Origin of the sequence: Citrobacter sp. Cm046 (assembly GCF_030333065.1) — a bacterium.
GTDB classification, from domain to species: domain Bacteria; phylum Pseudomonadota; class Gammaproteobacteria; order Enterobacterales; family Enterobacteriaceae; genus Citrobacter; species Citrobacter murliniae.
The window spans coordinates 288,357-346,027 of record NZ_JAOWGP010000043.1; the positions used below are offsets into that span (position 1 = coordinate 288,357).

Below are 57,671 nucleotides of genomic sequence, written 5' to 3' on the forward strand. Positions count from 1 at the left end.
GCACACCCGCAGCACCCAGAGAGTGACCGGTCATTGCTTTGGTTGCAGAGATTGCCGGGCTGTGATCGCCGAACACTTCACGGATTGCACCCAGCTCTTTCACGTCGCCTACCGGTGTAGAAGTACCGTGTGAGTTCAGGTAGTCGATTGGTGTATCAACGCCGTGCATCGCCATCTGCATGCAGCGCACTGCGCCTTCACCTGACGGAGCAACCATGTCTGCGCCATCAGAAGTTGCGCCGTAACCGACGATTTCCGCGTAGATGTGTGCGCCACGAGCCAGAGCGTGTTCCAGCTCTTCGACAACAACCATACCGCCACCGCCTGCGATAACGAAACCATCGCGGCTTGCATCATAAGTACGGGACGCTTTGTCCGGAGAGTCGTTGTATTTGGTAGACAGCGCGCCCATTGCGTCGAATTCGCACGCCATTTCCCAGCACAGCTCTTCGCCGCCGCCAGCAAAAACGATGTCCTGCTTGCCCAATTGAATTTGTTCAACAGCGTTGCCGATACAATGTGCAGACGTCGCACAGGCAGAGCTGATGGAGTAGTTTACGCCGTGGATTTTGAACGGTGTTGCGAGGCAAGCAGAAACGCCGGATGCCATCGCTTTAGTCACCACATACGGACCAACGGCTTTCAGACCACGCGGGCTACGCATTGCGTCAGCGCCGAAGACCTGAAAACGCGGGGAGCCGCCGCCAGAACCTGCAATCAGGCCAACGCGCGGGTTGTTCTGGTAAACTTCTGCAGAGAGGCCAGCATCAGCAACTGCCTGCTCCATAGAAAGGAATGCATAGATGGATGCGTCGCTCATAAAGCGCACAACTTTGCGGTCAATGAGGCCAGTGGTATCCAGTTTTACGTTGCCCCAAACGTGGCTACGCATGCCGGAGTCCTTCAGCTCCTGAGAGAAAGTGATCCCTGAACGTCCTTCACGCAGAGATGCCAGGACTTCCTGCTGGTTATTACCGATGCTGGAAACGATGCCCAAGCCAGTAATCACTGCACGTTTCATTCAATACCTCTGTAGTTCGCACTATTTTAAAGTTTCGAGTGGCACAATAGCGTACACTTGTACGCCGAACAAGTCCGATCAGCCATTTAATGTGGAAATTTGCGCAGTCAGGCTCTCATCGTTAAGATCGGGACACAGCCTGCCAGACGAGTAACTTACGTGAAACAATACGCTATACAACCTGCCGACCTCGAATTCAACGCTGAGGGTACACCTGTTTCCCGAGATTTTGACGATGTCTATTTTTCTAACGATAACGGGCTGGAAGAAACTCGTTATGTTTTTCTCGGCGGTAATCATCTCGCAGAACGATTTCCCACTCATTCACGGCAATTATTTGTAGTAGCAGAAAGTGGTTTTGGTACCGGACTTAACTTCCTGACGCTATGGCAGGCATTCGCCACTTTTCGCGACGCACATCCTGACGCTATCCTGGAAAGGTTACATTTCATCAGTTTTGAAAAATTTCCTCTGACGCGTGAAGATCTGGCCTTAGCCCATCAACACTGGCCTGAACTCGCACCATGGGCAACAGCGTTACAGGAGCAGTGGCCACTACCACTGGCGGGTTGCCATCGGCTGCTTCTTGATGAGGGGAGAATTACGTTGGATCTCTGGTTTGGCGATATTAACGAACTCATCAATACACTGGATGAATCATTGAATCAGCAGGTCGATGCCTGGTTTCTGGATGGGTTCGCGCCGGCAAAAAACCCTGATATGTGGACGCCAACGCTGTTTAACGCAATGGCCAGACTGGCTCGCCCTGGCGGCACGCTGGCGACCTTTACCTCCGCTGGTTTTGTACGTCGTGGGTTGCAGGAAGCTGGTTTCAGCATGCGTAAATGCAAAGGTTTCGGTCGCAAACGCGAAATGTTATGTGGGGTTATGGAGCAAAATATTGCCCCCCCTTCCCCAGCGCCGTGGTTTGCACGCACAGGTACGAAAAAACGTGAAACGGCTATTATTGGCGGAGGTATTGCCAGCGCCTTGCTGTCGCTAGCTCTGTTGCGTCGCGGCTGGCAAGTGACGCTTTATTGTGCTGACGACAAACCAGCACAAGGCGCTTCTGGCAATCGTCAGGGGGCGCTCTATCCTTTGCTCAATAAACATGATGCGGCTATTAATCTTTTTTTCCCTGCTGCCTTTACCTTCGCACGACGTCTGTATGACGCGCTACCCGTAGATTTCGCACACGACTGGTGCGGGGTGACTCAGTTAGCCTGGGATGAGAAAAGCCAACAGAAAATCACCCAAATACTGTCACTTGACTTACCCGACGCACTCGCGGTCGCGGTTGATGCAAAACAGATCCTGCAAACGGTGGGCGTGGATACCGAATGTGATGGCATTCAGTATCCTGCCGGAGGATGGCTGTGTCCTGCGCAGTTAACTGCTGCTGTGCTGGACTATGCCACAACGCTGGGATTACGCACGCACTACCAGCACGATCTGGTTTCACTGTCGCATCAGGCGGATAGCTGGCAGTTGCAGTTCGCTACTGGCGAAACCGCTACGCACGAAGCGGTGGTGCTGGCAAATGGCCACCGCATTAACCGCTTTAATCAGACGCAGCCGTTACCGGTTTATTCCGTTGGCGGTCAGGTGAGCCATATTCCTACCACACCTTCACTCTCTGCTCTGCGTCAGGTGCTGTGCTACGACGGCTATCTCACACCGCAAAATCCGGTGAATCAGCATCATTGTATCGGGGCGAGCTATCATCGCGGTTGTGAAGAGACGGTTTATCGCGAGGACGATCAGCAACAAAATCGCCAGCGTTTAATCAACTGTTTGCCAAATGCCGGATGGGTGCAAGAGGTGGATATCAGTGACAATGCCGCCCGCTGTGGCGTTCGCTGCGCCACACGCGATCACTTACCGATGGTCGGCAATGTACCGGACTATCACGTCACGCTCAGTCAGTACGCACATCTTGCAGAAGACAAAGAGACTGCTGCGAGTGCGCCAGTTTACCCTGACTTATTTATGCTGGGCGCACTGGGTTCGCGAGGACTATGTACCGCCCCGCTGTGCGCAGAAATCCTTGCGGCGCAAATGAGTCATGAACCTATCCCGATGGATGCAGGAACTCTGGCTGCGTTAAATCCGAATCGTTTATGGGTGAGAAAATTATTGAAGGGAAAAGCAATAAAGTCATGAGGTAATGATTGTGCCGGATAAGACACTCCTGCGTCAGCATCCGGCACAATCCACCGTAAATTATTTTACTGTGGCCTTCTGGAACAGAGCATCCCACATCTCTTTCACTAGCGCCTGGTCACGAGGCGAGAGTTCGCCAGCACCGATAGCTTTTTCCAGGCTGCTGGTGACATTGGCGTACAATGCCTCAGCGGAATGGTCCTCGCCACCGTCCAGTTCAGCAACGGCCAGCGTCAGGTGCCCACGCAAATACCCACTGGCAAAAAGCTCATCATCGCTGGCGTGCTCTACCATATCGTCGATTAATGCCAGAATGCGTGATTCAAACTCCGCGATCATCTTCTTTCCTCATTGTAAACGTGGCATCGGCTTCAGTTGAGCGCTTCGGGCCACGGGAATTGTTCCGCCTTAAGTTCAGGCGTGTGATAATAATTTTGTAACGCTTTAATGAAGCGCGCCGGACGTTCGGGGATCCCCTTTTCCAGATACTCCATCACCTGGGCATGAACACGACGCTGGAATACCACGCGATCCGGCTCAAAGTCCCCTTCCAGGTTGTCGCAACTGACGTTAAACGGATACCCCGCCGCCATGCAAAACAACCAGTCAAATGCCTGTGGCTTCACTTCTACATCTTCAAACTGACACTGTGTTTTCGCATCCCGCCCGTCCGGGCAGTACCAGTAACCAAAATCAACCAGCTCACGACGCGCTTTTCCAGCAATACACCAGTGTGAAATTTCGTGTAGCGCGCTGGCGTAAAAACCATGGGCGAAAACAATACGGTGATACGGTAATTCCGCATCAGCTGGAAGATAGATGGGTTCATCGTCGCCTTTAATCAGACAGGTATTAAATTCATCGGCAAAGCAGCCGTTAAAAATATCAATTAACTGTTGGTAGTGATGGGTATTGTTCATTAGTTCATCCCCAGCCAGTGGAGAATCTCCTGTCCATGATTATCGTAAATTAGCTTGGCACTCATCACTGCAGAGACAATGACGATCATTGGTCGAATGAGTTTCTGTCCCTTACTAAGCACCAGTCGAGATCCCATCCGCGCACCAAGAAACTGGCCGATAAGCATCACAAAACCGGTCGCCCAAATCACTTTGCCACCAAGGGCGAACAGTAACAGCCCACCGAGATTAGAGGTGGCATTGAGTACTTTGGCATGCGCCGTTGACTTCGCCAGGTTGTAGCCACACAGCATGACGAAGGACAGTGCGTAAAACGACCCGGCTGCCGGCCCAAAGAAGCCATCATAAAAACCGACACAGCCCCCGGCAACCAGTGCAAACGGCAAGCCATAAAGCCGACGCTGCCGGTCTTCTTCGCCCAGTTTAGGCATCATGAGAAAGTAGAGGCCAATACAGAGCACCAGAACCGGCAGGATTTGGCGCAAGATGTCCGACTGCATATGCTGAACCAGCAACGCGCCGCTCATTGAACCGATAAAGGTCATGGCGATATTGAGCTTCTGCTCCGCCAGATTGACCACGCCACGACGAATAAAATAGAGAGATGCGGAGATCGATCCCCCACAGGCCTGAAGCTTATTAGTTGCCAGCGCTTGTGCCGGCGGCATGCCTGCCGCCATTAACGCAGGGATAGTGAGTAAGCCACCGCCCCCCGCCAGCGAGTCAATAAATCCAGCCAGAATTGCCACAAAAAAAAGTACGCCCAACAGCAGCGGAGACACCATAAACAGATCGGCGAAAATATCCATTAGAGTACATGCTCGTCCAATAGCGCCTGGCAGGAAGGCGGCAACGGAGGCGGTGTCTTCTTCTCAGGCTTTGTTGTTCCAGGTTTAGGAGGTTCGAACCAGCTTTGCAGCTCCGCGCCACAGCCATCACCTGGTGGAGGTAAAGGTTGGTCTTCGCACTCAAGACTGTCGGCAGGGCAACGTAACCGCACATGCATATGAGCACGATGCTGGAACCACGGTCGCACTTTACGCAACCAGTCCCGGTCAGTTCCCGCATCCAGACAAAGTTGCTGTTTAATCGCCGGATTCACGAAAATACGCGTTACATCATTATCTTTTGCAGCCAGCCTGATCAGGCTGAAAATCTCCGGCTTCCACAGTGACGATACAACACGTTTACCATCCTGAGAGACCAGATCCAGCGCCTGTGGTCGCAGCAGTTGCGACTGCGTCCAGCGCGTTTTTGGCAGTTGCAGGAAAATATCGACATCCAGTCCTGTCTGGTGACTGGCGTGCCCACCATTGAAACGTCCGCCAGCAGGCATTCCCATATCACCAATTAACACCGTGCCCAGCTCCAGATTATTGGCCTGGGTACTCAGACGCTGAATAAACCTCACCAGATCAGGATGACCGAAATAGCGCCGTTGATCGGTGCGCATCACCTGATAATGTTCTGATTGCACGGGCAGTGTATCTGCCCCGACAATGCAACCATTCGAGAAAGCACCGATCGACTGTGCGCTACCCGCAACCGGGTGGGTAATTTTCTGCCAGGGCGTCGCCGCCAGACAGGCGGAGCTGGCGAACAGAGCCAGTGCCGCAAGTGCCGTTTTTTTCATGTCTTACCAGCGTGGAATGTCAGTCTTCACATCCGCATTTTGCGCCCGCTGACGCAGCAGGTGATCCATCAGTACAATCGCCAACATCGCTTCTGCGATCGGCACTGCGCGGATCCCAACGCACGGATCGTGACGTCCTTTGGTTACCATTTCGACTTCTTCGCCAAATCGGTTAATAGTGCGCCCAGGAACGGTAATACTGGAAGTCGGTTTCAGCGCCATATGTGCAACAATTTGTTGCCCGCTGCTGATCCCACCCAGGATGCCACCAGCATGGTTGCTCTGGAAACCTTCTTTGGTGATTTCATCACGGTTCTGACTACCACGCAGTGCGACAACGTCAAAACCATCGCCAATCTCCACGCCTTTTACCGCGTTAATGCTCATCAGCGCATGAGCGATGTCTGCATCCAGTCGGTCAAAAACAGGTTCACCGAGGCCCGCTGGCACGCCACTGGCGACAACGGTCACTTTTGCCCCAATGGAATCACCCTCTTTTTTAAGCGCGCGCATCAGTTCATCCAGCGCTTCAATTTTATCCGGATCCGGGCAAAAGAACGGGTTAAGTTCCACCTGAGACCAGTCTTTAATCTCCAGGGGAATATCGCCCATCTGAGTCAGACAGCCGCGAATTTCGACACCAAATTTTTCCGCCAGGTATTTTTTGGCTATAGCCCCGGCCGCCACGCGCATCGCCGTTTCGCGAGCGGATGAACGCCCGCCGCCACGGTAATCACGCAAACCGTATTTCTGCTCGTAGGTATAGTCAGCATGACCCGGACGGAAAACATCTTTAATCGCGCCGTAGTCCTGCGAACGCTGATCGGTATTTTCAATCAACAAACCGATGCTGGTCCCGGTGGTTACGCCTTCGAACACGCCAGAGAGGATTTTCACCTGATCCGGCTCACGGCGCTGGGTCGTGTAACGCGAAGTTCCTGGACGGCGTCTGTCGAGATCGTGCTGCAGATCGGCTTCGGTCAGAGAAATACCAGGCGGAACACCATCAACAATACAACCGAGCGCCAGCCCGTGTGATTCGCCGAAGGTCGTTACGCGAAAGAGTTGTCCAATTGTGTTTCCTGCCATCACGGCTCCGTTATGAATGTTGTGTTTGTGCGCGTGTATTAATCTTTATAGATGCTGAAGTGTTCGCGAGCGGCAATCAGCTGCTCTTTAGTCAGCATAAATACGCCGTCACCACCGTTGTCGAATTCCAGCCAGGTAAACGGTACATCCGGGTATTGTTCCATCAGATGTACCATGCTGTTTCCGACTTCACAAATCAGAATACCGTTATCCGACAGGTAGTCTGGGGCGTTACCCAGAATGCGACGGGTAAGTTTCAGCCCATCACTACCGGATGCCAGACCCAGCTCCGGCTCGTGACGATATTCGTTAGGCAGATCGGACATATCTTCTGCGTCGACATACGGTGGGTTGGTCACAATCAGGTCATACTGGACTTTCAACAGGTCGCGGAACAGATCGGAACGGATCGGCGTGACGTGATGGATCAAGCCATGCTCTTCAATATTGTGTTCAGTGACTGCCAGCGCATCAGTGGAAATGTCCACAGCATCCACTTCAGCTTCCGGGAAGGCATACGCACAGGCGATAGCAATACAACCACTGCCGGTACACATATCCAGAATATGCCGCGGCTGTTCGTTGATAAGACCGGCAAAGCGATTGTTGATAAGCTCGCCAATCGGTGAGCGAGGAACCAACACGCGTTCATCGACATAGAATTCATGTCCACAGAACCAGGCTTTGTTGGTCAGGTAAGCAACCGGGATACGTTCGTTGACGCGACGAATAACACGCTCAACAATACGGTGGCGCTCGCTGGAAGTCAGACGCGCAGTACGCATATCTTCAGGAATATCCAGCGGCAGGTAAAGAGACGGTAGCACCAGCTGTACCGCCTCATCCCATGGATTATCCGTGCCATGGCCATACCAGATATTCGCCGCGCTAAAACGGCTGACCGCCCAGCGCAACATGTCCTGAATGGTATGCAGTTCACTCACTGCTTCATCAACGAAAATTTTATCCACGTATTCCTCCAGGGCATGCTCGCATTAAATTCGGCGGCTAGTTTGCCACGAAGACGGCGATAAATCAGCATTCACACAGAGCCTGAGCGTTAAAATTGCGTTTTAAGCGATCGGATGCCTGCCGAGTCGGGTTAAACTAACGAAAAATAAAAGATGAGACTCTCGAATGAAAAAGAAAACATCGCTTAGCGAGGAGGATCAGGCGCTGTTTCGCCAGCTGATGACCGGCACTCGCCAAATAAAGCAGGACACTATAATCCATCGGCCACAACGTAAAAAAATTACCGAAGTTCCGGTCAAGAGACTGCTGCAGGAACAGGCTGATGCCAGCCACTATTTCTCTGATGAGTTTCAACCGCTGCTGAATACGGACGGTCCGGTGAGGTACCTGCGTGCCGATGTCAGCCATTTTGAGCTTAAGAAAATGCGCCGTGGCGATTACTCCCCGGAGCTGTTTTTAGATTTACACGGACTGACGCAGCAGCAGGCTAAGCAGGAGTTAGGCGCGCTTATTGCCGCCTGTCGTCGTGAACATGTGTTTTGCGCCTGCGTAATGCACGGTCACGGCAAGCACATTCTTAAGCAGCAAACGCCACTATGGCTGGCGCAACACCCGCATGTAATGGCCTTCCATCAGGCGCCAAAAGAGTATGGCGGTGATGCCGCACTACTGGTACTGATTGAAGTGGAAGAGTGGTTGCCGCCAGAACTTCCCTGACCAACAGAAACAGAAAGAGCCGCATCTGCGGCTCTTTTTATTTTTCCAGATGGCGACTTCGCCTTATGCGGCTTACGACACCTGACACGACTTCGATTAAATCGCTTTTGCCATTTTCAAATTACACGGGCTCATTTGCCAGTTGAAAATGCCTTTACCGCTCTCATCAAGCGTTACGCTGGCAATCGCAGATGTGGTAAACATCGGCGGTGTTTCACCAGGGCAAAGCTCAGACACGAGGTATCCCACTAAAGGCAAGTGAGAGATCACCAGCGCCGTTGCGATACCTTCGTTGGCCAGTGCCTGCAAATAGGCGCTGACCAGACCGACATCGCCACAGGGAGTCAGCTCCGGCAAAACATCCACACTAGCTGGCAGGTTCATACACTCCCCTACCACATCCAGCGTCTGTTCGGCTCGTAGAAACGGGCTCACCAGAACACGTTCGATATCCACTTTTTGACCTTTCAGCCAGTTCGCCATCAGGCGAGATTCGTCACAACCACAGGAGGTTAAGGGACGAACCGAATCACTGGCGGCATCGAGGGCCGCGTCGCCGTGACGCATGATAAAAACTTGCATATTGCACCGCTTTTGTTAACCAGAATCACCAACACGTTGACGCAAAGCCCCTATTGGCCGTCGCAACTATGTGGTGGCCGGCATTGTGCCTTATCCATTCACTGAATGAAACGCTGTTTTTTACCTCAACGGCGTAAGTATAGTCAATCTTTGTTTACATTTTGAGCACGACCCATACATTCAGTGCGGATTCATCCTACCTTTGACCTCAAGTATTCAGGTCAGTTTCCCCATACTTCCAGAAACCTTCACCACGTTCCGCCATCTGCAATAACTGCTCACACGGTGTAAACCGGGAGCCATATTGCGTAGCCAACCGTTGCAGAGTCGCAACCACTTCACCCGCCCCGAGAGAGTCCATATATCGGAACGGGCCGCCGAGGAATGGCGGGAATCCAATACCAAATACAGCGCCGATGTCACCATCACGCGCACTGCGAATAATCCCCTCACCGAAACAGCGCGCTGCCTCGTTGAGCATTAACATGACGCATCGCTCTGCAATTTGCGAGGCGGTATGTCGACTCTGCCCCTGCGCACCAATAAGCGCATAAATCGCAGGGTCAACCTGTTTTTTGCTTTTACGCCCTTTCGCACCATAAAGATAGAAACCTCTACCATTTTTTCTACCTTTGCGATCGTCATTCAAAATTGAAGCGACAACATTTGCAGGTGCGCTAAAACGTTCACCGTAAGCAGCTTCCAGCACTGGTATAATTTTAGTGCCTGTATCTATTCCGACCTCATCCAAAAGTTGGATTGGTCCTACCGGGAAACCAAATTTCACCAGCGCGGCGTCAATATTATCGACACGCTCACCTTCGGTCAGCATACGAATCGCTTCGTTGATATAAGGCGCTAAAATACGGTTAACGTAAAACCCGGCCTTGTCTTGAACCACTATCGGCGTTTTGCCCTGTTTTTTCGCTAATTTAACGGTCGTGGCAATCGTCTGCTCAGAGGTCGTGGCATGCGGAATGACCTCCACCAGCGGCATTTTTTCCACCGGGCTGAAGAAGTGCAAGCCAATAACCTGCTCCGGCCTGGCAGCATTTGCAGCAATGTCGCCAATCGGTAAAGATGAAGTGTTAGAGGCAAAAATGGTATGAGGGGCACAATTCTTCTCAACTTCTTCCACCATCTGTTGTTTTAACAACAGATCTTCAAACACGGCCTCAATAACAACATCGCGATGAGCAAAACCGTGAAAATCGGTTGAACCCGAAATCAGCGCCAACTGTTTGTCACGTTCACCCGCTTTGATATGCCGGCGGCGAACTTTTGTATCAAGTTGATCCCAGCTGTACTTCAGGGCGTGATTGATTCCTTTAGTATTGATATCTTTAATGCGCACTGGCAAACCGCCCTTACAGGCTGTCACGTACGCAATACCACCGCCCATCAGACCGCCTCCCAGGATCCCAACACTGTTCAACGGGCCGGGCCGGGCATCGCTACCAGGATCTTTTTTCACTTCAGTGTTAGCAAAAAAGATATTACGCAATGCCTGTGACTGCGACGTCATCGCCAGCTCACCAAACGCACGGGCTTCAGCGTCGTACCCGCTACTGCTCCCCTGAGCCAGGCCAATTTCTATTACCTCGAGGATTCGATCCGTCGCGGGGTAGTTGCCTGACGTTTTTTGCGCCGTTTTTTTACTTACCATACGAAACAGCAGCGTCCGACCCAACGGCCCAGCTAAAATTCGTTCGCGCACAGGCAAGTTTCGGTGCGCCAGACTGTCCTTTTTAGCCCGTTCAACGGCCGCTTCAAGCAGAATAGTCTGCGGCACGACTTCATCCACTAATCCAACTTTCAGCGCCTGTTTTGCACGTAACTGTTTACCCGTCAGGATCATGTCCAGCGCGGTGCTTACGCCAATCAGACGTGGTAATCGCTGCGTACCGCCAGAACCCGGCAGCAAACCCAGTTGAACTTCTGGCAGCCCCAGTACAGTTTTTGCGTCATCAGTACAGATGCGACTGTGGCACGCCAGAGCCATCTCGAGTCCGCCCCCAAGACACGCACCGTGAATGGCGGCGATAACCGGGATCGGCAACGCATTAATTTCCGCCATAATCTGCTGCCCCTGACGGGCCAGTGTTTCAGCTTCCTGCGCGCTGCGGCAGTTACCAATCATGTTGATATCCGCCCCGGCGATAAAATTATCGGGTTTCGCTGAAATGAACACGACACCGCGCAGATCTTTGTTTTCGCGAATTTGTTTCAGGATGGCCCTAACCTGAGTAGCAAACTCAGCTTTCAGGGTATTCATTTTTTCTCCGGGCACATCAATGGAGACAACCGCCACGTTATCCAGACGTACATGTAGCGTAAAAGCCGATGTCATTTCCATTATTCTGCCTCCAGAACCATTGCTGCACCCAGACCACCTGCCGCACACGCGGTCACTAAACCAAATCCACCGCCACGACGTCGTAACTCATGGAGGGTTTGGGTGATCATCCGTGCACCGGTGGCGGCAAAGGGGTGCCCGTAAGCAATAGAGCCGCCCAGTACATTAAATTTGCTGTCATCCACTTCACCTGTCGCATGCGATCGACCCAGTACTTCCCGGGCAAAACGTTCACTACCCAGAAGCTGGATATTCGCCAGTGTTTGAGCGGCAAAAGCTTCGTGCATGTCGATAAGCGTCAGGTCGGCCATTGTCAGACCCGCCCGCTCCAGAGCCAGTGGCGTTGACCATGCCGGACCAAGCAGCATGTCCTGCCAGACATCGATGGCAGTGAAGGCAAAACTGCGCAAATAGCCCAGTGGCACCAGACCCAGCTCTTTTGCCCTGGATTCCGTCATCAAAATCACGGCGGCCGCACCGTCAGTCAGCGGCGTACTGTTTGCTGCCGTTACGCTGCCATGTTTTCTGTCAAACGCGGGGCGCAATTTCGCGTAATCCGCCAGTGTAGAGTTACCACGAACGTTGTTATCTTCTGAAATGGGATCTTTAAACGGTGGGACATAGGCGGTCATCACTTCCTCCGCCAGCTTACCTTCCGCCCAGGCCTGAGCAGCTCGCTGATGGGAACGATGCGCCAATGCATCCTGTTGCTCACGCGTAATGCCATAGGTTTTTGCCATTTGTTCAGCCGTGTCCCCCATGCGTAAGCCAGTGGAATATTCAGCGACAGCTGGTGGAACCGGCATCAGATCACGCAAACGCAGTCGGGAAAAGAGTTTAAGGCGCTGACCGGTGGTTCGGGCTTTATTGACATCCACCAGCACCCGCGCCAGCTTTTTACTCACACCAACAGGCAAGACTGACGAGGAGTCCGCGCCGCCGGCAATTCCCGCACGAATCGTGCCCGCCATCAGACTTTCCGCGACATTCGCCACCGCCTGGAAACTGGTAGCACAAGCTCTGCTTACGCTATAAGCATCCGTATGAACATTCATTCCGGTGCCCAGCACGATTTCCCTGGCAATATTGGGCGCTTCAGGCATTTGTACTACCTGACCAAAAACCAGTTGCTCAATGACATCTGCAGGTATTTCGCTACGTGCCAGCAGCTCACCTACGACCATTTTCCCCAAATCAACGGCGGGAATGCCATGAAACGCAGTCGCCTGACGGGCAAATGGCGTGCGCAGCCCGCTTACAATGGCGATGCGATCGCCCTGACGGGTAACCAGCGGTAAAGCCTGACTCATAACACTCCCCTGTAAAAAATAAAAATAAGTGGTCTGACCTGATCACAGTCTTAACCAATTTTTTACATTTAGCCAAGCGGAGAGAAAAGAAAGTGGGAGCTATGACACAGTGAATAATCACTGGTTGTTACGAAAATGCCCTTGTCTGGAGGTGACAAGGGCATTTGAAGAAGGGATTAACGCAGACCCAGCTGGAAGATCAGGGTTTCGGCCTCACAGGCGAAGACAAAATCGATATCCAGACGTACACCTTCAGCCTCTTCAGTAAAAGTAGAGGTGATTTGGCAAGGTTCAGATTCTACACCACGGGCCTTCTCGGTCAGAGCGGCCAGCGTTTCTTCTGCCTGAGCGCGATTCGCGAAAACACGGCTGTATGACGCGGTGCAATCGGAGTTGTCCATGATGGTGCCAACATCCATACAGCAGCAAACCGGGGTTTCATCAGCACTGCATTTACTCATTGTAGATTTCCTCTGTATTCGCACCTGAGGTGCCAGATAAACGATGGGGATATTTTACGCTCCCATTATTCACCTCTCCAGTCGTTAATTGTGCGAAATGAGATAAGTGACCGAAATCACACTTAAAAATGATCTAAAACAAAAATCGCCCAAACAGGTGAGTGCGCATCTCCGCATTTTTGCCAGCTGGATCGCGTTTTTAAGATCATAATTGAAAAATTTTATAAACATACTTGCAACATTCTATCTGGTCAGACCTATACTCACGCCACTGGTCTGATTTCTAAGTAGTACCTCAGACCCTACACTTCGCGCTCCTGTTACGGCATGTAACATTGTTTGTATAAAAATAAATCGATGAGGTTATGGTCATGAGCCAGAAAACCCTGTTTACAAAGTCTGCTCTCGCAGTCGCAGTGGCAATTATCTCCACACAGGCCTGGTCTGCAGGCTTTCAGTTAAACGAATTTTCTTCCTCTGGCCTTGGCCGGGCATATTCGGGTGAAGGCGCTATCGCAGATGATGCAGGCAACGCCAGTCGTAACCCGGCACTGATTATGATGTTCGATCGCCCCACTTTCTCAGCGGGTGCGGTGTATATCGATCCTGACGTTAATATTTCAGGTAAATCACCGTACACCGGTCGTAGTACCGACGCGGATAATATCGCCCCTACGGCTTGGGTCCCCAATGCTCACTTTGTGATGCCTATTAACGAACAGTTTGGTTGGGGGGCTTCTGTTACATCAAACTACGGCCTGGCAACTGAATTTAACGACAGCTATATCGTTGGTGAATACGGTGGGAAGACCGACCTGAAAACGGTCAACCTTAACCTGAGTGGTGCCTACCGTCTGAATGATAGCTGGAGTTTCGGTGTCGGCTTTAATGCCGTGTATGCCGACGCAAAAATTGAACGTTATTCCGGTGAGCAGACCGCCGCATTGCCGAAGGTCAGCAACAAAATTGCCAGCCTGAAAGGGGACGAATGGGGTTATGGCTGGAACGCCGGCATCTTGTATGAGCTGGATAAAAATAACCGCTACGGTTTAACGTATCGCTCTGAAGTCAAAATTGATTTCGATGGCGATTACAAAAGCGGCATCCGCACCCAGGCAAATGCTTTACCTGGTGCAGGCACCGCGTTCCCATGGGGAACAACCAATGCTACCGTCCCAGGCTCTCTGACACTTAACCTGCCGGAAATGTGGGAACTGTCTGGCTACAACCGTGTTGCACCACAGTGGGCTATCCACTACAGCATGGCTTATACCAGCTGGAGTCAGTTCCAGGAACTGAAAGCGACAGGTTCAAATGGACAGACCCTGTTCTATAAAGAAGAAGGCTTTAAAGATTCTTACCGCATCGCGCTGGGTACCACATACTATATGGATAAAAGCTGGACCTTCCGTACCGGTATTGCCTATGACGATAGCCCGGTTCCTGCGAGCAAGCGTTCCATCTCCATTCCAGACCAGGATCGCCTGTGGCTGAGTGCGGGAACGACTTATGCATTCAATGACGATGCCTCTATCGACGTCGGCGTTTCTTATATGCACGGACAGAAAGTGACCGTCAAAGAAGGCCCATATACTTTCGACTCTGAAGGTAAAGCCTGGCTGTTTGGTACCAACTTCAACTACGCATTCTGATTCTCTTCAGACGTAAAAAAGGTGAGCTTTTTAGCTCACCTTTTTATTTGTCTCATTCCTACTCGGAATCAATGTCTTTTAAGTCATCCTGAATGTCTTTCGCGTTCGGGTTTTCTTCTGGTTTGAGTTTCCCACCGTTAGCGATAAAGTCATGACGCTGGAAGTAAGCTTCACGCACCATGATGTAAGGATCAGAAGACTGGCGCAGCAGGCCGTCGGAATCGAGCAGTTGCGCGCGGGTTTCAATCCCTTCGATTGTCCATTTACCCACCGACAGCGGCCAGGTCAGCCATGACAGTACCGGATACAGGGTATCGACCATATCACCACCATCATCACGAACTGTGAAACTTCCGTAGAACGGAAGCTGCATATACGGTCCGTAACCGACGTCATAGTGGCCTAATGTACTACCGAAACGATGTGGTTCAACGCGCTGCAGTTTTGGATTCGCCATACCCGCAACATCAATAAACCCACCCATACCTAACAAGGTATTCAGGAAGAAACGGGTAAAATGCACCATTCCCTGATAGGGGTCGCCTTGCAGGAAATAGTTGACCATTACGGCTGGTTCTTCAAGGTTGCCAGTAAAGTTGCTTAAACCATTTCGTGCCGGCTGAGGAACATAATCACGCCAGGCGACTGCCACCGGTCTAACAACATACGGATCCAACACATTAAAGTTGAAGTTGTACATGGTGCGGTTGAACCCTTCAAACGGATCCGAGCGCCCTTGCTGTTCTGTACCGGAGCTCGCACACCCCACCAAAAGTGTGGTTCCCAGCGCAAGCGCCGACAGGCGAAGCTTCATAAGTGTCTCCCTGTATATTATGGCTATCGCTGATTGCCATCCGTGACGGAACGATAACGTATCCGCCTGTATAGATGTGAGCGATTGTAACAGCACGTCAAACGATGTCTATATACCCTGTCTTACTGATTTGATCATAGCCTGGTAACACAGACACCGGGCCTTCTATTCTATCGAACCCGATAAAAACAAACGTTACCATTTTTGCGATTTCAGATTTTCTCCCGCGAATAACAGGATAAAACCGCTACGCTTTAGCTATACGTGCTTTTTCAGGATCCTGGTATGAATGACATCGAAAAAGAAAAAATCGATCGACACAGTGACGAACTCGAAGTTGAAAGCGAAGAAAAAATGAGTGGTAAGAAAATCGAACTCGATGAGGATCGACTTCCCTCCCGCGCAATGGCAATTCACGAGCATATCCGCCAGGACGGAGAAAAAGAGATGGAACGTGACGCGATGGCGCTGCTGTGGTCAGCCATTGCGGCCGGGTTGTCGATGGGCGCCTCATTACTGGCAAAGGGTATTTTTCACGTACAGCTTGAGGGCGTTCCCGGTGGATTTTTACTGGAGAACCTGGGCTATACCTTCGGGTTTATCATCGTAATTATGGCTCGCCAGCAGCTCTTTACCGAGAATACCGTTACTGCCGTATTACCGGTAATGCAAAATCCCACCATCGGTAATTTTGGCCTGTTGATGCGCCTGTGGGGCGTAGTGCTACTAGGTAATATTCTCGGCACAGGGATTGCGGCGTGGGCGTTTGAATATATGCCAATTTTTGATGAAACCACCCGCGATGCCTTCGTCAAAATTGGTATGGATGTGATGAAAAACAGCCCCGGAGAGATGTTTGCTAACGCAATTATTTCCGGCTGGCTAATTGCAACGATGGTCTGGATGTTCCCCGCAGCAGGAGCGGCAAAGATTGTGGTCATTATCCTGATGACCTGGCTTATTGCACTGGGTGATACCACGCACATCGTCGTTGGCTCAGTTGAAATCCTTTATCTGGTCTTTAACGGTACGCTGCACTGGGGAGACTTCGTCTGGCCCTTCGCCTTACCGACGCTTGCCGGAAATATCTGTGGCGGGACATTTATCTTCGCACTAATGAGCCACGCACAGATTCGCAATGACATGAGCAATAAGCGAAAGGAAGAGGCCCGATTGCAGGCCAAACAGCGAGAGCAACAGCAGAAAAACCAGAAAAAACAGTCTTAATGGCGACTGTTTGAGCAGTCGGGCGGCCTGAGGCTTACCGTTGGAAGTAAAAAACGCTATACTCGTGCCGCTTCGTCCCCTTAGTTAAATGGATATAACGAGCCCCTCCTAAGGGCTAGTTGCAGGTTCGATTCCTGCAGGGGACACCAGAGACTCCTCTTCACTATCTCCCCCAGTCCCATTACCCAGCGTAATAAACTCTTGCAGTAGCGCGGTAAGTTGTCGCATTTTTTCGACAGTAAATTCAGCTTCGATCAGGCGATAGGCCTCTTCCACCTCGGACCTCGCACTTTCATACAGCGTCGAACCCGCAGGCGTGAGCGAAATGTACAGCTTGCGCTGATCGTTTACCGGCTTTAAGCGCAACACCAGACCGTCGCGTTCCATGCGGGTCAGAATACCGGTCAGGCTCGGGCGTAAAATACAAGCGCGAAAGGCCAGATCGTGAAAATCCATCGACGGGTTTTCGGCAAGGATACGCACGATACGCCACTGCTGCTCGGTAAGATTATGGCGTTTAACGATGGGGCGAAAATGTGTCATCGCCGCTTCCCGCGCCTGCAGCAGCGCGATAGTTAATGAATCATGCATCACTTACCTCTGAACCTCATACCTGTTTGTTAATAAGTTAATAAATAGCGTTAATTGCACCAGATCGCAACCAGCTTCTGTCCCTGAAAAGTACAACACAGCACACAAAATAATTTATCCATTGATTTATATGGAATAAATTTTATTTGTGTAAATTTATTGTTAATCCGCTCACAAAACATTCACTTCTGTTTGCCAAACCTTTCCACAAAGCATAAAAGATAATCGTTAACATATTAATGAATTTTCTTTGATTCCTGAATCCATACCAGAGGAGTGGTAAATGAAAGGTACCATCTTCGCCGTAGCCCTTAACCATCGCAGCCAGCTTGATGCCTGGCGCAATGCGTTTCAGCAGGCTCCCTACAAAACGCTGCCGAAGACCCCGGTCTGGTTTATCAAACCGCGCAACACCGTTATCGGTAACGGCGAGACCATCCCCTACCCGAAGGATGAAACAGTACAGAGCGGTGCGACCGTGGCGCTGATTGTCGGCAAAACCGCCCACAAAGTAGCCGCAGAAGAAGCTGCTGCTTATATTGCAGGATACGCGCTGGCTAATGACGTCAGCCTGCCGGAAGAGAGCTTCTATCGCCCGGCAATTAAAGCCAAATGCCGCGATGGTTTCTGTCCGATTGGCGCTCTCGCTACGCCGAGTAACGTCGATGAACTGACCATCATCACTGAAATCAACGGTCGCGAAGCAGATAGCTGGAACACCGCAGACCTCCAGCGCTCCTCTGCCGAGCTACTGAGCGCCCTGAGCGAATTCGCCACCCTTAAACCCGGCGACGCTATTCTGATCGGGACCCCGCACAACCGCGTAACGCTGAGACCCGGCGATCGCGTACGCATTCTCGCCGAAGGCTTCCCGACGCTGGAAAACCCGGTGGTTGCTGAAGGAGAGCTGGCATGAAACAAGCACGTATTGAGTGGCAGGGACAACATCACGATGTTCAGGTTGATGAACGCGGCCAGGTACAGTTAGAGAACGGCAAGCTGCTAAATGAGGGCGAATTCCGCTGGCTCCCCCCCGCCGACGGCACGCTGTTCGCGCTGGGTCTGAACTACGCCGATCACGCCAGCGAGTTGGAGTTTAAGCCACCAACCGAACCATTGGTGTTTATCAAAGCGCCAAACACCTTTATCGGCCACCAGCAGGAGTCGGTGCGCCCGGACAACGTCGAGTACATGCACTACGAGGCTGAACTGGTCGTGGTGATCGGCAAAACCGCGCGTAAAGTCAGTGAAGCCGACGCCATGGAGTACGTCGCCGGATACACCGTCTGCAATGACTACGCCATCCGCGACTATCTGGAAAACTACTATCGCCCCAATTTACGGGTAAAAAGCCGCGATACCCTGACGCCGATAGGTCCCTGGATCGTCGATAAAGCGGATATTCCAGACCCACATAATCTGGCACTGCGCACCTGGGTCAACGGTGAACTGCGCCAGCAAGGCACCACCGCCGATCTGATCTTCAGCATTCCATTTCTGATCGCTTACCTGAGCGAGTTTATGACCCTGCAACCTGGCGACATGATCGCTACCGGCACCCCGAAAGGGCTGTCGGACGTGGTACCAGGTGATGAAGTGATCGTCGAAGTGGAGGGCGTCGGCCACCTGGTCAACCACATCATCAGCCAGCAGACATATGAGGAGAAGCTGTCATGAAAAAGATTAACCACTGGATCAACGGCAAAAATGTCGTGGCCACCGAGTATTTCCACACCACTAACCCGGCGACCGGCGAGGTGCTGGCGGAAGTGGCCTCCGGCGGTGCAGACGAGGTGAATCAGGCAGTTGCGGCGGCAAAAGAGGCATTTCCGAAATGGGCCAACCTGCCGATGAAAGAGCGTGCGCGTCTGATGCGTCGTCTGGGCGATCTGATCGACCAGAACGTGCCGGAGATCGCTGCCATGGAAACCGCCGATACAGGTTTGCCTATCCACCAGACCAAAAACGTACTGATCCCGCGGGCGTCGCATAACTTCGAGTTCTTCGCCGAAGTATGCCAGCAGATGAACGGCAAGACCTATCCGGTCGACGACAAGATGCTGAACTACACGCTCGTGCAACCGGTCGGCGTCTGCGCGCTGGTGTCACCCTGGAACGTGCCGTTTATGACCGCCACCTGGAAGGTCGCGCCGTGCCTGGCGCTGGGCAATACCGCAGTGCTGAAGATGTCTGAGTTATCACCGCTGACCGCTGACCGCCTGGGCGAGTTGGCGCTGGAAGCCGGTATTCCGGCGGGCGTACTGAACGTGGTTCAGGGCTATGGTGCGACGGCGGGCGATGCGCTGGTTCGCCACCACGACGTACGCGCGGTGTCGTTTACGGGCGGAACCGCCACCGGTCGCAATATCATGAAAAATGCCGGGCTGAAAAAATATTCCATGGAATTGGGTGGGAAATCGCCGGTGCTGATTTTTGAAGATGCTGATATTGAGCGTGCACTCGACGCCGCACTGTTCACTATCTTCTCGATCAACGGTGAACGCTGCACCGCTGGCTCGCGTATCTTCATTCAGCAGAGCATCTACTCCGAGTTCGTTAAACGCTTTGCCGAACGCGCAAAACGTCTGCGCGTCGGCGACCCGAACGATCCGAACACCCAGGTGGGCGCACTGATTAGCCAGCAGCACTGGGAGAAAGTCTCCGGCTATATCCGCCTTGGTATTGAAGAAGGGGCGACCCTGCTGGCAGGAGGCCCGGATAAACCCACTGACCTGCCTGCACATCTGAAAAACGGCAACTTCCTGCGACCAACTGTGCTGGCGGACGTCGACAACCGCATGCGCGTGGCACAGGAAGAGATTTTTGGCCCGGTAGCCTGTCTGCTGCCGTTTAAAGACGAGGCGGACGGTCTGCGCCTGGCCAACGATGTGGAGTACGGCCTCGCCTCTTATATCTGGACCCAGGACGTCAGCAAAGTGCTGCGTCTGGCACGCGGCATCGAAGCCGGAATGGTGTTCGTCAACACCCAGAACGTCCGCGACCTGCGTCAGCCGTTTGGCGGCGTGAAGGCTTCCGGCACCGGCCGCGAAGGCGGCGAATATAGCTTTGAAGTGTTCGCTGAAATGAAAAACGTCTGCATCTCGATGGGCGACCATCCGATCCCAAAATGGGGAGTCTGATATGGGAAAGTTAGCATTAGCAGCAAAAATCACTCACGTGCCGTCAATGTATCTCTCTGAACTGCCGGGTAAAAACCACGGCTGCCGTCAGGGAGCTATCGATGGGCACAAAGAAATCGGCAAGCGGTGTCGTGAGCTGGGCGTCGATACAATCATCGTTTTTGATACCCACTGGCTGGTCAACAGCGCCTACCACATTAACTGTGCTGACCATTTTCAGGGCGTCTACACCAGTAACGAACTGCCGCATTTTATCCGCGACATGACTTACGATTACGACGGCAACCCGGCGTTGGGCCACCTTATCGCCGACGAAGCGGTCAAGCTCGGCGTGCGTGCCAAAGCGCACAACATCCCAAGCCTTAAGCTGGAGTACGGCACGCTGGTTCCGATGCGCTACATGAACAGTGATAAACATTTCAAAGTAGTGTCGATCTCCGCGTTCTGCACCGTCCACGATTTCGCCGACAGCCGCAAACTGGGCGAAGCCATTCTGAAAGCGATTGAGAAATATGACGGCACCGTGGCAGTTCTGGCCAGCGGCTCACTGTCACACCGCTTTATCGATGACCAGCGCGCCGAAGAAGGGATGAACAGCTATACCCGTGAGTTCGACCACCAGATGGACGAGCGCGTAATCAAGCTGTGGCGCGAGGGCAAATTCAAAGAGTTCTGCGACATGCTGCCGGAGTACGCCGACTACTGCTACGGCGAAGGCAATATGCACGACACGGTGATGCTGCTCGGTCTGCTGGGCTGGGACAGCTATGACGGCAAAGTAGAGTTTATTACCGAGTTATTCGCCAGCTCCGGTACCGGCCAGGTCAACGCCGTATTCCCACTGCCCGAACAGGCATAAGGAGGATTCAGAATGCCGCATTTTATCGCCGAATGTACCGATAACATCCGCGAACAGGCCAACTTACCGGGACTGTTCGGCAAAGTGAACGAAGCGCTGGCGGCGACCGGCATCTTTCCCATCGGCGGCATTCGCAGCCGCGCCATCTGGCTGGATACCTGGCAAATGGCAGACGGTCTGCATGATTACGCCTTTGTACACATGACGCTAAAAATCGGCTCCGGACGCAGCCTGGAAAGTCGTCAGGACGTGGGCGATATGTTGTTTACGCTGATTAAGGCCCATTTCGCCACGCTGATGGAGAGCCGCTACCTGGCGCTGTCGTTTGAAATCAGCGAGCTGCACCCGACACTGAATTACAAACAAAATAACGTACACGCATTGTTTAAATAGTACGCCTTTTCGCCCGGTGGGGCTGCGCTTACCGGGCCTGCAAAAGGCAAAAAATACGAAGCAATATCAAACCGTAAGCCGGATAAGACGCAGGTGTGTCTTATCCGGCGCAGCAGCACCGAATGACGTAACAGGAAGCAATTATGCTTGATAAACATACCCATACTCTAATCGCCCAACGGCTAAACCAGGCGGAAAAACAGCGCGAACAGATCCGTGCTATCTCGCTGGATCACCCGACGATCACCATTGAAGACGCCTACGCTGTGCAGCGCGAATGGGTAAACATGAAAATCGCCGAAGGTCGCGTGCTGAAAGGACATAAAATCGGCCTGACTTCAAAAGCGATGCAAGCCAGCTCACAGATTAGCGAACCGGACTACGGCGCACTGCTGGATGATATGTTTTTCCACGACGGCAGCGATATTCCTACTGACCGCTTTATCGTCCCACGCATCGAAGTCGAACTGGCCTTCGTGCTGGCAAAACCATTGCGCGGGCCAAACTGCACCCTGTTCGACGTCTACAACGCTACCGACTATGTGATCCCTGCGCTGGAGCTGATCGACGCCCGCTGCCACAACATCGACCCGGAAACCCAGCGTCCACGCAAAGTCTTTGACACGATTTCCGATAACGCTGCCAACGCCGGGGTGATCCTCGGTGGTCGCCCCATTAAACCCGACGAGCTGGATCTGCGTTGGATCTCCGCCCTGCTCTATCGCAACGGCGTGATCGAAGAGACCGGCGTCGCTGCTGGAGTGTTGAATCACCCGGCCAACGGCGTGGCCTGGCTGGCGAATAAGCTGGCACCGTACGACGTCCAGTTGGAAGCCGGGCAGGTTATTCTCGGCGGCTCCTTCACTCGTCCGGTACCCGCGCGCAAGGGCGATACCTTCCACGTCGACTACGGCAACATGGGCGCGATTAGCTGCCGCTTTGTTTAAGGGGAACATAATGAATAACGCTTTTAAAGAAGCCTTAAAAGCGGGCCGTCCGCAGATTGGCCTGTGGCTGGGGCTAACCAGCAGCTACAGCGCTGAACTACTGGCCGGGGCCGGATTCGATTGGCTGTTGATCGATGGCGAACATGCACCGAATAACGTGCAAACGGTATTGAGCCAGCTTCAGGCGATCGCTCCCTACCCCAGCCAACCGGTGGTGCGACCATCGTGGAACGACCCGGTACAGATTAAACAACTCTTGGATATCGGTGCGCAAACCCTGCTGATACCGATGGTACAGAACGCCGACGAAGCCCGGCTGGCGGTGAAAGCCACCCGCTATCCGCCCGCTGGCATTCGCGGCGTCGGCAGCGCGCTCGCCCGCGCTTCGCGCTGGAACCGCATCCCGGATTACATCCATCAGGCCAACGACGCGATGTGCGTACTGGTGCAAATCGAAACCCGTGAAGCGCTGAAAAACCTGCCGCAGATTCTCGACGTTGACGATGTCGATGGCGTGTTTATCGGCCCGGCAGATCTTAGCGCCGATATGGGTTTCAGCGGCAATCCGCAGCATCCGGAAGTACAGGCAGCCATTGAACACGCTATCGCACAAATTCGCGCTGCGGGTAAAGCACCAGGGATCCTGATGGCCAATGAACAGCTGGCAAAGCGCTATCTGGAGCTTGGCGCACTGTTTGTAGCCATCGGTGTCGATACCACCCTGCTGGCACGTGGCGCAGAAGCCCTCGCCATGCGATTCGGATTGGAAATAAACGCGCCAGGTTCATCAGGCGTCTACTAATGCCAGGTGGCACAGCGCCCCCCGGCAACCCGCAGTACCCTACAAAATTCCCATTAGAGGAAAATGATAATGAGCGACACATCATCTGCCATCCCGGAAAAGTTTGATCCGGCAAATCAGCACAAGCAGCTGACTGCGCAACAGCAGTCGGTTATTAACAAATTGTTTCGCCGCCTGATCGTATTTTTGTTCGTGCTGTTTATCTTTTCATTTTTAGATCGCATCAATATTGGATTTGCCGGATTAACCATGGGGCAGGATTTGGGCCTTAACGCCACCATGTTTGGCCTTGCTACCACCCTGTTTTATGTCACCTACGTGATTTTCGGCATCCCCAGCAACGTGATGCTTAGCATCGTCGGCGCTCGCCGCTGGATTGCCACTATTATGGTACTGTGGGGCATCGCCTCCACCGCCACCATGTTTGCTACCGGCCCGAACAGTCTCTATCTCCTGCGTATGCTGGTGGGGATAACCGAGGCCGGTTTCCTTCCCGGTATTCTGCTGTACCTGACATTCTGGTTCCCGGCCTTCTTCCGCGCTCGCGCCAACGCGCTGTTTATGATTGCCATGCCGGTCACCACCGCGCTGGGGTCAATCGTCTCCGGTTATATTCTGTCGATGGACGGTATGCTTGATCTGCGCGGCTGGCAGTGGCTGTTCCTGTTGGAAGGCTTCCCGTCAGTGCTGCTCGGTATTATGGTCTGGTTCTGGCTTGATGATTCACCGTCGAAGGCAAAATGGCTGACGGCAGAGGACAAAAAGTGCCTGCAGGAGATGATGGATAACGATCGACTCACGTTGGTACAACCGGAAGGGGCGATCAGTCATCACGCCATGCAGCAGCGCAGCCTGTGGCGGGAGGTGTTTACGCCAATCGTGTTGATGTATACGTTAGCCTACTTCTGTCTGACCAATACGCTCAGCGCCATCAGTATCTGGACACCTCAGATCCTGAAAAGCTTTAACGAAAGCAGCAGCAATATCACCATCGGCCTGCTGGCGGCGATCCCGCAGATTTGTACTATCCTCGGGATGATCTACTGGAGCCGCCACTCCGATAAACATCGAGAACGTAAGCATCATACCGCCCTGCCGTTTCTGTTTGCCGCTGCGGGCTGGCTGTTAGCTTCTGCCACCGATCACAACCTGATCCAATTGCTGGGGATCGTGATGGCTTCTACCGGATCGTTTAGCGCAATGGCCATTTTTTGGACCACTCCGGATCAGTCGATCAGCCTGCGCGCCAGAGCTATCGGTATCGCGGTAATCAACGCTACCGGCAATATCGGATCGGCAATCAGCCCGTTGATGATCGGCTGGCTGAAGGATGTTACCGGCAGTTTCAGCAGCGGCTTGTGGTTCGTTGCCGCCCTGCTGGTCATTGGCTCGGTGATTATCTGGCTTATTCCGATGAAAGAATCGCGTCCTCGCGCGACGCCGTAAGGAGCCACTATGTGCCAGAGCCCTGTCGCCAATATCGATATCAACAAAGAGTACGATGAGAGTCTGGGGACGGAAGATGTGCATTATCAGTCGTTTGCCCGCATGGCCGAGTTCTTCGGCCGCGATATGCAAGCGCACCGTCATGACCAGTATTTTCAGATGCACTTCCTCGATACCGGGCAGATTGAACTGCAGCTCGACGATCATCGCTACTCGGTTCAGGCACCGCTGTTTGTCCTGACGCCGCCCTCGGTGCCGCACGCCTTTATCACCGAGCCTGATAGCGACGGTCACGTGCTGACAATGCGGGAGGATCTGGTCTGGCCGCTTCTGGAAGTACTTTACCCCGGCACGCGGGAAGCTTTCGGCCTGCCGGGTATCTGCCTGTCGCTGGCCGATAAGCCCGACGAGCTGGCGGCACTGGCGCACTACTGGCGGTTGATTGAACGCGAATCAACCTCGCAACTGCCGGGACGTGAACACACTCTGACGCTGCTGGCGCAGGCGGTGTTCACCCTGCTATTACGTAATGCGAAACTTGACGATCATGCCGCCAGCGGGATGCGCGGCGAGCTAAAACTATTCCAGCGTTTTAACCAGCTTATCGATATCCACTATCACCAGCACTGGACGGTTCCAGCCTACGCCTGTGAGCTGCATCTTACCGAATCAAGGCTGACCGATATCTGCCGACGCTTCGCTAATCGCCCGCCCAAGCGACTGATTTTCGACAGGCAGCTGCGCGAGGCCAAGCGGCTGCTGCTGTTTTCCGATAGCGCGGTAAACGAGATAGCCTGGCAGTTGGGTTTTAAAGACCCGGCTTATTTCGCCCGTTTTTTCAACCGTCTTGTCGGCTGTTCACCAAGCGCGTTCAGAACAAAAAAAATACCGGTGTCGTGATTCCCCTCGCCCTAACAAACTAAACGACACCCGGATCACAGAACGCTATCTCACCTGAAAAGTACCCACTGTTGACTTAAAAGTCTCTTCACGAAAACCTCGTTAACCGCCTTAATTGAGCAACAAAAATAAAACATAAATTTAACACCCCGATTAATACTGAAGAGGTCCCCTATGAAACCTGAAAATTTCCGTGCAGACGTTAAACGCCCGTTAACCGGTGAAGAGTATTTGAAGAGCTTGCAGGACGGTCGCGAAATCTATATCTACGGCGAACGCGTTAAAGATGTGACCACACATCCAGCTTTCCGCAACGCCGCCGCTTCCGTTGCCCAGATGTACGATGCGCTGCATAAACCCGAGTTACAGGACACCCTGTGCTGGGGTACCGATACAGGCAGCGGCGGCTACACCCACAAGTTCTTCCGCGTCGCGAAAAGCGCCGACGATCTGCGCCAGCAGCGCGACGCCATCGCCGAATGGTCACGTCTGAGCTACGGCTGGATGGGCCGCACCCCGGACTACAAAGCCGCATTTGGCTGTGCGCTAGGCGCGAACCCAGGATTTTATGGGCAGTTTGAACAGAACGCCCGCAACTGGTACACCCGTATTCAGGAAACCGGCCTGTACTTTAACCATGCCATCGTCAACCCGCCTATCGACCGCCATAAGCCAGCCGACGAAGTGAAAGACGTCTACATCAAGCTGGAGAAAGAGACCGACGCCGGAATCATCGTCAGCGGCGCGAAAGTCGTGGCCACCAACTCAGCGCTGACTCACTACAACATGATTGGCTTCGGATCTGCACAGGTGATGGGCGAAAACCCGGACTTCGCGCTGATGTTCGTCGCGCCAATGGATGCTGAAGGGGTCAAGCTTATCTCCCGCGCCTCCTATGAGCTGGTGGCCGGAGCAACCGGATCGCCATACGATTATCCCCTCTCCAGCCGCTTCGACGAAAACGATGCGATCCTGGTGATGGATAACGTGCTTATCCCATGGGAAAACGTACTTATTTATCGCGATTTTGACCGCTGCCGTCGCTGGACGATGGAAGGTGGCTTCGCGCGTATGTATCCGTTACAGGCCTGCGTACGCCTGGCGGTGAAACTTGATTTTATCACCGCCCTGCTGAAGCGCTCGCTGGAGTGCACCGGTACCCTGGAGTTCCGTGGCGTACAAGCCGAGCTTGGCGAAGTGGTAGCCTGGCGCAATATGTTCTGGGCGCTGAGCGATTCGATGTGCGCCGAAGCAACGCCGTGGGTCAATGGCGCGTATCTGCCGGATCATGCTGCGCTGCAAACCTATCGGGTGATGGCGCCGATGGCCTACGCCAAAATCAAAAACATTATTGAACGCAGCGTAACCAGCGGTCTGATCTACCTGCCGTCCAGCGTACGTGATCTCAACAACCCACAGATAAACGAATACCTGGCAAAATACGTGCGCGGTTCGAACGGCATGGATCACGTCGAGCGCATTAAGATCCTCAAACTGATGTGGGACGCTATTGGCAGCGAATTTGGCGGTCGGCATGAGCTGTATGAAATCAACTACTCCGGCAGCCAGGATGAAATTCGTCTGCAGTGCCTGCGTCAGGCCCAAAGCTCCGGCAACATGGACAAAATGATGGCGATGGTGGACCGCTGCCTGTCTGAATACGACCAGAACGGCTGGACAGTACCACACCTGCACAACAATACCGATATCAACATGCTGGATAAACTGCTGAAGTAACCAGCAGCGGGAGGCCACAATGCAATTAGATGAACAACGTCTGCGTTTTCGCGATGCCATGGCTAGTCTGTCGGCCGCCGTTAACGTCATCACCACCGAAGGCGAGGCGGGCCGTTGCGGTATCACTGCCACAGCGGTCTGTTCGGTGACCGATACGCCACCATCACTAATGGTCTGTATCAACGGCAATAGCGCGATGAACCCGGTGTTTCAGGGCAACGGTAAGCTGTGTATCAACGTGCTGAACCACGAACAGGAAGTGATGGCCCGCCACTTCGCCGGGATGACCGGTATGGCGATGGAAGACCGTTTCAACCTTTCATGCTGGCAGAAAGGCACACTGGGCCAGCCGGTTCTGAAAGGCTCGCTGGCGAGCCTCGAGGGTGAGATTAGCCAGGTGCAGACCATCGGCAGCCATCTGGTCTATCTGGTGGAAATCAGGAACATTACCCTGGGCCAGCAAGGACACGGTCTGATTTACTTTAAACGCCGTTTCCATCCGGTGAAGATGGAAATGGAAATGGTGGTGTAGTTTCCGCCGCCTTAGCCCTCTCCCACCGGGAGAGGGTACTGTATGGCATCCTTCACAAATCCCACGCCTTATTTATCACTCAGTTTCCAGTCATCTCAATCACATAATTACGCCTACTCGCCCTCATACCTGACAGCGTACTCCGGCAAATGGGATTGAGGTGAGAAGATCCGCAGGTTACCTGGCTCTGGCCTCCGCTTCAGAAGCGGACTGGCGAAGCTACCGCATCTGGCATCCCGTCGAACGTTGAGGTTATAATCCTGACAACGATTTTATTGGATTCAGAAACGAACATGACAAAACTCACCCTACAAGAGCAGATGCTGAAAGCTGGCTTAGTCACCAGCAAAAAAATGGCGAAAGTGCAAAGAACGGCTAAAAAATCGCGTGTTCAGGCTCGCGAAGCCAGAGAAGCGGTAGAAGAAAATAAAAAAGCGCAAATTGAGCGTGATAAACAGCTTAGTGAACAGCAAAAACAAGCTGCCTTATCTAAAGAATATAAAGCGCAGATTAAGCAGCTAATTGAGATGAACAGAATTACCATTTCTCATGGCGATATTGGCTATAACTTTACCGATAATAATCTTATTAAAAAAATATATGTTGATAAGGTTACCCAAACCCAGTTGATCAAAGGACGTCTTGCAATTGCACGTCTGGTTGCTGAAAGTGACCGCGATAGCGAATACGCGATTATACCAGCAGTTGTGGCTGATAAGATTGCGCAGCGCGATGCAAGCTACATTGTATTAAATTGCGAATTGAGCCAGGAAGCGAAAGACGAGGACGATCCGTACGCTGATTTTGTCGTGCCTGATGATTTGATGTGGTAAACCGAATACTCAGATATTAATTCGCAAATCTGGCATATTTTGGTGATCATTAAAACGATCACCAAAATATGCCAGAAGATAGAACCAGAGACCGGCAGGTCAAACCAACAATACGTTAAAACTTATAGTGTTCTTTGCTAAGTCCATATTTCCTCATCCGCAAATACAGTTTCTTACGCGGTATTTGCAGATACTCTGCCACTTCATTAATTCGCCCCTGATGAATATTTAACGCTTCGGTTATTATTTGCCGTTCGTACTCTTCGATCCGACGGTCCAGGGGTGTCGGTTCAGACATGTGCATCTGCGGATTGGCGGTTTCTGCCAGTGGGAGCAATCCAACGGCAAAAAGCTCCGCGGCATTCGCCAGTTCCCGGACATTACTTAGCCATGCTCGACGCCGCATAGTTTTCAATAGTTCGGTGTCTACCTGTGGAACAGGATGGTTCAGCCGCAGGCAGGCTTTATGCAGGTAGTGGCGAAACAATGGCTCGATATCGTCCGGGCGCAATGACAGTGGCTGGCAACCAATTTGCGTCATGGCAAAACAATAATAGAGCTCCGCGACAATTTGGTTTGTTGCTGCCAGTTCTACCAGCGATGTCGCCCCAATGCCAATTAAGCGAAAAGGACGCTGATCCTGACTTTGCAGGTGAACCAGATGGTGTTGTTGTTCGCGCGTCAGACACTCAAGATGGCTCAATACCAGCGTCCCTCCCTGCGCCCTGGCGATGAGTTCATTAAGTTGATCCGCTTTCCCGGATGTCAGCTCTTCCCGAATAAATGGTCCCTGGGCGTTACGCCCCAGTTGATGCAAATACCGTGCACCCGTCATGCGACCCGTACCAGGCTCACCATAAAACCAAACGGCAATATCTGTTTCTGCCAGTTGTTGTAAACGCTGCCGATACTGATTTGCCCAGTCACTGTACCCGACCAGTTCAACCTGTAGCTTTTGCTGGCAATAGTGACGACGGGCAATCACCGATTGCCGGTGCCGCAAGGCCTCCTCGACCTGCACCAGCAGTTTGCCGGGATCGATCGGTTTTTGCAGGAAATCCCATGCGCCTTTTTTCACTGCATCCACCGCCATCGGCACATCTCCATGTCCGGTGATCAACAGAATTGGCAGTTGATTATCATCCTGATGAAATAAGGTCATCAGATCGATCCCGGAACACCCCGGCATACACACATCACTTAATACGACCCCAGGCCAGTCAGCCGGTACCCAATTTCTTGCGTCAAAGGGATTATTACAGGCTTGTACGCGGTAACCCGCCTGTTCAAGCAACAGCGTGTAAGCGTCAAGTACATCGGCATCATCATCAATTAGCAGAACAGAATATTCATCACTCAACATCTTTTATATCCGTCAGGTTGAATTGCAGTACTACGCAGGCATTGCGCCTCAACGTCGACGCCAGGCGCAACTCGCCTTTCATCTGCGTCATCAACGATACACAAATCGATAAGCCAATCCCGAGTCCAACATCCTTACTGGTGGTGAACGGCTTCAAAAGAGACGGCAGCAACGCCACAGGCCAGCCGGGACCATTATCACTGATAATTACGCTCAGCGTGTGGCCCTGCACTTGCCAGGACACCTCAATTTCGGCGGCTATCGGGCAGGCATCCAGCGCATTTGCCAGCACGTTAACCAGCACTTGCTGAATTCTCACTTCATCACCCAGTACCCATATGGTTTCTTCAGGCAGTGTAAGCGTGCCCTGCTGTGGCTTATGCCGCATAGCTAACAGCTCCCAGGCTGCACTGAGATTTTGGCGCAAATCGACCGGATGTAGCGGAGCTCCCGGTTCAGCCCGCCGCGCAAACTGCCGCAGTGAGCGGATAATGGCATCAATACGGGTAATCAGCCCTTCTGCTTTGGTTAAGGTGCTCCTTGCCTGGGCTAACTGACCTTGTTCGATAGCCCTTCCCGCGGTAAACAGATACATCGACAGCGCGTTCAGCGGTTGGTTAATCTCATGCGCCAGCGTGGTCATAGTCTGGCCGACCACCGCCAGTTTTGCCGTCTGAATAAGCTCGTCCTGCGTCGCGCGTAAATCGGACTCAATCTCCTTACGCTCCGCGACTTCCTGCTCAAGCTGCCTTTTTTGCGTACCTAGCTGACCCAGCGTGTGACGCAGTAAACGCGCGATGCGTCCTAACTCATCACGCCCATAAACCGGGATGGTCGCATCGGTTCTACCCAGACCTATTTGCACCACAGCCTGATTGAGCGCAGTAAAACGCTTCACCAGTCGCGAGCGGATAAAATAGTGGTTTAATCCCCAGGCCAGCAGCAGCGCCAGAAGAGTCGCCAGCAGAATAATTCCACCGCTGACGCGAACAATCTGCTCCAGCCGCTGGTTAAACATCTGCATTTGCTGATGGCTGCTACCCAGTTGTGCTTCAAGCAGCGTTCTGAAGCGTCCGAGCGTAGCTTCTCTGGCGTGACTGGCATCCACGAGTGCTTTCTGCGCGGCGACATAGTCGCGCATGGTATCGGGCATTTTATTTTTCATCATCCCGATCTCCAGCAATTCATCGATAGTTTGCCGCAACGTTATCGTACTGGGCCAGTCATCAAGGGTTCGAATATTTTCATCTGCCGTTTTCTTCAGATTCTCCAGATAGCGAATGTGAGTCTCCACCAGCATTCCATCATCGCTACCTGACTTCAGCTCATTCAGCCTGTCGCGCAAATCATCAACGATTTGATTCTCAATTCTCGCCAGTGTGTAAACCTGCTGCTGTTCATTTTGCACTTCCCTGGCGCGTTTCAGATATTGAGCCTCATCACCGTTCTTCGCTTCAATCTGATCCAGCAGTGTTCCTTGCTGCCAGGTAAAATCCTGCACCAAGGAATTCAGCTCCGTCGTAAAATCATCATGCAGCCAGTCAATGCGCGCGGAAAGTTCGCTAACTTTTTCGCGAACCAGGAACATGTTGTAGAGCACCCTGTCCAGCTCCGCCATCAAAGCACGGCTGTCCTGCAAAATAACGACCAGTTGCTGTTGCTCCTCTGACTGTAACCCCAGGCTCAACGCCTCAATCTTATCCAGATGCTGAATTATCTGGTTGCGCAGTTGTAGTCTTACCGTTGTGTTGGGTGCCAGCAGGAACTCATTAAGCTGATCAACCACCAGATTGAGATTCCCTTCAATCAAAAAAGCGGAATGGACACGCGGAAAATAGTCATTAAGAGAATAACGGATCTGCGAACTCTGCTCGTGCCAGGAATACAAACTGACACAGCTCACGCTTAACGTCAGCAGCGCTCCTGTCAGGAAAGCGCCTCGCAGACTGCTGCTGATGCTGAGCTGGCGAAGGCGTTGTAGTATCGAGCCGGTTTTCATTTTAATTCTTCCAGTTTCGATATGGCCTGACGCTGATTTTTAAGAAACCAGAGTTGCCACTCCATCATCTGCTGTTCCGCAAAGCTTTTATTATCAAACCGGGCAAGCCATGCTTCATCTTCGCTACTCTGCGGATCGATCGGAACACTGGTCAACAACGCTCTAATTTCAGGTAGCGGGTGTTTCAGGCGCGCTTCCGCACTGTATAACGCCCGCCAGGCATCCTTCAGTTGCGCGAGACGGAAACTAATAGCGGTATCAAACATCCGCTGTACCAGCTGTTGTCGTTTCAGGATAAGACGATAATTTAACGGTGACTGATTCAACAGGAACGCCTGCTGACTCGCGCGCGGGTTATCAGCAGCCAGCTGCGTTACCGGATATTTCCCCGTATTGGCATCCGCGAGGATCCTTTGTCCTTCCGGACTCAATAGATAGCGAATGAAGCGGCGTGCTTCATTCGCGTGCTGACTGTTCTTCAGCACGGCCACGTAAGTAGGCGAAACCGCAGAATGTGGGAAATAGGTAAAGGCCAGATGCGGATCGTTAAGCAGCAAATTAGCGTAGTTATCAATGACCGGCCCAGCGACGCCCAGTCCGCTCTTAATTTTGTCTGCGACACCAAAACTCCGTGACGAAATTGTCACCAGATTTCCGGCACTTGCCAGCAACGTCGCCCACCCCTGCTCCCACCCTTTTTGCTGAAGCAGTGATTCTATCATCAGGTGATTGGTATCGGAGCGCGACGGGCTACTCATCAGCAATGCCCCCTGATATCTGGGGTGCGTTAAGTCCCCCCAGTCAGTCGGGGGCGGCAGGTGTCGCGCAGCCAGCGCAGAACGGTTAATCAGCAGACCAAAGCCCGATATTGCCACCGCCACGGACGTTGAGCGGATCGACTCTGGTACCAGCCGCTGGCTTTCCGGTAGCGCATTATCAAAAGGTGCAAGCTTTTGATGTTCCTGAAGATGCTGCAAAAGCATGGGAGATGAAGTCAAAATAAGATCGACATTTTCCGCATTCGCGGTATCAAGCAGTTGCTCAAGAGAGGAACTGGTCCGGTTGAGCGTACGAATCATCACCGACCCAGGCTCCGTTTGCCAGCGCTGGATAATCCAGGCCGTGGCCCCTGGCGAGAACGTTGTCGCCATTACCAGCTCTTTCCCCTGCGCAAGGCTGGCCGCCGACAACGGTATAAAAAAGAGCGAGATGGCAAAAATCCATCCCCGACAGAAAAACCTGTTTGTGATCCCGTTCATAAATACCAACATATTCGAAAAATAATATTGAGACAAAAGTTACCCGTTTGATAGCACCGCGAAGGGAGGATAAGATTGTTATCAAAATAACCAATCAGTAAGCTAAAACATGAGCAAAGAATACCTTAAAACACCTGTCAATTTTGTTAATACCCGCACACGCTGATAATAAAAACCAACTAAAAATAACAAAAACAAAGACCCCCTAATTTAAATGGGTCAAATCCAGTCGCATTCCCAACAAAATGAGTCAATATTGACACATTTCATCAACTTGAGTTTCTTCATCATCTATTTCACTCTTCTTGCCGAACCTCCCTGATATTCACATCAATATAAATTTAGGTGATGATATGTTTTCAATATTCAAGACAGGGCCATCGGCAAATAAAGTCCCGACGGAAAAAATCCACGAGACATATAGTCGATACCGAATGCAAGCTCTACTTAGCGTATTTCTCGGTTATCTTGCGTACTATATTGTACGTAATAACTTCACGCTTTCCACTCCATATCTGAAAGAGCATCTGGATCTCAGCGCAACGCAGATTGGTTTACTCAGCAGTTGCATGCTTATTGCTTACGGGATCAGTAAAGGCATTATGAGTAGCCTGGCTGATAAGGCCAGTCCTAAGGTCTTCATGGCATGCGGCCTGATACTGTGCGCGATTGTGAATGTAGGGTTGGGATTCAGCACCGGATTCTGGATTTTTGCCGCGCTGGTTGTCTTCAACGGATTATTCCAGGGGATGGGTGTTGGCCCATCGTTTATTACCATCGCAAACTGGTTCCCGCGTAAAGAACGTGGACGCGTTGGCGCATTCTGGAATATCTCTCATAACGTTGGCGGTGGTATTGTCGCGCCTATTGTTGGCGCAGCCTTTGCCATTCTGGGCAGCGAACACTGGCAAAGCGCCAGTTATATCGTCCCTGCCTGCATTGCTGTACTGTTTGCCTTTATTGTTCTGATGCTGGGAAAAGGTTCACCGCGCGAAGAAGGTTTGCCAACGCTGGAACAAATGATGCCGGAAGAAAAAGTGGTGCTCAATACCCGGCACGTTACCCAGGCTCCGGAAAATATGAGCGCCTTCCAGATTTTCTGTACCTATGTTCTGCGTAATAAGAATGCCTGGTATGTTTCACTGGTTGACGTGTTTGTCTACATGGTGCGCTTTGGCATGATCAGTTGGCTGCCTATTTATCTGTTAACCGAAAAACATTTTTCGAAAGAACAAATGAGCGTTGCTTTTCTGTTTTTCGAATGGGCAGCAATTCCTTCCACGCTACTGGCAGGCTGGCTCACCGATAAACTGTTTAAAGGTCGTCGTATGCCGTTGGCAATGATTTGTATGGCGCTGATATTCGTCTGTCTGATCGGCTACTGGAAAAGCGAATCCCTGCTGATGGTAACCATTTTTGCCGCAATTGTTGGTTGCCTGATTTATGTTCCACAGTTCCTGGCATCCGTGCAAACCATGGAAATCGTCCCCAGCTTCGCCGTTGGCTCTGCCGTAGGATTACGCGGATTTATGAGCTACATTTTTGGCGCTTCACTGGGAACCAGCCTGTTTGGTGTGATGGTTGACAAAATGGGCTGGCATGGTGGTTTTTATCTGCTGATGGGCGGGATAGTGTGCTGCATCCTGTTCTGCTATCTGTCTCACCGCGGTGCGCTAGAGCTGGAGCAACAGCGAAAAAATGCCCAGCAAGAAGAAGCTTCATTACAGCTTGCTGATGCCCGCTAATCCACTTTAGATCGGCAAAAAAAGTGCCAGCAATGCTGGCACTTAAGAATCATCGCATGAAAGATAAAAAAACGTCGACGTACTCTTCAATTTTATTTCAGTAATAACACATCAGACTAGTGCTTACCGTCTCCCACCATAAAGCGAATGATCAGACCACACGCAGGGGCAAGAAAAAGAAATAATCCCGTGACCATTTCATCACCATTGGTCAACCACATAGTAAAGAAGTAAATAATTGTCGTAAGGATAGCCATACCGAAAAAAGAACTAATTGACGCGACCGCCCCCATAACCTGCCAGATGTAGCAGCCGACGCCCAAAATGCTCAATGAGAGAAAAGTCCAGAAATAGAACATAGCGATACCTCCTGTCTGCCGCAAAACTTCACGTAAGTCCTTACGCTCCTTGTATTTATATACTAAGACAATTCCTATGCGTACGCAATTTAAGCAAGGGTGATGTGACAAGAACAGCGTTAGCATCAACTCAAAGGGTATTTCGCCGTATTTTATTTAACCACTATAAAAACAACGCATTATATCTGGCTTCATTGTTCTTCTTGTCCACCTGAAAACATTTACTCTTCTTGATTATTTATCTCTGGCTGACATTAATCTCCAGGTGGTACATTATACGTCCGATCATTCATGCTCCCCGTGGTTTTGTCCTGACTCAGTTTTACACTCTTTACAGGAACCATCGTCGCTCATGATGGCCTAATTATCAGTATTAGAATGTACCGCTGTAGATAAAGAATCTTCGCGATACAACATTTTCGTATCAACAGCAGGTGCTTATGTTCCCCCAATGTAAATTTTCACGCGCGTTTTTGCATCCGCGTTACTGGCTCACATGGTTTGGTGTCGGTGTGCTCTGGTTACTGGTGCAACTCCCCTACCCGGTTTTGTGCTTTCTGGGCACTCGCACCGGTACGCTTGCACGCCCGTTTTTAAAACGTCGTGAATCTATTGCACGTAAAAATCTCGAACTCTGTTTCCCGAATTTATCCCAGCAAGAGAGAGATAAACTGGTTGAAGAAAACTTTCGCTCACTCGGGATGGCTTTGCTTGAAACAGGTATGGCCTGGTTTTGGCCTGACAGCCGGGTACGTAAATGGTTTGACGTTGAAGGGCTGGATAACCTGAAACGTGCTCAAACTCAAAACCGTGGCGTGATGGTAGTAGGCGTACACTTTATGTCGCTGGAGCTGGGTGGTCGCGTAATGGGACTTTGCCAACCGATGATGGCAACCTATCGCCCACACAACAATAAGTTAATGGAGTGGATACAAACTCGTGGACGTATGCGCTCAAACAAAGCCATGATCGGCAGAAATAATCTGCGAGGCATTGTCGGTGCACTGAAAAAAGGAGAGGCCGTATGGTTTGCTCCCGATCAGGATTATGGTCGCAAAGGAAGTTCATTCGCCCCATTCTTCGCGGTGAAAGATGTAGCAACGACCAATGGTACCTATGTACTGTCACGGTTGTCCGGTGCCGCAATGCTGACTGTCACGATGGTGAGAAAAACGGATAACTCCGGTTACCGTCTGTTTATTACGCCAGAGATGGAAGGCTACCCGGCTGATGAGAACCTGGCGGCGGCTTATATGAACAAGATTATCGAAAAAGAGATCATGCGAGCACCCGAGCAGTATCTCTGGATCCACCGTCGTTTCAAAACAAGGCCCATGGGCGAAGCTTCGTTATATATCTAAAAAGAAAGGCCGTTCGGCCTTTCTTTTTTTCTGCGACGGAATTACCTGACACCCCATTTGTTCTGTAATTCAGACACCCGCTGGCTATATTCGCGGGAAAGACAGGCAGGCTTATCCTGCTCTTTCCAGCACTCGTTGCGTCCTTTTATCCAACCGCGCTGCTCCGCTTTCAACATCGGATCATTCTTCGATTTAACCAGCGCCTGCTGGTATACAGCATTCAACTTCACATCCATCGCGGAAAGTGACGGGCTGTGGCAAATAATCTCTTCCATGCTTCCCTTGTCGACTGCAGAACATGAAAAGGTCGGGCCAGCATTAGATGATTTTTTTACCGGAGCATAACTCTTATTATCTTCCGGCAGACAGACCCCGTGTTTACGATTAGGACCAGTCCAGGAAACATCCGGGTTCCCGTCATCTTTACGGGAAATGGAGACGGTATTTTTACCGCTTTTTGCCTCCCAGTAATTTTCATTGAATGTTTTAACGATCGCTTTTTCGCCGTTAATCCAAACATTACCTGTACCGTCACTATTCACGCCACCAATACTTGCACAGCTGAAATTCAGTGCCAGCGGAGCCGCTGCCATCGACGTCAGTGGCGTAATAATGAGTGCTAACATCATTAGTCTGGTCATATCTAACCTTTCTTATCGAAATTTTCGCAAAAAATATCCGCATTTATATCATGGGGATATGAGAATTATCTGAGTAAACATTGCGTCGCCCAATAGCAATTCATTACAGATAGAAATCAAACTGTCGCCGAATCACGACACTCGTAAGTTACTAAAATTAAATAAAAAAATGCCTCTTGTCTCACCTCATTTTTAGGCGTACATTAGCGCCGTCTGGAGCATTAAAGCTCAGAATTCTGAGGTGATGCAGCGTAGAAAACGAGGGGTATTCTCTGGTTTGCTCACAGTGGCATCAGCTCTCTGTCAGGTAAGTGTATGTTCATTTAGGCGTACTTTTGGTACGCGGAGAGATGAAAAGTGAAATATTTCTTTATGGGCATTTCATTTATGGTCATCGTTTGGGCCGGTACTTTTGCCCTGATGATCTAAATAAAAAGATGCAGCAAAAAAACAGGAGCCATCAGGCTCCTGTTTGCTTTTGTATCTGAACGATCTTTAGTCAGCGTTTTCAGTTGCTGATTTCGTACCGGCAGGCAGTAAGCCATCCGCACGGAACATCGCTTTAATTCCTCTGATCGCCTGGCGAATACGATCTCGGTTTTCAATCAATGCAAAACGCACGTGAGTATCGCCATAGTCGCCAAAGCCAATCCCCGGCGAAACACATACTTTTGCTTCGTTCAGTAGTTTCTTGGCAAATTCCAGTGACCCCATAGCGGCATATTGCTCCGGGATTTTCGCCCAGACGTACATCGACGCTTTTGGCATTTCTACCATCCAGCCAGCTTCGTGCAGCCCTTTGACCAGTACGTCACGGCGCCGCTTATACTGCTCAGCGATATCCCGCACACACTGCTGGTCGCCTTCCAGCGCAGCAATCGCCGCAACCTGTAATGGCGTGAACGTGCCGTAATCGTGATAGCTCTTAATGCGTGCCAGCGCGTTAACCAGCGTTTTGTTGCCAACCATAAAACCAATGCGCCAGCCCGCCATGTTATAGCTTTTCGACAAAGTGAAAAACTCAACCGCTACGTCACGCGCCCCCGGAACCTGCATGATAGACGGCGCTTTCCAGCCATCATAAACAATATCAGCATAGGCCAGGTCGTGAACCACCAGCACGTCGTAACGTTTAGCCAGTGCAACCACTTTTTCGAAGAACTCCAGCTCCACGCATTGCGCAGTCGGGTTGGACGGGAAACCCAGAATCATCATCTTCGGTTTCGGGTAGCTTTCGCGGATCGCACGCTCCAGCTCATTAAAGAAGTCGACCCCTTCCACCAACGGCACAGAACGCACCTGTGCTCCGGCAATCACAGCACCATAAATATGGATTGGGTAACTTGGGTTTGGTACCAGAACTGTATCACCGTGATCCAGTGTCGCCAGCATAAGATGCGCCAGCCCTTCTTTGGAGCCAATGGTCACAATGGCTTCGGACTCAGGATCGATATCAACGTCATAGCGTTCCTGATACCAGCGGGAAATCGCCCGACGCAGCCGTGGAATACCGCGAGAAGTTGAATAACCGTGCGTATCCGGGCGCTGAGCCACGGTGCACAATTTTTCGACAATGTGAGGAGGCGTAGCCCCATCCGGATTCCCCATGCTGAAATCGATAATATCTTCGCCACGCCGACGCGCAGCCATCTTCAGTTCAGCAGTGATGTTGAAAACGTAAGGGGGAAGGCGATCAATACGCGTAAAGCGACGTTCAGGGCGGGAGTCAGCCATAATATCCTCAGGATTAACGTTAGCGCCCGGACCGTCCGAGCGACGCTGCCACGATGGTGGCACGTTTAGAAAATAGCCTGAATAAATTCCATCTGTCGAGAGGCAAACAAAAATATTTTTTACTGACGTAAAAGAGGAACTGAAAAAATAAAAAGGGAAATGGACAGTTTTGACTGATTGACAAAATCACCATCCATTAACATTTTGATGTTATAAATTTTACCTCGTAAATCAACCAATCCTCGATATGTATTGTAAACTCACCTCTTCTTTACAATCCCCTTTTAATACTATGGTTTTTCCTCATTAGACGGGTCTTACGGGTATGCTGGTCATCCAGCCTCAGGTTACCTATCATAGAGGTTTAATCCTTTCGCAAGAGTCACCCGTGCACGAAATATTCAATATGCTGCTGGCGGTCTTTGATCGGGCAGCGCTGATGCTGTTTTGTCTGTTTTTCCTGATTCGTATCCGCCTGTTCCGCGAACTGTTGCACAAGTCTGCACACTCCCCGAAAGAGCTACTCGCCGTTACCGCGATTTTCTCCATGTTTGCTCTGTTCAGTACCTGGTCCGGCGTACCGGTAGAAGGTTCTCTGGTTAACGTACGTATTATCGCTGTAATGTCAGGGGGGATTCTGTTCGGTCCGTGGGTCGGCATCATTACAGGTGTTATCGCGGGTATTCATCGCTACCTGATCGATATTGGCGGCGTAACCGCCCTTCCGTGCTTTATTACCAGTATTCTGGCGGGCTGTATTGCTGGCTGGATCAACCGTAAGATCCCCAAAGCGCAGCACTGGCGCGCAGGTATTTTAGGCGGGATGCTGTGCGAAACGCTGACTATGATCCTGGTCGTCGCATGGGCCCCCACCACCGAACTGGGGCTGGATATTGTCTCAAAAATCGGTATCCCAATGATCCTTGGCAGCGTCTGCATTGGCTTTATTGTCATGCTGGTACAAAGCGTTGAAGGAGAGAAAGAGGCCAGCGCCGCAAAGCAGGCCAAGCTGGCACTGGATATCGCTAACAAAACCCTGCCACTCTTTCGTCATGTGAACAGCGAATCGTTACGTCAGGTGTGCGAAATTATTCGCCATGACATTCATGCAGATGCGGTCGCAATTACCAATACCCAGCACGTTCTGGCCTACGTTGGTGTTGGGGAACTAAACTATCGCGACAATGATGATTTCGTCAGCCCCACCACTCAACAGGCGATAAATTACGGAAAAATCATCATAAAAAACAATGATGAAGCACATCGTACACCAGAAATACACTCCATGCTGGTGATCCCTTTATGGGAAAAAGGTGTTGTGACCGGCACGCTGAAGATCTACTACTGTCACGCTCACCAGATCACCTCCTCGTTGCAGGAGATGGCAATCGGTCTGTCGCAAATCATCTCCACTCAACTCGAAGTATCCCGTGCAGAGCAACTGCGCGAAATGGCAAATAAGGCAGAGCTACGGGCGTTGCAAAGTAAAATCAATCCCCATTTCCTGTTTAATGCGCTAAACGCTATTTCCTCATCCGTGCGGTTAAATCCGGACACCGCACGCCAGCTCATTTTTAATTTGTCACGTTATCTTCGCTATAATATTGAATTAAAAGACGATGAGCAGATTGATATCAAAAAAGAGCTGTATCAAATCAAAGATTACATCGCCATCGAACAGGCCCGTTTTGGCGACAAGCTGACTGTTATTTATGATATTGATGAAGAGGTCAGCTGCTATATCCCCAGCCTGCTGATTCAGCCGTTGGTAGAAAACGCCATCGTCCATGGCATTCAACCCTGCAAGGGGAAAGGCGTGGTTACTATCAGCGTCGCGGAGTGCGGTAATCGGGTCCGGATCGCCGTCAGGGATACAGGCCATGGTATTGATCCGAAAGTTATTGAACGGGTCGAATCCAACGAAATGCCGGGCAATAAAATTGGTCTGTTGAATGTACATCACCGCGTGAAGCTGCTCTACGGCGAAGGATTACATATCCGCCGCCTGGAACCAGGCACAGAAATAGCATTCTATGTGCCCAATCAACACTCGCCCGCCGCAGCACCGGCTACCTTATTGCTTTAACCAGGAGTGAAGTTGTGAAAGTCATCATTGTTGAAGATGAATTCCTGGCCCAACAGGAACTTAGCTGGCTGATAAAAGAGCACAGCCAGATGGAGATTGTCGGGACGTTTGACGATGGTCTGGACGTGCTGAAATATCTGCAGCATAACCGCGTCGACGCTATTTTTCTGGATATCAATATTCCCTCGCTGGATGGCGTACTACTTGCGCAAAATATCAGCCAGTTCGCGCATAAACCCTTTATTGTGTTTATTACCGCCTGGAAAGAGCATGCCGTTGAAGCGTTTGAGCTTGAAGCGTTTGACTACATTCTGAAACCATACCAGGAATCGCGGATCGTTGGCATGCTACAAAAGCTGGAGGCGGCCTGGCAGCAACAGCAAGCAGGTACGACGCTCACCAGTCCCGTAACACGTGAAAATGACACGATCAACCTGATCAAAGATGAGCGGATCATCGTGACTCCAATCAACGACATTTATTACGCTGAAGCCCATGAAAAGATGACCTTTGTCTATACACGGCGCGAATCGTATGTCATGCCGATGAACATCACCGAATTTTGCAGCAAACTGCCCGCTTCACATTTTTTCCGCTGTCACCGTTCCTTCTGCGTAAACCTCAACAAAATTCGCGAGATCGAACCGTGGTTCAATAACACCTACATTCTGCGGTTAAAAGATCTGGAATTTGAAATCCCGGTCAGTCGGAGTAAAGTGAAAGAGTTCAGACAGTTAATGCATTTATAGCGCTTATCCTACAGAGATAGAGTGATGAAAGAACCAGGCTTGCCCGCAGACCAACAGTTTTTTGCCGATCTGTTCAGCGGCCTGGTGTTAAACCCACAGCGGTTGGGTCGCGTGTGGTTTGCCACTCAGCCAGCCAATTTACCGACCAGCAGTTTGTGCATTGACCTCCCGCGCCTCGATATCGTGCTACGTGGGGAGTACAGCAATCAACTGGAAAAAAAACAGCACAGTCTGCCGGAAGGCGACATGTTGTTTATCCCTGCCAGAGCGGCCAATTTACCCGGAAGCGATAAACCGGTTATGTTGTTGAGTCTGGTGTTTTCTCCGGCGTGGCTGGGGTTGTCTTTTTACGACAACCGCACCGCCTCACATTTGCGTCCGATTCGCCGCATTGAGTTGCCACATCCACAGCGTGGTGAAGGTGATGCAATGCTTACTGCATTAACCCATTTGAGCCGCTCTCCTCAGGCACAGGATATCATTCAGCCCCTGGTGCTCAGCTTGCTGCATCTGTGCCGAAGCGTGGTCAATACCCACCCGGACACACAGCGACCGCGCTCAGAATTTCTCTATCACAGCATGTGTAACTGGGTACAGGACAACTATACTCAACAGTTGACCCGGGAAAGCGTGGCACAATTTTTCAACATCACTCCGAATCACTTATCCAAGCTGTTTACCCAGCACGGCACGATGGGATTTGTCGAGTATCTCCGCTGGGTCAGAATGGCGAAGGCACGCATCATCTTACAGAAGTATCATCTGCCGATTAGCGAAGTGGCACAGAGGTGCGGATATCATGACAGTGACTATTTTTGCCGCCTGTTCCGGCGTCAGTTTGGCATAACTCCAGGAGAATACAGCGCGCGTTTTCAGTAGTTCGGGTACGAATTAAATGTTGAAAGAAGTTCACTGTACAATTCTGCTAATAAAATCAGCAACCAGATCTCTGGCAATTTCCGCGTTCCTGCAGTCAAAGTTTTCCCCGTAAGGATCACTAAAGCCATGGTGGCTGTTGAGTATATGGCATGTAACGGATGCTTTGTCGCTCAGTTGACGTTGTACTAAAACCGGATCAAAAGACTGTTCAAACTCAGCAAAAATAACCAAACAAGGACAAGGTGGAATAATATCAGCATAGTCCCTGATGCGAGAGCCATAGTAACAAACAACGCCATCACACAATTTACTGTCAACAGATAACCAGGCAATTGTGGCCCCCACGCTGAAGCCTATTACTATGATTTTCCTGTAGCATGGGCGAATCGCACCGAGCAAAGAAACGACTCCTGAAGGATTAAACCCAGAATGGTTTATAAAGTATCTGTAAGCTTCATCTTGTTGTGAGTATAAAAAAGGTGCTTTATTTTCCAGTAGAGAGGGGCAATAAACATCAAATCCTTTGTTATGATACTCATTACATACCTTTTTTATATGATCGTTAACACCATATATCTCATGCAAAACAACGATGGCATTTTTTTGTTTTTTAATGAATTTTAACATTACCCCTCACTACCTATTCTTAGCTAAAGATTCTCAACTGCAGTTTAAAGTCGGGTATTGGGTGAGATTTCAGCATGGCTTGTCAGATGTAAATACATTTTCCCAGTCATAATCACCTGATTCTTCATATGAGTGTGGCCAGTGACGACACCACTCTGGGACGTTTGGAATTTCGACTCTATCAATACCCGGTATATAAGGTTTGATATCCAGTATCGGAGAACCATTAAAAGCATCCAGCCATGCTAAACCAATGACTCCTTTATCATGATCTATATATGTCACTTGTGAACAATCGAGTGCGACAGGGTTTGGACGATAAGGAGACCGTGTTGCAAATGTTCCTAATACATCAGGACCATTTTTATAGGGCTGATGCTCTGTCATTTTACTTCGGTCCATAGGATTGTCACAGGAGGATAGCCACCATAGGACCTGTATGTGACTAAACCCATCAAGGCCAACGAGGGCAGGAATATACTTATGTTCCAGTACCAACTCCACTGTGCCATTTTCAATGCTGATGACTCCAATTGTATCCAATCTAAGGTTTGCCATATCAACCTCCATTTTTAGCATTGGTTTACGAAAACATCACAACATCCATACCCATAGTGGCAGTACTTTTTTTATACTTAAAGGACTTTTTTCGAGATCGTTTAGCTTTTGATCCATATCTTTTTACCCAGGTTATGTAAGCACAATCATTCAACTTTATTTTGACGAATTTCAGGAATTTATTGGAAGATGCCATCAATAATGATGGCAAAAAGAAGAATTAGATGCATAGCTAACATCAGCATGTCATGCTTTCATAAAAATAATCAGTTGAGGATGTCGTCAGTAATTTTTCTTTAGAGTAGCTTTGTAAGTCATTGCTTGTTATAACCACTACGACCAGTTGAGGAAATGGAAGATAAGAATGAATAATATCAATTGTGTTTTGGAAAATTATCTCAATACATACAGCACATTGCTTACAAAAATATTTCTTGTACTCCTTCTGATACTTTGGTTCCGCACTTTTCTATTAAGACGAAGAAAAAAACAAAGTTCTGTAGCTGCAATCGCGGCAGCCGACGCCAGAGAGCGTTACCAGTGGCGTTATTTTCGATGGTCATTACAATCAATACAGATCGCATTCTATCTGTATCTTACTTGGTCAATAATCAAGTATCTATTGACATGATTAATCCATCTATTAATGGATATGATGAGAATCAGACACTGCAATGCTTGCAGTGTTGTTAACCAATACCGTAAACAGCCAATGTAATTTTGGCTGTTTACGGTTTGTTCATAAACGATACTGATGAAAAACCACTAAAAATAGTGACTGGCTCTATTTTGTACCTTCACTTTGGTTCTCTGAACGCTCTATCTCACGATACCAGCGTGGATGGTGCTTCTTCGCCCAACGTCGGCTGACTTTTCCTTCGATCATGCCTTCTATAGATCCTTTCACCCAAAATGCCATATACATGTGGATTAGAATAGCGTGGATCAGAACGATAGCTGCAGTAGCGTGAATAAGTAAGCTCCAGCGAACAACGTTAATCGGGAAATAGTGGGCAAAGTAGGGCCGCCAGATAATAACCCCAGTGGCCAACAGCACAAAGATCAGACTCATTATGCTCCAGAACATCATTTTCTGACCGGCATTATATTTGCCGACATCAGCGACTTTATGTTCATTCCCCTTCAGCACTTCAACAATACCTTTAATCCAGGGAAGATCCTGTTTATCGGGGATGTTGTGATGTACAAAGCGAACGAACATAAACATCAGCACGATAAAAATCACCACTCCAAAGAATGGATGCAGGATCCTGCCCATTTGCGGCGTACCAAAGGTTTCGGTGAGCCATTGCAACGTCGGGAAAAACAGCGCAACACCAGAGAGTGATACCAGGAAGAAGCTAATTACTACCGTCCAGTGGCAGGCACGGTCGATAAATTTAGTACGAAGTATCATTTTGCTTTTACTCATGACCACTATCCTCCTCATCATCAGCCTCTTTGTTCGGTCCGACACCTATGTAGTGGTAAATCAGTCCAGCAAAAGTGGCGATAAATCCAGCAGCGGAGAGTGGTTTGAGAATACCTTTCCAAAGGTTCACCGGCGCGGCAATTTTCGGGTCATCCGGCAGATTGTGGTAGAGCGAAGGATGGTCTGCATGGTGCAGAACGTACATCACATGAGTGCCGCCCACGGATTGTGGGTTGTATACCCCCGCCTGGGCATAACCACGTTTTTTAAGCTGCATCACGCGGGTTTCTGCCACATTGAGCATCTCTTTTTTGGTACCAAACTGGATAGCGCCGGTTGGACAGGTTTTCACGCAGGCTGGCTCCTGACCGACACTAACCCTGTCGACACACAGTGTGCATTTGTAGACGCGATTATCCTCTGGATTGAGTCGCGGAATGTTAAACGGGCAGCCGGCAATGCAGTAGCCGCAACCAATACAGTGCTCAGACTGAAAGTCGACAATTCCGTTAGCATACTGAATGATAGCTCCGGCAGACGGACATGCTTTCAGGCATCCTGGATCCTCGCAATGCATACAACCATCTTTGCGAATCAACCATTCCAGCTTGTCGTTATGAGTGGTTTCGCTAAAGCGCATCACCGTCCATGACTTGGCGCTGAGATCAGTTGGATTGTCATAGACGCCGTTGCAATAGCCCACTTCATCGCGGATATCGTTCCATTCTGAGCAGGCTACCTGACAGCCTTTGCAGCCAATGCAGGTGGTGACATCAATTAATTTTGCTACTTCTGCACGGTAATCGCGTGCGTGCGGCGGCGGCGTGATGCTATTGGTCGCCGAGCGTTTGATAATATCTTGTGATTGCATAGCCATGAGTTCTTTCCCTTATGCCCTCTCGATGTTGACCAGAAACGCTTTATATTCCGGCGTTTGCGAGTTGGCATCGCCAACAGATGGCGTTAACGTGTTGGCGAGGAAACCTTTGCGCGTTGCACCTTCAAATCCCCAGTGGCAAGGGATACCAACGGTATCGACCTGCTTACCATCTATCGTCAGCGTTTGCAGGCGTTTAGTTACCACCGCCTTCGCTTTGATAAAGCCTCGTTTTGACATCACTTTCACAGTATCACCCGCTGCAATGCCTTTTTTGCTCGCCAGCGTTTCACCAATTTCGATGAACTGGTCAGGTTGGGCGATAGCATTCAGCAATGCATGCTTGGTCCAGTGGCGGAAAAGTTCAGTAATGGAATAAGTCGTGGCGACATACGGGAAGGCGTCAGCTTTACCCATATTGTCAATATCGCCACGGTAGATACGCGCAACCGGGCTGGAGATAACCTCAGGATGCAGCGGATTGGTGCCAATAGGTGACTCAATGGGTTCGTAATGTTCCGGGAACGGCCCATCGTTCATTTTGTCTATAGAAAACAGACGCGCGACGCCTTCCTGATTCATAATAAACGGCCCGACATTGCTGCCCGGTTCGGCCTGACTGTAATCGGCAACGTCCATACCTGCCCACTTTTTGCCATCCCAGTGCAGCAACGTACGCTTTGCATCCCACGGTTTTCCAGCGGGATCGGCAGACGCACGGTTGTAAAGAATACGGCGGTTCGCTGGCCACGACCATGCCCAGCCAGGGGTACAGCCCAAACCATATGGATCGCTGTTATCACGGTTAGCCATCTGGTTGCCCTGCTCCGTCCAGCTTCCGCAGTACACCCAGCAGAAACTACTGGTAGAGCCATCATCGCGAAGCTGCGCAAAGCTGCTGAGCTGCTGGCCTTTTTTAGCGATGAGTTGCCCTTTATCATCATAGAGATCCTGAAGTGCCATCCCATTTCCCTCGCGGGCAACTTCTTCCGGATGCGGGTCGTACGGATCTTTATAGTCCCAGCTCATGTTCAGCAACGGTTCGGGATTGGCTCCGCCCTCTTGCTGATAAAGTTCACGCAAGCGCATAAACAGGCGCCCGAGGATTTTTGCATCATGCAATGCTTCGCCAGGCGGCTCTGCTGCCGCCCAGTGCCACTGTAGCCAGCGCCCGGAGTTGGCAATAGAACCGTCCTCCTCCGCAAAGCAGGATGATGGCAACCGGAAGACTTCAGTCTGGATATCTTCCGGCTTCACGTCATTCATCTCACCGTGATGCTGCCAGAAGTTCGACGATTCGGTCGCCAGTGGGTCGATAACCACCATATATTTCAGTTTCGCAAGCGCACGGGAGGATTTGTTTTTATCAGGAAACGCTGCCAGCGGGTTGAAACCTTGTACGATGTAGCCGTTAATCTTGCCTTCCAGCATCAGCTCAGCCTGGGTCATCACGTCATATAGACGATCCCATTTCGGTAGCCAGTCATAGCCCCAGTTATTCTCAGCAGTAGCGCGATCGCCCCAGAAACTTTTCATCATGCTGACGAAGAATTTTGGTGTATTTTTCCAGTAATTCACTTCATTCACGCCAAGCGCAGGCGGGGTAACCTGCGAGATATAGGTCTGGTAGTCAGGTTGTTTTTCGGAAGGCAGCGGCATATAGCCAGGAAGGTTAGTCGAGAGCAAACCGAGGTCGGTGTAACCCTGAATATTCGAGTGGCCGCGCAAAGCGTTGACACCGCCGCCCGCCATACCGATATTGCCCAGCAACAACTGAAGCATCGCTGCTGCGCGGATAATTTGCGCTCCGGCGGAATGGTGCGTCCAGCCCAACGCATACAGGATTGTCGCGGTGCGATTCGGAACGCTGGTACTGGCGAGGATTTCACAGATTCGGTTGAAATCTGCCACCGACGTACCGCACAGTCGGTTAACCATTTCAGGTGTGTAGCGGTCGACGTGATTTTTCAGCAAATTCCACACGCTGCGTGGGTGAGTCAGCGTTTCATCGCGCAGGGCATTGCCCTGTTCATCCAGTTGATAGAACCAGCTGGATTTGTCGTACTGCCTTTTTTTCGCATCATAGCCGCTAAAAAGGCCATCGTTGAACTGATAGTCATCGCGGATGAGCAAACTGGCGTTGGTGTAGTGCCGCACATACTCATGTTGCACGCGATCATTTTCCAGCAGATAACGAATCACGCCAAGCAGGAATGCAGTGTCGGACCCTGCACGGATCGGCGCATAAAGATCGGCAATAGCGGCGCTACGGTTAAAGCGTGGGTCAACCACCACGACCGTAGCGTCGTTTTTAGTTTGTGCTTCTATCACCCATTTAAAACCAACCGGATGTGCTTCGGCCGCGTTGCCCCCCATAATCAGCACCACGTTGGCATTTTTAATATCGACCCAGTTATTGGTCATCGCCCCACGACCAAAGGTCGGTGCCAACGCAGACACGGTTGGGCCGTGGCACAGCCGGGCCTGGCAATCGATAGCCACCATTCCCAGGCTACGGGTAAATTTGCCGTCGAGAATTCCGGTTTCATTACTTGCCGCCGAGGAGCACAACATACCGGTTGTGGTCCAGCGGTTAACGGTCACACCCTGGGGGTTTTTCTCAATAAAGTTTGCGTCACGGTCATCTTTCATTAATCGAGCAATTCGATTAATCGCATCTTCCCAGCTGATTCGCTGCCATTTATCAGAGCCCGGTGCACGATATTCAGGATACTGCAGGCGCGTTTCGCTATGAATATAATCCAGAACGCCCGCACCTTTCGGGCACAAGGAGCCGCGACTTACAGGATGATCCGGATCGCCCTCAATATGGTAGATGCTTTCTTTGACATTTTTGGCCGTATCGCCAAGGCTGTACATCAACATGCCGCAGCCCACTGAACAGTATGTACAGTTATTCCGCGTCTCTTTTGCTTTTAAGAGTTTATATTGACGGGTTTCCGCGTGAACGGAAAAAGATGATAAAAATCCGAGGGATGCAACAGTGGTTCCTGCCATACCGCCCGCGCAGATTCGAAAGAACTGCCTCCGGCTTAACTCCATGTGTCCTCCAGCTTAAACTTAAGACATGAAAAGGGATGATTATTATAAGGTTAATATGCCGTATAGACCATTGTTATTATATGGTTATAACAAGCAAGAGAAGCCACTATCGGCGGTAGAATGGAAATGGTTTACTGCGTTTGGGTATCTGAAAGGCGGAAATGTGATCAATGGGTCGTTAAACGCTATTTCATGTGCCACTGCCTGCTGAATCCGGCCTGCAAACGTACCCGTCTGTAGACCGGATTCGACGTCGTTTGCGTCTCTACCCGGCATTTATCACAAACTCAAAACGTCAATTCGGCCTCCAGCAAGGCCAGAATGCTTTCGGCATCTTGCGCTGCAAGCAGTGACTGGCGAAACTGCTTATTTACCAGCTTGCGCGCCAGCTGCGAAAAGACCTTCACGTGGTTAATACCCTCATCGGCTCCCAGCGTTAGCATGATCACCAGTTCAACGTCCCCCATCTCCGACTGCCAGTCGACCGGCTGCGCAAGCCGGACAATGCTGATGCTGGAGTGACGGATCCACTGGGATTTTGTATGTGGAATAGCCACGCCAAAACCAACGGCGGTCGTGACAATCTCTTCCCGCTGCCAGACATCCTCTTCAAGCTCAAACGGGTGTTCCGTTCGCCCATTTACGCCGAGATTGCCGCACAGGAACTGAATCGCCTGTTCTTTATTGCTCAGTGGTTCGCCTACAAAAATGTTCTCCAGCGCCAGCAACGGACGGACATCTTTTTGCGGTGCAAACTGATTCAGCAACGCTTCGATCTCCTGCGCGCTGCGACATTCGCAGGCCCGCAAAGCGAGCTCCCGGCACGCCTGGCTGTCCAGTTCACGTAGCTGGCTTTTCACGGCCGGAATACGCGGGCTACTCATACTCAATTCGTCGAGTCCTAAACCCAGCAACAGCGGTAAATAGCGCCCTTCTCCGCCTAGCTCACCACAGATCCCCACCCATTTGCCGCGATCGTGCGCCACGCTGACGATTTGCTGCAGCATCCGCAGAAACGACGGCGTAATCGGGTTATACAGCGGCGAAACTCGCGGGTTATTACGATCGACCGCGTACAGATACTGGGTCATGTCGTTTGAGCCGATGCTGAAGAAATCGACTTCGTCACAGAAGTGATCGATGATGTAACACACTGACGGCACTTCAACCATAATCCCCAACGGAATGGCCGGGGCATGGCGTAATCCCTCAAGTTTCAACTCAGCTATCGCTTTTTGCAGTTCACTTTTCACCCACAGGATCTGGTCAAGACTGTGCACCATCGGAATCATCAGTTGCGCGTTACCAAAGGCCGCTGCACGAAAAATGGCGCGTAGTTGAGTACGGAACAATCCGGCAAATTCGGGATAAATTCGCACCGCGCGATAACCAAGGAACGGATTGTCTTCCTGAGGAATATTGAGATAACGGATATTTTTATCGCCACCAATATCCATGGTGCGAAAAATGACCGGTTTGTCGCCAGCGGCCAGTAACACCTGCTGGTAGGCTTCAAACTGCTCCTGCTCGTCAGGCGCGCTGTCTCTGTCCATAAACAGCATTTCAGTACGAAACAGCCCAATACCCTCCGCACCATTAGCAAACGCTCCTGGCGCTTCCAGCGCAGTACCGATATTCGCTGCGACATCAATGCGCTGATTATCTTTGGTGAACGCAGGCTGTGCGGCATCAAGCGCCTGCCTCCGCTGGCATTCATCCGCCAGCTTTTGTGCAATCCCATAATACCCACGCACAGCATCGTTTGGGTTAATCGCCAGTACACCGCAGCGGGCATCCAGTACCGCATGCTGACCCGTATAGCGGCTAATCGCCTCCAGAGGCAGGCCGCTGAGCACAGGGATCGCCGACGCGCGAGCCAGAATCAGGGTATGCGATGTGCGGCCCGTTTTCTCAAGGATCATGCCGGACAGATGCTGCAAATTGAGGCTTAAAAACTGACTGGGGGTCAGGTCTTCGGCAATCAGTATTGTCGGTTGTTCCAAAATCAGTGCATTACGCGGACGTCTTTCGGGCCAGGTGATGTGCAGCAACTGCTCGCTGATATCACGGATATCGCTGACCCGTTCACGCAGGTAGTCATTGCCGGAGGCTGACAGCTTGTCACACACCTGTTCCATATTGGCGATAATCGCCGCACCTAATCCCAGATGCTGCTCAAGCATCAGGCGACGGATATTGCCGGCAAAACCATCATCCTGAATCAAGGACAGGTGTGCGCTCAGTATGGTTTTACTCTCACCGTCACGCTCTCGCAGCTGCTGATTAAGCTGTTCAGCCAGCGTCACCAGGCTATGCTCCAGCCGGGTATTATCCTCCGCGCTCGCCGCTATTGCCCGATAGACTTCCAGATTATCGCGCTGCCAAAGTGTTAACGAACCAGCCCCTACGCCACCAGCCAGCACATTGCCATACAGCAAATCCGGGTTAAGGCGAATCAGCGAACGTGGCAACGGATGAGCTGCCAGCTCTGAGAACGTGGGCTGGACACTGTCACTGTCAATAAACCGGTGCTGGAGATACTCTTCCAGCGCCCGCCTGGCCTGTTCTTCATCGCTACCGGTGATGGTTAAACTGCAACTGTCGTTAAACAGCGTTCCGGTGCCAATCAGTGCCAGCGAACTTTTCGCATCTGCCCGGGTATTCTGGCGATGATTGATAAATATCACCTCACTTTGCCACTGGCTACAGTGCTCTTTTAGCTCCCATGCCGGACGTGCATGCAGGCCATTGGGTAACGGGCAAAAAAATTGAATCGTGAGCATAACAACTCCTGGTTAGCGCAAAATCAGCACCTGAAATCCGTCAGATGAACAACGGTTTCGCGCGTAAGATGTGAAATAAGAGCCGACAGCAGTTGTTGCGTTTGGCTGATGTCACGGCAATCTGCAATCGACGCAGCGCAGTGCCCATGGCGTGTAGCTGGCCCCAGCACAACCGTCGGGATCCCTGTGCCGCTGACATGAACAGCCCCACCGTCGGTGCCACCGTTACTGAACATATCTAGCTGTAGCGGTATACCCGTTTCATAAGCGACGTTTTCAACCCATGCTGTCAGTTTTGGTGGGGCAATAAGTGACTTATCGCTCAGCACCAGCATCGGCCCTTTGCCGAGCTGTCGATGATTCGCCGCACCATAATCAAAGTTTTTTGCCCAGCAGGCCGTGTCCAGCACAATGGCTATGTCCGGTGCAACCGCACGCGCCGCCGTTTGCCCTCCACGTAACCCAACCTCTTCACTGGAGCTGGCCACCAGCCAGACTTCACAAGGCAGTTCAGCGCCATGCCATTCACGTAACAGCGCTATCAGCAGATAACACCCGAGCCGATCATCAAAGGCTTTTCCCATTACCCGCTGGTGTGGCAAAACCTGGAAAGTAGTGTCAAAAGTGACGCGATCGCCCGGACGGACGCCAGCCTGAATGACCTCGTCATATGAGCGCGCGCCAATATCCACCCGCATCGCGCTAACATCATTGCCACTACGTTCTCCGTCAAGCAGCCCAGGGATTTTGCTCTCCTCTCGGGTGGTAATCCGCACCAGTTGCAGTTGCCTGGCCGCCATCCGCACATTTCCCACCGGTAAAACATCAATCGCCCCTTCGCTGGAGATACTGCGTACAACAAATCCCACTTCATCCATATGCGCGCAAATCATCACTTTCGGACCTGTCGATTCATTGAGTCGAATCAGTACCGAGCCAAGGCCATCAAAGCGCACCTCTTTATGCAGACGATCAGCCTCATCAAGTAAGATCTGACGAACCTCTTGTTCTGAAGACGCGATGGCATCCGCCTCACTCAGCGCTTTCAGCAGCGATAAATCCATTACGCCTCTCCCGTATGTAACAATGTTTTCGACATGCTGTAGAGCACCTCACCGCCGTCTGGCGTAACCAGCACAACATCCTCAATACGCACTCCCCCTTGCCCCGGCAGGTAGATACCCGGCTCAACGGTAAGCAACATGCCAACCGCCAGTGAAGTCGTATCTGTCGGGGAGAAGCGAGGGTTTTCATGGACCTCAATACCGATAGCGTGTCCGGTGTTATGGCCAAAGTAATCACCATACCCCGCGTCGGTAATGACCTGGCGAGCGGCGGCATCCACCTCATGGCAGCGCACTCCTGGGCGAATTGCCGCCACCGCTGCACGGTGTGCGGCCAGAACAATTTGATAAACGGGAAACAGAGCGCTTTCTTCTGCCGGTCCCGCACCAGGGACGCGAAACGTTCGCGTCATATCCGAACAATATCCCTGGTACTGTGCGCCAAAATCCAGCGTGATAAATTCGCCCGCTTCGACAAGCTTGTCGCTGGCTTTTCCATGTGGCAACGCGCCGCGCCAACCGCTGGCGACAATGGTGTCAAAAGAGGCCTTTTCCGCACCAAGTGTGCGCATATACCATTCCAGCTCAGCGGCAATGGCTCGTTCACTGAGGCCTGGCTGAATAAAACGACGAATGTGTTCAGCACCGAGATCGGCAATCCGGCAGGCCTCGCGGATACAGGCAATCTCCTGTGTCGTTTTAACCTGCCGAAGAACATCCGGTACCACGCTCACCAGTCGGGCGCGCAATTTACCTGACCACACGTGCGCCGTTTGCCAGCTAACCTGCTCTCCTTCGAAGCCCAGCGTATCCAGGTTTTCGTCATCAATGATTTGATTCACCCGCGAATACAGCGTCTGCGCCCCATCCAGTAAATGGAGCTGGTAGCCACATGTACGCGCCGCGATATCGGTGTAGTAACGGGAATCCACCAGAATATGTGCTTTTTTATGGCTGATAAGCACAAACCCAGAACTGCTGGAGATACCCAGATGCGGCTGTTTATTCTGCCGCGATGAAAGCAGCACGGCGTCCAACCTTTGCGCCGTTAGCCATTCGCGCAATGAGGCAAGTAAACTCATGATGACAATCCTTATATTCAGAGGCTTTCAATCAGCAGTTTGCCTTTGCGATACATCATGTGGCGCAGGAACACGACCATTAGCGCCGTAATAACCGCCCCTAATAAGATCCCCGCCATATAGACGCCGAGATTAGTAACCAGAGGCCATGCCCAGATGGCGGATTCAGGGAACCACTGTACCGCGCCCAGCCAGACAGCAGCCGTCGAGCCGACAATTGCTCCAACCATATATGAAGGGATCGCCGTAATAGGGCTTTCCAGCGCAAAGGGGATCGCGCCTTCGCTAATGCCCATAAACGCAAGGAACATCGCCGTTTTCCCCTGCGGGTAAAGCTGCGCACTAAACAGTCGTTTACCGGTTAAACGGCGGTCGATAAGCGTTGCCAGCCCAAGACCAATAGGTGGAATGACAATCGCAATAGAGCGTGCAGTCACCGGCAGGACGTGATCGGTGGTAAAGCTAAAGGCAACAAATCCTGCGGCCTTATTGATAGGGCCACCGAGGTCAATTGCAGTCGCTGCGGAGATGCCCATCGCATACATCAGCGTACCTTTCTCTCCCGCGGCCGTCAGCAGAGTACGGATACCACCGTTAATCCAACCTCCGAACGGGGTTATCACGTAATACATCGCCAGCATGACGAAAATGGCGGAGAGAATCGGCAGTAAAAAAGTGGTTTTGAATGCCAGCAGAAAATCAGGAAGCTGGATTTTCTGGTTCATCCACTTCACCAGATATCCGGCAACAATCGAGATAATCAGCGCTCCGATAAAGGTCGAAGGTACCGGAGCGGCCGTCGCCCATTGCAGAGTGGTTGGGTCAAAATTCAGCACCTGCGTGGGCTGAGTAGACATCAGCCCGCCGATGAATCCTGCCGGAAACGCCAGCTTACCGCCGATAGAGTTAGCAACGAACGCTGCAAACATGGGTATAGCAAAACCAAACAGCACGCCGCCAAAAGACTGTGACAGCCAGGCAAACTTCAGTAATGAAAGATTAAAATCGTCGAACTTCCCGCTATTCAGCGCATCCATGATGCCGGTATCAGCAGGAATTTTTAGCCAGCTATAGGCAATCAGTTGAGAGAAAGCGAGGATCACCCCACCCATGATTAACGTGGGTACCATACGCGAAATACCCGACATTACATGCTGCGGGAGTTCGCCCCAAAAGCTATTGCGGGAGGCCTGAGGATTTTTTATTACCGCTGCCGCACCAGATGCGCCAGGCACAACGGTTGCACTGCGTTTTTTAATGGCCATACGTGTTTCCCTTCGACAATTATTGTTGTTCTGCGGCAACCATTTCTTCGATCTCTTTAATGATGCCAGCAGCGTTTTTTATTGCGTCCTGCAAAGTAATTTCGTACACATCGCGTGTTTCAAACCGCTCGTTATCTTCCGGGGTGACGGCAACGGAGTGGATAATTAACGTCGCTTCGGCAATGTCCTGCGCCGTAAGGCGGTTTTGAATGCCATCTGCGCCCTGCGTTTCAATTTTCACTTCGTATCCCGCTTCAACCGCCGCTTCTTCCAGCGCCTGAGCTGCCATAAAGGTGTGAGCCAGCCCCATCGGGCATGCACAGACTGCAATCAGTTTTTTACTCATAACAGACTCCTTGTAATAGTTAACGAGTGAAATTATGGATGCAGGAAAGCAACGACCGTTACCAGATAAATAATGCTTCTACTGGATAAATAATCCCGCAATTCGGAAATGTGACGAGCGTCGGAATGGCTGGCAACAGACGAAAAAAAACCGCGTGATTAGCGCGGTTTCGCAGGGTATAGCAGTGTAGTTACAGAACATGCCCTAAAGTCTGGCGCAAATGCGCACCTGAGCCAAGCAGTCCTGGATTATCATGTACAATCAGATACACCGGAATGTCCTGAACATAGGATTTAAACCGCCCTTTATCTTCAAAGCCGCCGCGAAAACCAGACGCTTTAAAGAACTCGAGGAAACGCGGCACGATGCCACCGGCAATATAGACACCGCCAAAGGTGCCCAGCGTTAGTGCCAGATCGCCGCCAAATCGCCCCATAATGACGCAAAATAGCGACAGCGCGCGGCGACAGTCGATACAGGAATCGGCCAATGCACGTTCAGTGATATCTTTCGGCTGCAGGTTTTCCGGCAGGCGCCCATCTGACTTCACAATAGCGCGGTACAAATTCACCAGCCCAGGGCCGGACAGCACGCGTTCCGCTGAGACATGACCAATCTCCGCGCGCAGCACTTCCAGAATAATGCCTTCTTCTTCACTATTAGGGGCGAAATCCACATGCCCCCCTTCTCCCGGCAGGCTCACCCAGCGTTTATCCACGTGCACCAGATGCGCAACGCCTAAGCCAGTACCCGCACCATAGACCGCAATAGGTTTCCCTTCGACAGGCTCTGCACCACCAAACTGAATCAAGTGCTCTTTTTTCAACATGGGGATCGCCATCGATACAGCGGTGAAATCGTTGATGATTTCCAGATGACTGAAGCCAAGGTTCTTTTTCATTTCAGCAATAGAAAATGCCCAAGTATGGTTGGTCATTGCCACCCAGTCACCGGTGATCGGGCAGGCAATGGCAATACACCCGTCTTCAACGCTAACGCTATGCTCATCCAGGTAAACACGCACAACGGCTTCAAGGCTTGGGTAATCCAGCCCGGAATAGGTCTTTGCCTGCGAAATCTCACCACTGGCAATGTCACACAGAGCAAGACGCGCGTTAGTGCCGCCGACATCACCTACTAAAGCATATTTTGTCATTCTTCTACTGCTCCGCTAAAGTCAGAATAAATCTTTAGCACACTGTAAATTCATGGGGGCATAACAACAACGCCCCAAAGGCTGATGCCCGTGGAAAATCGATCCAGGTCACATAATTACTTTATCGTTTCAGCACCATTTGCAGC

General features: G+C 51.2%; 52 protein-coding genes and 1 tRNA gene (1 of these 53 only partly in view). 23 read left to right on the forward strand and 30 right to left on the reverse strand.

The genetic code is table 11. The features are described 5' to 3' along the window. Positions 1 to 1,021: the 5' portion of a beta-ketoacyl-ACP synthase I gene (fabB, locus tag OGX98_RS17145; protein WP_045445705.1), read on the reverse strand. It extends 200 nt beyond the left edge of the window; the window shows 1,021 of its 1,221 coding nt (coding positions 1-1,021); the start codon lies at positions 1,019 to 1,021; its stop codon lies off the left edge, out of view. 159 nt (positions 1,022 to 1,180) lie between these two features. Here fabB and mnmC point away from each other — a divergent pair, with 159 nt between their 5' ends. Continuing rightward, complete coding sequence (gene mnmC, locus OGX98_RS17150; RefSeq protein WP_286595634.1) at positions 1,181 to 3,184, forward strand: bifunctional tRNA (5-methylaminomethyl-2-thiouridine)(34)-methyltransferase MnmC2/FAD-dependent 5-carboxymethylaminomethyl-2-thiouridine(34) oxidoreductase MnmC1; 2,004 nt, start codon at positions 1,181 to 1,183, stop codon at positions 3,182 to 3,184. A gap of 60 nt (positions 3,185 to 3,244) precedes the next feature. Here mnmC and OGX98_RS17155 read toward each other — a convergent pair whose 3' ends face one another. From OGX98_RS17155 to prmB, 6 genes are read right to left on the reverse strand one after another with little or no spacing between them, the layout of a single operon-like run. After that, positions 3,245 to 3,523, reverse strand: a complete 279-nt coding sequence (locus OGX98_RS17155; RefSeq protein ID WP_045445709.1) for a YfcL family protein — start codon at positions 3,521 to 3,523, stop codon at positions 3,245 to 3,247. A gap of 32 nt (positions 3,524 to 3,555) precedes the next feature. Beyond that, entirely contained in the window at positions 3,556 to 4,104 is a 549-nt protein-coding gene (locus OGX98_RS17160; protein WP_286595635.1) for an elongation factor P hydroxylase, read from the reverse strand. Next, a complete protein-coding gene (locus OGX98_RS17165) occupies positions 4,104 to 4,913 on the reverse strand; it encodes a sulfite exporter TauE/SafE family protein (RefSeq protein ID WP_045445713.1) in 810 nt (269 codons plus the stop codon). The genes OGX98_RS17160 and OGX98_RS17165 overlap by 1 nt, the downstream gene beginning before the upstream one ends. Beyond that, a complete protein-coding gene (gene mepA / locus OGX98_RS17170; protein ID WP_045445715.1) occupies positions 4,913 to 5,737 on the reverse strand; it encodes a penicillin-insensitive murein endopeptidase in 825 nt (274 codons plus the stop codon). The genes OGX98_RS17165 and mepA overlap by 1 nt, the downstream gene beginning before the upstream one ends. A gap of 3 nt (positions 5,738 to 5,740) precedes the next feature. After that, positions 5,741 to 6,826: a chorismate synthase gene (gene aroC, locus OGX98_RS17175; RefSeq protein ID WP_045445717.1), complete on the reverse strand. Its 1,086-nt coding sequence runs from the start codon at positions 6,824 to 6,826 to the stop codon at positions 5,741 to 5,743. 38 nt (positions 6,827 to 6,864) lie between these two features. Further along, entirely contained in the window at positions 6,865 to 7,797 is a 933-nt protein-coding gene (gene prmB, locus OGX98_RS17180) for a 50S ribosomal protein L3 N(5)-glutamine methyltransferase (protein WP_286595636.1), read from the reverse strand. A gap of 166 nt (positions 7,798 to 7,963) precedes the next feature. Between prmB and smrB the strand changes: the two genes are divergently transcribed. Next, complete coding sequence (smrB, locus tag OGX98_RS17185) at positions 7,964 to 8,515, forward strand: endonuclease SmrB (RefSeq protein ID WP_286492343.1); 552 nt, start codon at positions 7,964 to 7,966, stop codon at positions 8,513 to 8,515. 96 nt (positions 8,516 to 8,611) lie between these two features. Here smrB and sixA read toward each other — a convergent pair whose 3' ends face one another. The 4 genes from sixA to OGX98_RS17205 all read right to left on the reverse strand — a co-directional run bounded on the left by sixA (position 8,612) and on the right by OGX98_RS17205 (position 13,224). Further along, positions 8,612 to 9,097 carry a phosphohistidine phosphatase SixA gene (gene sixA, locus OGX98_RS17190; RefSeq protein ID WP_045445723.1) on the reverse strand — a complete coding sequence of 162 codons (486 nt, stop codon included), beginning with the start codon at positions 9,095 to 9,097 and terminating at the stop codon, positions 8,612 to 8,614. Between the two features lie 208 nt (positions 9,098 to 9,305). Continuing rightward, the gene (gene fadJ, locus OGX98_RS17195) at positions 9,306 to 11,453 is read right to left on the reverse strand and encodes a fatty acid oxidation complex subunit alpha FadJ (RefSeq protein WP_225761226.1); all 2,148 of its coding nucleotides are present in this window, start codon (positions 11,451 to 11,453) and stop codon (positions 9,306 to 9,308) included. After that, a complete protein-coding gene (gene fadI, locus OGX98_RS17200; protein WP_286595637.1) occupies positions 11,453 to 12,763 on the reverse strand; it encodes an acetyl-CoA C-acyltransferase FadI in 1,311 nt (436 codons plus the stop codon). Before fadI ends, fadJ begins: the two co-directional genes overlap by 1 nt. Positions 12,764 to 12,939: 176 nt before the next feature. Continuing rightward, on the reverse strand, positions 12,940 to 13,224 hold the full coding sequence (locus tag OGX98_RS17205) for a YfcZ/YiiS family protein (RefSeq protein ID WP_045445733.1): 285 nt from the start codon (positions 13,222 to 13,224) through the stop codon (positions 12,940 to 12,942). Positions 13,225 to 13,595: 371 nt separating this feature from the next. On the opposite strand from OGX98_RS17205, the gene fadL reads away from it, so the two are divergent. After that, a complete protein-coding gene (fadL, locus tag OGX98_RS17210) occupies positions 13,596 to 14,876 on the forward strand; it encodes a long-chain fatty acid transporter FadL (RefSeq protein WP_045445736.1) in 1,281 nt (426 codons plus the stop codon). A 58-nt stretch (positions 14,877 to 14,934) separates the two neighbouring features. On the opposite strand, the gene mlaA is transcribed toward fadL, so the two are convergent. Next, positions 14,935 to 15,690: a phospholipid-binding lipoprotein MlaA gene (gene mlaA, locus OGX98_RS17215; protein WP_045445738.1), complete on the reverse strand. Its 756-nt coding sequence runs from the start codon at positions 15,688 to 15,690 to the stop codon at positions 14,935 to 14,937. 285 nt (positions 15,691 to 15,975) lie between these two features. Here mlaA and OGX98_RS17220 point away from each other — a divergent pair, with 285 nt between their 5' ends. After that, complete coding sequence (locus OGX98_RS17220) at positions 15,976 to 16,917, forward strand: formate/nitrite transporter family protein (RefSeq protein ID WP_286595639.1); 942 nt, start codon at positions 15,976 to 15,978, stop codon at positions 16,915 to 16,917. 74 nt (positions 16,918 to 16,991) lie between these two features. Continuing rightward, positions 16,992 to 17,066: transfer RNA gene (locus tag OGX98_RS17225), tRNA-Arg, on the forward strand. Here OGX98_RS17225 and hpaR read toward each other — a convergent pair. After that, on the reverse strand, positions 17,026 to 17,508 hold the full coding sequence (gene hpaR, locus OGX98_RS17230; RefSeq protein ID WP_286595678.1) for a homoprotocatechuate degradation operon regulator HpaR: 483 nt from the start codon (positions 17,506 to 17,508) through the stop codon (positions 17,026 to 17,028). The genes OGX98_RS17225 and hpaR overlap by 41 nt on opposite strands. Positions 17,509 to 17,791: 283 nt before the next feature. On the opposite strand from hpaR, the gene OGX98_RS17235 reads away from it, so the two are divergent. From OGX98_RS17235 to OGX98_RS17290, 12 genes are all read left to right on the forward strand, one after another. After that, positions 17,792 to 18,424: a fumarylacetoacetate hydrolase family protein gene (locus OGX98_RS17235; protein WP_225761229.1), complete on the forward strand. Its 633-nt coding sequence runs from the start codon at positions 17,792 to 17,794 to the stop codon at positions 18,422 to 18,424. Then, positions 18,421 to 19,185 carry a fumarylacetoacetate hydrolase family protein gene (locus OGX98_RS17240; RefSeq protein WP_045445747.1) on the forward strand — a complete coding sequence of 255 codons (765 nt, stop codon included), beginning with the start codon at positions 18,421 to 18,423 and terminating at the stop codon, positions 19,183 to 19,185. The genes OGX98_RS17235 and OGX98_RS17240 overlap by 4 nt, the downstream gene beginning before the upstream one ends. Continuing rightward, the gene (gene hpaE, locus OGX98_RS17245) at positions 19,182 to 20,648 is read left to right on the forward strand and encodes a 5-carboxymethyl-2-hydroxymuconate semialdehyde dehydrogenase (RefSeq protein ID WP_286492338.1); all 1,467 of its coding nucleotides are present in this window, start codon (positions 19,182 to 19,184) and stop codon (positions 20,646 to 20,648) included. The genes OGX98_RS17240 and hpaE overlap by 4 nt, the downstream gene beginning before the upstream one ends. Before the next feature lies 1 nt (position 20,649). Continuing rightward, complete coding sequence (gene hpaD, locus OGX98_RS17250) at positions 20,650 to 21,507, forward strand: 3,4-dihydroxyphenylacetate 2,3-dioxygenase (protein WP_045445753.1); 858 nt, start codon at positions 20,650 to 20,652, stop codon at positions 21,505 to 21,507. Between the two features lie 12 nt (positions 21,508 to 21,519). After that, positions 21,520 to 21,900, forward strand: a complete 381-nt coding sequence (locus OGX98_RS17255) for a 5-carboxymethyl-2-hydroxymuconate Delta-isomerase (protein ID WP_045445756.1) — start codon at positions 21,520 to 21,522, stop codon at positions 21,898 to 21,900. 143 nt (positions 21,901 to 22,043) lie between these two features. Beyond that, on the forward strand, positions 22,044 to 22,847 hold the full coding sequence (gene hpaH / locus OGX98_RS17260) for a 2-oxo-hept-4-ene-1,7-dioate hydratase (protein WP_045445759.1): 804 nt from the start codon (positions 22,044 to 22,046) through the stop codon (positions 22,845 to 22,847). A gap of 10 nt (positions 22,848 to 22,857) precedes the next feature. Then, positions 22,858 to 23,649: a 4-hydroxy-2-oxoheptanedioate aldolase gene (gene hpaI / locus OGX98_RS17265; RefSeq protein ID WP_045445762.1), complete on the forward strand. Its 792-nt coding sequence runs from the start codon at positions 22,858 to 22,860 to the stop codon at positions 23,647 to 23,649. 69 nt (positions 23,650 to 23,718) lie between these two features. Continuing rightward, on the forward strand, positions 23,719 to 25,095 hold the full coding sequence (gene hpaX, locus OGX98_RS17270) for a 4-hydroxyphenylacetate permease (protein WP_200042021.1): 1,377 nt from the start codon (positions 23,719 to 23,721) through the stop codon (positions 25,093 to 25,095). Positions 25,096 to 25,104: 9 nt separating this feature from the next. Further along, positions 25,105 to 25,995: a 4-hydroxyphenylacetate catabolism regulatory protein HpaA gene (gene hpaA, locus OGX98_RS17275; RefSeq protein WP_048220881.1), complete on the forward strand. Its 891-nt coding sequence runs from the start codon at positions 25,105 to 25,107 to the stop codon at positions 25,993 to 25,995. A gap of 174 nt (positions 25,996 to 26,169) precedes the next feature. Beyond that, positions 26,170 to 27,732: a 4-hydroxyphenylacetate 3-monooxygenase, oxygenase component gene (hpaB, locus tag OGX98_RS17280; protein WP_045445771.1), complete on the forward strand. Its 1,563-nt coding sequence runs from the start codon at positions 26,170 to 26,172 to the stop codon at positions 27,730 to 27,732. Between the two features lie 19 nt (positions 27,733 to 27,751). After that, a complete protein-coding gene (locus OGX98_RS17285; protein WP_045445773.1) occupies positions 27,752 to 28,264 on the forward strand; it encodes a 4-hydroxyphenylacetate 3-monooxygenase reductase subunit in 513 nt (170 codons plus the stop codon). Between the two features lie 293 nt (positions 28,265 to 28,557). Continuing rightward, positions 28,558 to 29,097: a DUF2058 domain-containing protein gene (locus OGX98_RS17290; protein WP_048220880.1), complete on the forward strand. Its 540-nt coding sequence runs from the start codon at positions 28,558 to 28,560 to the stop codon at positions 29,095 to 29,097. Positions 29,098 to 29,212: 115 nt separating this feature from the next. Here OGX98_RS17290 and pgtA read toward each other — a convergent pair whose 3' ends face one another. Genes pgtA through pgtC form a run of 3 tightly spaced genes read right to left on the reverse strand, consistent with a single transcriptional unit; the run spans position 29,213 to position 33,610 of the window. Further along, entirely contained in the window at positions 29,213 to 30,460 is a 1,248-nt protein-coding gene (pgtA, locus tag OGX98_RS17295; RefSeq protein ID WP_045445779.1) for a two-component system response regulator PgtA, read from the reverse strand. After that, entirely contained in the window at positions 30,450 to 32,444 is a 1,995-nt protein-coding gene (gene pgtB, locus OGX98_RS17300) for a two-component system sensor histidine kinase PgtB (protein WP_286595680.1), read from the reverse strand. The genes pgtA and pgtB overlap by 11 nt, the downstream gene beginning before the upstream one ends. 11 nt (positions 32,445 to 32,455) lie before the next feature. Then, positions 32,456 to 33,610, reverse strand: coding sequence for a phosphoglycerate transport regulator PgtC (gene pgtC, locus OGX98_RS17305; protein ID WP_190284579.1), 1,155 nt, complete (start codon positions 33,608 to 33,610; stop codon positions 32,456 to 32,458). 461 nt (positions 33,611 to 34,071) lie between these two features. Here pgtC and pgtP point away from each other — a divergent pair, with 461 nt between their 5' ends. Further along, positions 34,072 to 35,463 carry a phosphoglycerate transporter PgtP gene (gene pgtP, locus OGX98_RS17310; protein ID WP_045445785.1) on the forward strand — a complete coding sequence of 464 codons (1,392 nt, stop codon included), beginning with the start codon at positions 34,072 to 34,074 and terminating at the stop codon, positions 35,461 to 35,463. A gap of 116 nt (positions 35,464 to 35,579) precedes the next feature. Here the strand turns inward: pgtP and OGX98_RS17315 are convergent, their stop codons facing one another. Then, complete coding sequence (locus OGX98_RS17315) at positions 35,580 to 35,822, reverse strand: YfdY family protein (protein ID WP_286595642.1); 243 nt, start codon at positions 35,820 to 35,822, stop codon at positions 35,580 to 35,582. A gap of 440 nt (positions 35,823 to 36,262) precedes the next feature. On the opposite strand from OGX98_RS17315, the gene lpxP reads away from it, so the two are divergent. After that, the gene (lpxP, locus tag OGX98_RS17320) at positions 36,263 to 37,183 is read left to right on the forward strand and encodes a kdo(2)-lipid IV(A) palmitoleoyltransferase (RefSeq protein WP_286595643.1); all 921 of its coding nucleotides are present in this window, start codon (positions 36,263 to 36,265) and stop codon (positions 37,181 to 37,183) included. A 41-nt stretch (positions 37,184 to 37,224) separates the two neighbouring features. On the opposite strand, the gene OGX98_RS17325 is transcribed toward lpxP, so the two are convergent. Continuing rightward, positions 37,225 to 37,824 carry a lysozyme inhibitor LprI family protein gene (locus OGX98_RS17325; protein ID WP_286595644.1) on the reverse strand — a complete coding sequence of 200 codons (600 nt, stop codon included), beginning with the start codon at positions 37,822 to 37,824 and terminating at the stop codon, positions 37,225 to 37,227. Positions 37,825 to 38,181: 357 nt separating this feature from the next. Here OGX98_RS17325 and ypdK point away from each other — a divergent pair, with 357 nt between their 5' ends. Continuing rightward, a complete protein-coding gene (ypdK, locus tag OGX98_RS17330; protein WP_010723117.1) occupies positions 38,182 to 38,253 on the forward strand; it encodes a membrane protein YpdK in 72 nt (23 codons plus the stop codon). A 66-nt stretch (positions 38,254 to 38,319) separates the two neighbouring features. Here the strand turns inward: ypdK and alaC are convergent, their stop codons facing one another. Then, on the reverse strand, positions 38,320 to 39,558 hold the full coding sequence (gene alaC / locus OGX98_RS17335; RefSeq protein WP_045449736.1) for an alanine transaminase: 1,239 nt from the start codon (positions 39,556 to 39,558) through the stop codon (positions 38,320 to 38,322). A gap of 388 nt (positions 39,559 to 39,946) precedes the next feature. Here alaC and OGX98_RS17340 point away from each other — a divergent pair, with 388 nt between their 5' ends. From OGX98_RS17340 to OGX98_RS17350, 3 genes are read left to right on the forward strand one after another with little or no spacing between them, the layout of a single operon-like run. Continuing rightward, a complete protein-coding gene (locus OGX98_RS17340) occupies positions 39,947 to 41,644 on the forward strand; it encodes a sensor histidine kinase (RefSeq protein WP_136345336.1) in 1,698 nt (565 codons plus the stop codon). Positions 41,645 to 41,658: 14 nt separating this feature from the next. Beyond that, positions 41,659 to 42,393: a two-component system response regulator YpdB gene (gene ypdB, locus OGX98_RS17345; RefSeq protein ID WP_045445801.1), complete on the forward strand. Its 735-nt coding sequence runs from the start codon at positions 41,659 to 41,661 to the stop codon at positions 42,391 to 42,393. A 24-nt stretch (positions 42,394 to 42,417) separates the two neighbouring features. After that, a complete protein-coding gene (locus OGX98_RS17350) occupies positions 42,418 to 43,272 on the forward strand; it encodes an AraC family transcriptional regulator (protein WP_286595645.1) in 855 nt (284 codons plus the stop codon). Between the two features lie 30 nt (positions 43,273 to 43,302). Here the strand turns inward: OGX98_RS17350 and OGX98_RS17355 are convergent, their stop codons facing one another. The 11 genes from OGX98_RS17355 to glk form a co-directional block, all read right to left on the reverse strand. Further along, positions 43,303 to 43,899 carry a dienelactone hydrolase family protein gene (locus OGX98_RS17355; RefSeq protein WP_286595646.1) on the reverse strand — a complete coding sequence of 199 codons (597 nt, stop codon included), beginning with the start codon at positions 43,897 to 43,899 and terminating at the stop codon, positions 43,303 to 43,305. A 69-nt stretch (positions 43,900 to 43,968) separates the two neighbouring features. Then, positions 43,969 to 44,457: a TrmO family methyltransferase domain-containing protein gene (locus OGX98_RS17360; protein WP_286595647.1), complete on the reverse strand. Its 489-nt coding sequence runs from the start codon at positions 44,455 to 44,457 to the stop codon at positions 43,969 to 43,971. 784 nt (positions 44,458 to 45,241) lie between these two features. Continuing rightward, positions 45,242 to 45,889 (reverse strand): formate dehydrogenase-N subunit gamma, encoded by a 648-nt coding sequence (gene fdnI, locus OGX98_RS17365; RefSeq protein WP_225761235.1) that lies wholly within the window; start codon positions 45,887 to 45,889, stop codon positions 45,242 to 45,244. Then, a complete protein-coding gene (gene fdxH, locus OGX98_RS17370) occupies positions 45,882 to 46,766 on the reverse strand; it encodes a formate dehydrogenase subunit beta (protein ID WP_225761236.1) in 885 nt (294 codons plus the stop codon). The genes fdnI and fdxH overlap by 8 nt, the downstream gene beginning before the upstream one ends. A gap of 12 nt (positions 46,767 to 46,778) precedes the next feature. Next, on the reverse strand, positions 46,779 to 49,829 hold the full coding sequence (fdnG, locus tag OGX98_RS17375; protein ID WP_071829001.1) for a formate dehydrogenase-N subunit alpha: 3,051 nt from the start codon (positions 49,827 to 49,829) through the stop codon (positions 46,779 to 46,781). A 287-nt stretch (positions 49,830 to 50,116) separates the two neighbouring features. Then, positions 50,117 to 52,612, reverse strand: a complete 2,496-nt coding sequence (gene ptsP, locus OGX98_RS17380) for a phosphoenolpyruvate--protein phosphotransferase (protein WP_286595648.1) — start codon at positions 52,610 to 52,612, stop codon at positions 50,117 to 50,119. 23 nt (positions 52,613 to 52,635) lie between these two features. Continuing rightward, positions 52,636 to 53,676, reverse strand: coding sequence for an aminopeptidase (gene ypdE / locus OGX98_RS17385; protein ID WP_286595649.1), 1,041 nt, complete (start codon positions 53,674 to 53,676; stop codon positions 52,636 to 52,638). Then, a complete protein-coding gene (ypdF, locus tag OGX98_RS17390; protein WP_286595650.1) occupies positions 53,676 to 54,758 on the reverse strand; it encodes an aminopeptidase in 1,083 nt (360 codons plus the stop codon). The genes ypdE and ypdF overlap by 1 nt, the downstream gene beginning before the upstream one ends. Before the next feature lie 17 nt (positions 54,759 to 54,775). Then, the gene (locus OGX98_RS17395; protein WP_286595651.1) at positions 54,776 to 56,023 is read right to left on the reverse strand and encodes a PTS fructose transporter subunit IIC; all 1,248 of its coding nucleotides are present in this window, start codon (positions 56,021 to 56,023) and stop codon (positions 54,776 to 54,778) included. A 19-nt stretch (positions 56,024 to 56,042) separates the two neighbouring features. Continuing rightward, positions 56,043 to 56,369 (reverse strand): PTS fructose transporter subunit IIB, encoded by a 327-nt coding sequence (locus OGX98_RS17400; RefSeq protein ID WP_045445832.1) that lies wholly within the window; start codon positions 56,367 to 56,369, stop codon positions 56,043 to 56,045. Between the two features lie 190 nt (positions 56,370 to 56,559). Then, complete coding sequence (gene glk / locus OGX98_RS17405; protein WP_045445835.1) at positions 56,560 to 57,525, reverse strand: glucokinase; 966 nt, start codon at positions 57,523 to 57,525, stop codon at positions 56,560 to 56,562. Positions 57,526 to 57,671: the final 146 nt, after the last annotated feature.

Excerpts from the sequence above, each read along its gene's own strand:
- OGX98_RS17350 (WP_286595645.1), top strand. The coding sequence starts at position 42,418 with ATGAAAGAACCAGGCTTGCCCGCAGACCAACAGTTTTTTGCCGATCTG.
- glk (WP_045445835.1), bottom strand. The coding sequence starts at position 57,525 with ATGACAAAATATGCTTTAGTAGGTGATGTCGGCGGCACTAACGCGCGT.
- mlaA (WP_045445738.1), bottom strand. The coding sequence starts at position 15,690 with ATGAAGCTTCGCCTGTCGGCGCTTGCGCTGGGAACCACACTTTTGGTG.
- fadL (WP_045445736.1), top strand. The coding sequence starts at position 13,596 with ATGAGCCAGAAAACCCTGTTTACAAAGTCTGCTCTCGCAGTCGCAGTG.
- hpaH (WP_045445759.1), top strand. The coding sequence starts at position 22,044 with ATGCTTGATAAACATACCCATACTCTAATCGCCCAACGGCTAAACCAG.
- OGX98_RS17315 (WP_286595642.1), bottom strand. The coding sequence starts at position 35,822 with ATGTTCTATTTCTGGACTTTTCTCTCATTGAGCATTTTGGGCGTCGGC.
- OGX98_RS17285 (WP_045445773.1), top strand. The coding sequence starts at position 27,752 with ATGCAATTAGATGAACAACGTCTGCGTTTTCGCGATGCCATGGCTAGT.
- OGX98_RS17290 (WP_048220880.1), top strand. The coding sequence starts at position 28,558 with ATGACAAAACTCACCCTACAAGAGCAGATGCTGAAAGCTGGCTTAGTC.
- OGX98_RS17160 (WP_286595635.1), bottom strand. The coding sequence starts at position 4,104 with ATGAACAATACCCATCACTACCAACAGTTAATTGATATTTTTAACGGC.
- alaC (WP_045449736.1), bottom strand. The coding sequence starts at position 39,558 with ATGGCTGACTCCCGCCCTGAACGTCGCTTTACGCGTATTGATCGCCTT.
- ypdF (WP_286595650.1), bottom strand. The coding sequence starts at position 54,758 with ATGAGTTTACTTGCCTCATTGCGCGAATGGCTAACGGCGCAAAGGTTG.
- mepA (WP_045445715.1), bottom strand. The coding sequence starts at position 5,737 with ATGAAAAAAACGGCACTTGCGGCACTGGCTCTGTTCGCCAGCTCCGCC.
- hpaR (WP_286595678.1), bottom strand. The coding sequence starts at position 17,508 with ATGCATGATTCATTAACTATCGCGCTGCTGCAGGCGCGGGAAGCGGCG.
- smrB (WP_286492343.1), top strand. The coding sequence starts at position 7,964 with ATGAAAAAGAAAACATCGCTTAGCGAGGAGGATCAGGCGCTGTTTCGC.
- OGX98_RS17325 (WP_286595644.1), bottom strand. The coding sequence starts at position 37,824 with ATGACCAGACTAATGATGTTAGCACTCATTATTACGCCACTGACGTCG.
- pgtC (WP_190284579.1), bottom strand. The coding sequence starts at position 33,610 with ATGGCGACAACGTTCTCGCCAGGGGCCACGGCCTGGATTATCCAGCGC.
- OGX98_RS17240 (WP_045445747.1), top strand. The coding sequence starts at position 18,421 with ATGAAACAAGCACGTATTGAGTGGCAGGGACAACATCACGATGTTCAG.
- OGX98_RS17165 (WP_045445713.1), bottom strand. The coding sequence starts at position 4,913 with ATGGATATTTTCGCCGATCTGTTTATGGTGTCTCCGCTGCTGTTGGGC.
- OGX98_RS17395 (WP_286595651.1), bottom strand. The coding sequence starts at position 56,023 with ATGGCCATTAAAAAACGCAGTGCAACCGTTGTGCCTGGCGCATCTGGT.
- hpaD (WP_045445753.1), top strand. The coding sequence starts at position 20,650 with ATGGGAAAGTTAGCATTAGCAGCAAAAATCACTCACGTGCCGTCAATG.
- OGX98_RS17355 (WP_286595646.1), bottom strand. The coding sequence starts at position 43,899 with ATGTTAAAATTCATTAAAAAACAAAAAAATGCCATCGTTGTTTTGCAT.
- hpaA (WP_048220881.1), top strand. The coding sequence starts at position 25,105 with ATGTGCCAGAGCCCTGTCGCCAATATCGATATCAACAAAGAGTACGAT.
- pgtP (WP_045445785.1), top strand. The coding sequence starts at position 34,072 with ATGTTTTCAATATTCAAGACAGGGCCATCGGCAAATAAAGTCCCGACG.
- hpaE (WP_286492338.1), top strand. The coding sequence starts at position 19,182 with ATGAAAAAGATTAACCACTGGATCAACGGCAAAAATGTCGTGGCCACC.
- fadI (WP_286595637.1), bottom strand. The coding sequence starts at position 12,763 with ATGAGTCAGGCTTTACCGCTGGTTACCCGTCAGGGCGATCGCATCGCC.
- OGX98_RS17235 (WP_225761229.1), top strand. The coding sequence starts at position 17,792 with ATGAAAGGTACCATCTTCGCCGTAGCCCTTAACCATCGCAGCCAGCTT.
- OGX98_RS17360 (WP_286595647.1), bottom strand. The coding sequence starts at position 44,457 with ATGGCAAACCTTAGATTGGATACAATTGGAGTCATCAGCATTGAAAAT.
- hpaI (WP_045445762.1), top strand. The coding sequence starts at position 22,858 with ATGAATAACGCTTTTAAAGAAGCCTTAAAAGCGGGCCGTCCGCAGATT.
- hpaX (WP_200042021.1), top strand. The coding sequence starts at position 23,719 with ATGAGCGACACATCATCTGCCATCCCGGAAAAGTTTGATCCGGCAAAT.
- fdnG (WP_071829001.1), bottom strand. The coding sequence starts at position 49,829 with ATGGAGTTAAGCCGGAGGCAGTTCTTTCGAATCTGCGCGGGCGGTATG.
- OGX98_RS17155 (WP_045445709.1), bottom strand. The coding sequence starts at position 3,523 with ATGATCGCGGAGTTTGAATCACGCATTCTGGCATTAATCGACGATATG.
- ptsP (WP_286595648.1), bottom strand. The coding sequence starts at position 52,612 with ATGCTCACGATTCAATTTTTTTGCCCGTTACCCAATGGCCTGCATGCA.
- pgtA (WP_045445779.1), bottom strand. The coding sequence starts at position 30,460 with ATGTTGAGTGATGAATATTCTGTTCTGCTAATTGATGATGATGCCGAT.
- fdnI (WP_225761235.1), bottom strand. The coding sequence starts at position 45,889 with ATGAGTAAAAGCAAAATGATACTTCGTACTAAATTTATCGACCGTGCC.
- fdxH (WP_225761236.1), bottom strand. The coding sequence starts at position 46,766 with ATGGCTATGCAATCACAAGATATTATCAAACGCTCGGCGACCAATAGC.
- hpaB (WP_045445771.1), top strand. The coding sequence starts at position 26,170 with ATGAAACCTGAAAATTTCCGTGCAGACGTTAAACGCCCGTTAACCGGT.
- aroC (WP_045445717.1), bottom strand. The coding sequence starts at position 6,826 with ATGGCAGGAAACACAATTGGACAACTCTTTCGCGTAACGACCTTCGGC.
- OGX98_RS17255 (WP_045445756.1), top strand. The coding sequence starts at position 21,520 with ATGCCGCATTTTATCGCCGAATGTACCGATAACATCCGCGAACAGGCC.
- sixA (WP_045445723.1), bottom strand. The coding sequence starts at position 9,097 with ATGCAAGTTTTTATCATGCGTCACGGCGACGCGGCCCTCGATGCCGCC.
- OGX98_RS17220 (WP_286595639.1), top strand. The coding sequence starts at position 15,976 with ATGAATGACATCGAAAAAGAAAAAATCGATCGACACAGTGACGAACTC.
- OGX98_RS17205 (WP_045445733.1), bottom strand. The coding sequence starts at position 13,224 with ATGAGTAAATGCAGTGCTGATGAAACCCCGGTTTGCTGCTGTATGGAT.
- lpxP (WP_286595643.1), top strand. The coding sequence starts at position 36,263 with ATGTTCCCCCAATGTAAATTTTCACGCGCGTTTTTGCATCCGCGTTAC.
- OGX98_RS17400 (WP_045445832.1), bottom strand. The coding sequence starts at position 56,369 with ATGAGTAAAAAACTGATTGCAGTCTGTGCATGCCCGATGGGGCTGGCT.
- ypdE (WP_286595649.1), bottom strand. The coding sequence starts at position 53,676 with ATGGATTTATCGCTGCTGAAAGCGCTGAGTGAGGCGGATGCCATCGCG.
- fadJ (WP_225761226.1), bottom strand. The coding sequence starts at position 11,453 with ATGGAAATGACATCGGCTTTTACGCTACATGTACGTCTGGATAACGTG.